The organism is Rhodothermales bacterium (assembly GCA_041391505.1).
Classification (GTDB): domain Bacteria; phylum Bacteroidota; class Rhodothermia; order Rhodothermales; family JAHQVL01; genus JAWKNW01.
The window spans coordinates 173,015-216,944 of sequence record JAWKNW010000008.1 but is presented as its reverse complement, the minus strand read 5'-3'; the positions used below and the strand labels follow the sequence as shown (position 1 = coordinate 216,944).

Annotated in this window: 20 protein-coding genes (1 of these 20 only partly in view); 12 read left to right on the top strand and 8 right to left on the bottom strand. The window is 65.2% G+C overall.

Going from position 1 to position 43,930, the window contains the following annotated elements; all coding sequences use genetic code 11:
• Positions 1-469: 469 nt before the first annotated feature.
• From R2834_10520 to R2834_10485, 8 genes are all read left to right on the top strand, one after another.
• Positions 470-7,075, top strand: a complete 6,606-nt coding sequence (locus tag R2834_10520) for an FG-GAP-like repeat-containing protein (GenBank protein ID MEZ4700753.1) — start codon at positions 470-472, stop codon at positions 7,073-7,075.
• A gap of 314 nt (positions 7,076-7,389) precedes the next feature.
• Complete coding sequence (locus R2834_10515; protein ID MEZ4700752.1) at positions 7,390-12,417, top strand: FG-GAP-like repeat-containing protein; 5,028 nt, start codon at positions 7,390-7,392, stop codon at positions 12,415-12,417.
• Positions 12,418-12,676: 259 nt separating this feature from the next.
• Complete coding sequence (locus R2834_10510; protein MEZ4700751.1) at positions 12,677-17,749, top strand: FG-GAP-like repeat-containing protein; 5,073 nt, start codon at positions 12,677-12,679, stop codon at positions 17,747-17,749.
• 356 nt (positions 17,750-18,105) lie between these two features.
• Positions 18,106-19,698, top strand: a complete 1,593-nt coding sequence (locus R2834_10505; GenBank protein MEZ4700750.1) for a T9SS type A sorting domain-containing protein — start codon at positions 18,106-18,108, stop codon at positions 19,696-19,698.
• A gap of 115 nt (positions 19,699-19,813) precedes the next feature.
• Complete coding sequence (locus R2834_10500; GenBank protein MEZ4700749.1) at positions 19,814-23,035, top strand: Ig-like domain-containing protein; 3,222 nt, start codon at positions 19,814-19,816, stop codon at positions 23,033-23,035.
• 389 nt (positions 23,036-23,424) lie between these two features.
• Complete coding sequence (locus tag R2834_10495) at positions 23,425-25,440, top strand: TonB-dependent receptor (GenBank protein ID MEZ4700748.1); 2,016 nt, start codon at positions 23,425-23,427, stop codon at positions 25,438-25,440.
• Between the two features lie 23 nt (positions 25,441-25,463).
• Entirely contained in the window at positions 25,464-26,156 is a 693-nt protein-coding gene (locus tag R2834_10490; GenBank protein MEZ4700747.1) for an HmuY family protein, read from the top strand.
• Positions 26,157-26,190: 34 nt separating this feature from the next.
• Entirely contained in the window at positions 26,191-27,084 is an 894-nt protein-coding gene (locus R2834_10485) for a hypothetical protein (GenBank protein ID MEZ4700746.1), read from the top strand.
• A gap of 89 nt (positions 27,085-27,173) precedes the next feature.
• Here the strand turns inward: R2834_10485 and R2834_10480 are convergent, their stop codons facing one another.
• Positions 27,174-30,509, bottom strand: coding sequence for a hypothetical protein (locus tag R2834_10480; protein ID MEZ4700745.1), 3,336 nt, complete (start codon positions 30,507-30,509; stop codon positions 27,174-27,176).
• Positions 30,510-31,071: 562 nt separating this feature from the next.
• Between R2834_10480 and ccsA the strand changes: the two genes are divergently transcribed.
• The 3 genes from ccsA (at position 31,072) to R2834_10465 (ending at position 35,039) form a co-directional block, all read left to right on the top strand.
• Positions 31,072-33,501, top strand: coding sequence for a cytochrome c biogenesis protein CcsA (gene ccsA / locus R2834_10475; protein ID MEZ4700744.1), 2,430 nt, complete (start codon positions 31,072-31,074; stop codon positions 33,499-33,501).
• A gap of 148 nt (positions 33,502-33,649) precedes the next feature.
• Entirely contained in the window at positions 33,650-34,057 is a 408-nt protein-coding gene (locus R2834_10470; protein ID MEZ4700743.1) for a metalloregulator ArsR/SmtB family transcription factor, read from the top strand.
• 208 nt (positions 34,058-34,265) lie between these two features.
• Entirely contained in the window at positions 34,266-35,039 is a 774-nt protein-coding gene (locus tag R2834_10465) for a response regulator (GenBank protein MEZ4700742.1), read from the top strand.
• A 3-nt stretch (positions 35,040-35,042) separates the two neighbouring features.
• On the opposite strand, the gene R2834_10460 is transcribed toward R2834_10465, so the two are convergent.
• The 5 genes from R2834_10460 to R2834_10440 form a co-directional block, all read right to left on the bottom strand.
• Positions 35,043-36,155: a metal ABC transporter permease gene (locus R2834_10460; GenBank protein MEZ4700741.1), complete on the bottom strand. Its 1,113-nt coding sequence runs from the start codon at positions 36,153-36,155 to the stop codon at positions 35,043-35,045.
• The gene (locus R2834_10455; GenBank protein MEZ4700740.1) at positions 36,152-37,291 is read right to left on the bottom strand and encodes a metal ABC transporter permease; all 1,140 of its coding nucleotides are present in this window, start codon (positions 37,289-37,291) and stop codon (positions 36,152-36,154) included. The genes R2834_10460 and R2834_10455 overlap by 4 nt, the downstream gene beginning before the upstream one ends.
• Before the next feature lie 12 nt (positions 37,292-37,303).
• Positions 37,304-38,071, bottom strand: a complete 768-nt coding sequence (locus R2834_10450) for a metal ABC transporter ATP-binding protein (protein ID MEZ4700739.1) — start codon at positions 38,069-38,071, stop codon at positions 37,304-37,306.
• A 25-nt stretch (positions 38,072-38,096) separates the two neighbouring features.
• Positions 38,097-39,086, bottom strand: coding sequence for a zinc ABC transporter substrate-binding protein (locus R2834_10445; GenBank protein ID MEZ4700738.1), 990 nt, complete (start codon positions 39,084-39,086; stop codon positions 38,097-38,099).
• A 252-nt stretch (positions 39,087-39,338) separates the two neighbouring features.
• Positions 39,339-40,463, bottom strand: coding sequence for a hypothetical protein (locus tag R2834_10440; GenBank protein MEZ4700737.1), 1,125 nt, complete (start codon positions 40,461-40,463; stop codon positions 39,339-39,341).
• Between the two features lie 146 nt (positions 40,464-40,609).
• On the opposite strand from R2834_10440, the gene trxA reads away from it, so the two are divergent.
• A complete protein-coding gene (trxA, locus tag R2834_10435) occupies positions 40,610-41,425 on the top strand; it encodes a thioredoxin (GenBank protein ID MEZ4700736.1) in 816 nt (271 codons plus the stop codon).
• Positions 41,426-41,688: 263 nt separating this feature from the next.
• Here trxA and R2834_10430 read toward each other — a convergent pair whose 3' ends face one another.
• Together R2834_10430 and R2834_10425 are read right to left on the bottom strand one after the other, a co-directional pair.
• Positions 41,689-42,933, bottom strand: coding sequence for a class I SAM-dependent methyltransferase (locus tag R2834_10430; GenBank protein MEZ4700735.1), 1,245 nt, complete (start codon positions 42,931-42,933; stop codon positions 41,689-41,691).
• Position 42,934: 1 nt separating this feature from the next.
• Positions 42,935-43,930, bottom strand: the 3' portion of a protein-coding gene (locus R2834_10425; GenBank protein ID MEZ4700734.1) for an SDR family oxidoreductase. The gene runs 42 nt beyond the window's last position; the window shows 996 of its 1,038 coding nt (coding positions 43-1,038); its start codon lies beyond the right edge, outside the window — the gene reads right to left on this strand; the stop codon is at positions 42,935-42,937.

The following is a 43,930-nucleotide window of genomic DNA, read 5'->3' as shown; positions in this document are numbered from 1 at the left end:
GAGCGGGGCGTACCTGCTGCGGATGTCCGCCGGCTCGTTTTCGGCCGTGCAGCGGATGGTGGTGGTGAAATAAGGGTTTCAGGTTCCATGTTCAAGGTTCAAGGAGCCTGTGGAAGAACAGCCATTCCTTGAACCTTGAACCATGATCTTTGAACCGCTAAGGGGGGCGCAGTCAAGCAGACTGCGGCCCCTTTAGCGCATAAATGCCCACCAGTGATAGCCAAACCTACCCGTACCGATCGGGCCGTCGGATGACTCTGGCGGCTTGTTTTTTTTGTTTCATGCATCACCTCGAGTCCCCCCGCCACTCGGCAGCGACACGTTTGCCCCGACTTGTCATGCCGTTTCCACCCCCCTCGGCTCGTGTTTTTCCACTCCCGCTCCTCATGCCGGGAAAGACGCAATCGTCCCCCAAATTCCTTTTTTCATGATCAACTGCAAGATCCCAAGCGACCATCAGGTGAGTGAAATGCATCAACGAAAGCAGAATCTCTTCACCTTGCTGTGCTTACTTGTGGTGACTCTCCTTGCAACCGACGTACAGGCTCAGATCGCGTTCAGCGATGTGAGCGTGGCGGCCGGTGTGGGGGGGGATACCTACGATAGCACATCGAGGCACGGTCTGGGCGTAAACTGGGTCGACTACGATAACGACGGTTATCCCGACCTGTTTTTGGCCAACGGCGGTGGGGAAGTACCCCATCTGTACCGCAACGAGACAAACGGCACCTTCTCCAATAAGGATGCCCTTTTGCCCGCGTTGCCGGTCGTCGAAATGACCGGATCCGTGTTTGCCGACTACGACAATGACGGCGACATGGACATTTACATCACGGTTGGAGGCAACGACCTCTTCGTCGCCGACGGCAAGGCGAACTTCCTGCTGAAGAACATGTGGGTGGAAAACGGCAACGCCGTTTCCACGCCGCTTTTCCAGGAAGTTGCGGCTGCAGCCGGCGTGGACAACCTCGCCCCGGTGCCTTTCGGCGCCAACGGCGGGTACAAGAGCTATACGGCGGCGTGGCTGGACTACGACGTCGATAGCTGCATCGACCTCTTCGTAGGCAACATGGTGTGGGATGCGGGTGGCACGGACCAGAACCGCAACGCACTCTACAAGAACAACTGCGACGGTACGTTCACGAACGTAACGACGACGGCCGGCATCTTTACCGGTTCGGCCGATCAGGACCGCCCGACCCTCGCGGTCTTCGGCGGTCTGATGGACGGCGACATCTACCCCGATCTGTACGTGGTCAACGTGCACGATGCGTCTCCGTACCATCACGACCAGTACTTCCACAACAACGGCGACGGCACGTTCACCGAACTGACCGGCACGATGGCCGGCATCGGCGATGACTCCGGCGCCGGCATGGGGATCGACCTGGCCGACATCGACCACGATGGCGACTGGGACATCTACATGTCCGACCTGCTCAATCCGGGCGGTGTCGAGCCGGTTGCGGAAGGCAACACGCTCTACCTGGGCAACCCGGGTGGTACGTGGAGCGAAAACTCGGCTCCGGCTGCCGGCGTCGCCAGCGGCGACTCCTGGGCGGTGAGCTTCATCGACGCCGACAACAACGGCTTCGAGGATCTGCTCGTCGGCGTGATCGCGCCGACGCCGATGCACGACATGCTCTTCCAGAACAACGGCAACGGCACGTTCAGCGACATCTCGGTTGCCGCCGGCATGATCTCCGGCGACTCCCGCGGTTCCGCGGTGGCGGACTACGACCGTGACGGCGACGAAGACTTCGCCATCGTCAACCTCAACGGGACGCTCCGGCTCTACCAGAACGTCTCGACGGGCACGGGCAACCAGCTCTCGATCGATCTGGAAGCCACGGTCAGCAACCGTGCCGCCATCGGCACGCTCGTGGAAGTGACCGCCGGCGGTACCACGTACCGTCGCCAGGTCCAGGGTGGCGTCAGCTCGCATTCGCAGGATGAGTTGACCCTGCACTTCGGGCTCGGCAGCGCGACCACGGTCGACGAAGTCAAAGTTTCCTGGCCGTCGGGCATCGTTCAGACGCTCACGGGCGTCGGCACGAACCAGACGATCGCCATCACCGAGACCCCGTCGGCGACGGGCCTCTTCACCGAAGTCGGCTCCGCGGCCGGCGTGGCGTTCCTCCATGACGGCGACAGTGTGGCCGACATGGGCATGGGCACCGGCGCCGCCTGGTTCGACTACGACAACGACGGCGACCTCGACCTCTACGTGACGCAGCGCACCGGCGCGAACAAGCTGTTCCAGAACAACGGCGGCTCGTTCGTGAACGTGGCGGTTGCGGCCGGCGCGGCCGATGCCGGCCATGACGGCGCGGGCGTTGCTGTGGCCGACTACAACAACGACGGCTGCCGCGACCTCTTCCTCGCCAACGGCGATGGGGACGTGCTCCTGAAGAACAATTGCAACGGCACCTTCTCCGACGTGACGGCCGGCTCCGGCCTCGAAGCGTCCGAAGAACGCCGCGGCACGACCGCTTCCTGGGGCGACTACGACGGCGACGGCTTCGTCGATCTCTATGTGGCCAACCACATGGCGATCGGTGGCAACACCGTCACCGGCGCTACGGAACAGATCAAGGCGCAGGACTACATCTTCCATAACAATGGAAACGGTACCTTCACCGACGTCTCCGACATGCTGATGGGCACCGCCCGTCAGGGTATGGGCTTCGGCGGCGGCTGGACGGACTTCGACAACGACGGCGACCTCGACGTCTTCGTCGTGCACGACTGTCCGTTCGACTTCACCGCGCCGCAGCTCATGTTCCGCAACGACGGCGGCACCAACGGCGCCACCAGCTGGACCTTCACGGAAGTCAGCGCCGCGATCGGCACGGACTATTGCCAGAACGGCATGGGCCTCGCCACCGGCGACTACGACCGTGACGGCGACATGGACTACTTCCTCTCCGACAACGGGGGGAACGGTACGGTCCCCGTGGGTCAGGTTGGCATCGCCGGCTCGATGCTGCTCCGCAACGACGGCGGCAGCTTCAGCGATCAGTCGACGATCGCCGGCGTCAACTCCCGCGAATGGTCGTGGGGCGCCAACTTCCTCGACTACAACCTCGACGGCTGGCAGGACCTGTACCTGGCGGCCGGCGCGATGAACTCGTTCGACCCGACGCCGGGCTCGCTCTGGATGAACGACGGCGACGGCACGTTCACGGATGTCTCCGCGCTCAGCGGCGGCCTCAATGACGATGCCCGCACCCGTACGAGCGTCTACGGCGACTACGACGGCGACGGCGACCTGGACATGTTCCTCGTGAACTATGCCGGGACGACGAAGCTCTTCCGCAACGACAACAACAACGGTAACAACTACCTGGTCATCGACCTGGTCGGCGTCGTCAGCAACCGCGACGGCATCGGCGCCAAGATCGAGATCAACACGCCTGATGGCGGCACGCAGTACTACGAAACCCGGTCGGGCTCCAGCCTCGGCGGCGGCGATGACCTCGGCGCCTACTTCGGCATCGGCACGAACGGGACCGTATCCAACGTCACCATCACGTGGCCTTCGGGCATCGTACAGGCCCTCGCCGGCGTGGCCGCCAACCAGCGGCTGACGGTCGTCGAAGAAATCCCCGCTTCGGGCGATCTCTTCACCGACGTCTCCACGGCGACGGGTGTCGGCTTCCAGCATGACGGCAACCTCATCGCGGCCGACATGGGCATGGGCACCGGCGCCGCCTGGCTCGACTTCGACAACGACGGCGACCAGGACCTGTACATCACGACCCGCGCCAGCGCCAACCGGCTCTTCCGCAACGATAACGGGACCTTTACCGATGTCGCAGCGGCCGCCGGCGTGGCTTCCATGGAAGATGGCGCAGGTGTCGCCGCGGCCGACTACAACAACGACGGCTGTATCGACATCTTCCTCGCCAACTCGTACGCCGACCAGCTGTATCACAACAACTGCGACGGCACCTTCACCGACGTGACGGCCGGCTCCGGCCTGACGGTCTCCGAAGAACGCCGCGGTACGACGGCATCCTGGGCCGATTACGATGACGACGGCTACCTCGACCTCTTTGTGGCCAACCACATGGCGGTCAGCGACGCGGTCTTCACCGGCGCCCAGGCGACGAACTACGTCTTCCACAACGATGGCGGCACGGGCTCCTTCACCGACGTGTCGGCGATGGTCCTCGGGGCCGAGCAGGTCGGCGCTACGTTTGTCGGCCGCTGGACGGACTTCGACAACGACGGCGACTCGGACCTCTTCCTGGTCCATGACTGCCCGTTCCTCTCCACCGGTCCGCAGGTTATGCTGCGTAACGATGGCGGTACGAACGGTGTCTCCAACTGGACGTTCACGGATGTGAGCACGAGCGTCGGCGCCAACTGGTGCCAGAACGCCATGGGCATCTCCGTGGGCGACTACGACCACAACGGCTATCTGGATCTGTTCTTCACCGACAACGGCAACACGCCGGGTGGCACGGATCCGGAGCGCGCCGGCGCGGTCCTGTTGAAAAACACGGGCGGCAACTTCACGGATAACACCGTGGCTGCCGGCGTGGCCAACACCGAGTTCTCCTGGGGCTCGAGCTTCTTCGACTTCAACAAAGACGGATGGCTCGACCTCTGGATGGCCGGCGGCGCCCTGAACGACGCCCAGGTCCTCGTTCCGTCCTATCTGTGGCAGAACGACGGCGACGGCACGTTCACCGACGTCTCCTCGACCAGCGGCGGCCTGGAAACCAGCGAACGTTCGCGCACCAGCGCCGTGGCCGACTATGACGGCGACGGCGACCTGGACATCGCGATCGTGAACTATGGTGGCCAGGTGCAGCTCTTCCGCAACGACTATCAGGGGATCAACAACTACCTGATCGTCGATCTGGAAGGCGTTACCAGCAACCGCTTCGGCATCGGCGCTCGCGTAAAAGCGACGACGAACAGCGGCGTGCAGGTGTTCGAAACGAACGCCGGCACCAGCCTCGGCGCGACCGACGCGCCGTATGCGTACTTCGGCCTCGGGTCGAACACGCTCGTCTCGACCCTCGAAATCACCTGGCCGTCGGGCTCCGTGCAGACCCTCTCGGGTGTGTCGGTGAACCAGCGGCTCACGGTGACCGAGCAGAACACGGGCGGCAACAACCCGCCGACGGCCAGCTTCACCACCACGGTGAACGGCCTCACGGTCGACTTCGACGCCTCGGCTTCGTCCGATAGCGACGGCTCGATCGTCAGCTACGCGTGGGATTTCGGCGACGGCAACACGGACAGCGGCGTCACGACGTCGCACACCTACGCCGCCTCCGGCACCTACACCGTACAGCTGACGGTGACCGACAACCTCGGCGCCACGGCGGCCGCGAGCCAGAGCGTCAGCGTAAGCGATGGCGCCGGCACGGGAGCCTTCCTGGAGTCGGGTGGCATGGTGGTTATGGAAGCTGAAAACTTCGATGCCAACACGCCGCGCGGCGCCCATAGCTGGGTTTCGAGCACGACGTTCGCCGGCTTCAGCGGCGCGGGCGCCATGCGTTCGGATCCGGATATCGGCACGCAGTACAAGTCGAATCCGGAAGCCGTGAGCCCTGAACTCGGACACAACGTCCTGTTCAACACGACCGGCGACTACTACGTCTGGGCCCGTATCTACGCCCCGGACAGCAAGAGCCGCTCCGTGCACATGGGCTACGACGGCACCGTGCCGTCGAACGTCAACGGGGCCTCGACGGGCACCTACGGCCAGTGGATCTGGGTGGACTTCGTGAAGAACGGCATCCGCGAGACGTTTAACATCGCGACGCCGGGCGTTCATGATATCAACACCTGGATGCGTGAAGACGGTCTGCTCATCGACAAGATGGTGCTCACGACCGACGTCAACTTCACGCCGACGGGTGTCGGTCCTTCCGAAAGCCCGCGCGACGGTGGCTCCGGCAACCCCTCACCGATCGCCAGCTTTACGGCGACGCAGGTGCCGGGTACGTTGCAGGTTGACTTCGACGCGTCGGCTTCGACCGACAACGGCTCGATCGTGAGCTATGCCTGGGACTTTGGCGACGGCAACGTCGATACCGGAGTCACGGTAAGCCACACGTACGCCGTCGACGGTACGTATTCGGTCCAGCTGACCGTTACGGATGATGAGGGAGCCACCGGCGCGATCACCAAGAGCGTGACGGTCAACCCGATCTCCAGCGGCAACGCGTTCGTGGAGGCCGGCGGCATGGTGGTCATGGAAGCGGAAAACGCGCATGACAACATCGTTCGCGGCGCCAACAGCTGGGTGACGGCTACGGCCAACGCCGGCTTCAGCGGTGCGAGCTACATGCTGTCCGATCCGGACATCGGCTCGAAGATCACGAGCAATGTCGAGGCGTCCAGCTCGGAGCTGGTGTTCAACGTCGACTTCACGACGACCGGCAACTACTACCTCTGGGGACGCGTCTGGGCCTTCGACAGCAAGGGCCGGACGGTTCACATGGGTATCGACGGAGCGATTCCGTCGAACGTCAACGGTCTCGCCACGTCCACCTACGGGCAGTGGCTCTGGGTCGACCTCGTGAAAAACGGCCTGCGTCAGACGTTCAACGTCGCGACGCCGGGCGTCCACGAGATCAACACCTGGATCCGTGAAGACGGTCTGTCGATCGACAAGATCGTCATGACGACCGACCCGAACTTCACGCCGACGGGCACCGGCCCTGCCGAAAGCCCGAACGTAGCGCCTGTCATCAGTGGCTCCGGCGTCGTTCGCGACGGCGGCAATGCCCTCGGCGACCTGGGCGAGACGCTGGTTCAGTCCAACCTGCCGACCGAGTTCGCGCTCGAAGGCAACTTCCCCAACCCGTTCAATCCGGTGACGACGATCGGCTTCGCGCTGCCCGAAGCATCGGATGTGAGGCTGGTGGTGTACGACATGATGGGCCGTGAAGTCACGACCCTGATCGACACCAACCTCGGCGCCGGCCGGTACCAGGCGCGCTGGGAAGGGAAAAACGACATGGGCCACACGGTCGCGAGCGGGGTGTACATCCTGCGCATGACCGCCGGCAACTTCAGCCAGGTGCACCAGATGGTGTTCATGAAGTAAGCTGAAAGCGTACACGTCGTAAAAGGCAAAAGGCAAAATGGGGGCAACCCTGTTTTGCCTTTTGTCTTTTGCCCGTTTGCGATTTCCCGTTTGCGATCTTCCGTGGCTCACTCCAAATAGCGCATCCGCGCCATCGATTAGACGCCAAACGTCCCTCCACGGTCTAACCGCCGGATTACGCATGGCAGGGGCTTCATGTCTTCATTATCTCGCCCCTCTGCCCTACCGGCTACATCTCCCCCCCGCCATGCAACGCCCGGTCCCGGCGCGCGGCATTTCACCTGTTTCATACTGCAAGCAAACTGGAGAGAGCTATGTGCAAATCAACCTCATCGCTGCTCTTCGCATCATCGGTACTCTTCTCCCTGCTCGTTTCTCCGAGCTACGCCCAGTTGTTCACGGATGTCGCGGTAAGTTCCGGCATCAACGTGACCCACGACGGTGCGTCGGTCGCTGACATGGGCATGGGGGCTGGGGGCGCCTGGTTCGATTATGACAACGATGGCGACCTGGACCTGTACATGACGATGCGGACGGGCGCAAACAAGCTGTTCAAGAATACCGGGGGCTCCTTTACCGATGTCGCCGCCAGCGCCGGAGCGGCGGATGCCGGCCATGATGGCGCCGGCGTCGTCGCGTTCGACTACAACAACGACGGCTGCAAGGACCTCTACCTCGCCAACAGCAACGCGGATGTCCTGCTCAAGAACAACTGCAACGGCACGTTCACCGACATAACAGCCGGCTCGGGCCTGGAAGCCACCGGCAACCGCCGCGGCACGTCCGCCTCGGTCGGCGACTACGACGGCGACGGCTTCCTGGATCTCTATGTCGCCCACCACATGCCCGTGGACGGCTACGGCGTCGTGGACGACAAAACGAAGGATCAGGATTACCTCTTCCACAACAACGGGGACGGCACCTGGACCGACGTGTCCAACAGCCTCCTCGGGAGCAGCACGCGCGAGAACGCGAGCTTTATCGCGGCCTGGACGGACTTCGACCAGGACGGCGACCTCGACATCTATCTCATCCGCGACTGCGGGTTCGACGGCTCCGGCCCGATGAACCTCTGGCGGAATGACGGCGGCACCAACGGCGTGTCGAACTGGACGTTCACCGAAGTCTCGGCCTCCACCGGCTCGAACTTCTGCCAGAACGGGATGGGCGTGGCCGTGGGCGACTACAACCGCAACGGCACGATGGACCTGTTCTACACGGACAACGGCAGCGCCGGCAGCTCGGGCTTTCCCGAACGCGCCGGCACCGTGCTCCTCAAGAACAACGGCGGCAGCTTCAGCGACGGAACCGACGCGGCCGGCGTCTCCTCCCTCAACTTCTCCTGGGGCGCCAACTTCTTCGACTACGACCTCGACGGCTGGCTGGACCTGTTCATGGCCGGCGGCTCGCTCAACCCGGGCACCGACGTCTCGACCAAGCTGTGGCACAACAACGCCAACGGCACGTCCTTCACCGACGTCACCACCGGCAGCGGCGTGATCGATCTCACCCGCTCCCGCGCCGGCTATTTCGGCGACTATGACGCCGACGGCGATCCCGACCTCTTCCTCTTCAACTACGGCGCGGCCGCGCGGCTCTTCCGCAACGACAACGCCAACGGCAACAATTACCTGATCGTCGACCTCCAGGGCACGACCAGCAACCGCGACGGCATCGGCGCGCGCATCGCGGTCACCGCCGGCGGCGTCACGCAGCATTACGAAACCCGCTCGGGCTCCAGCCTCGGCGGCGGCGACGACACCGGCGCCTACTTCGGCCTCGGCACGGCCGGCACCGTCACCAGCATGACCGTCACCTGGCCCTCGGGCACGGTCCAGACGCTCACCAACCTGGGCGTCAACCAGCGCATGACGGTCGTCGAAGACGGCGGCGTTTCCGCGACGGACCTCTTTACCGACGTGGCCGCGGCCGCCGGCGTCAGCGTGACGCACTCCGAACTGACGGGCGACATGGGCATGGGCACCGGCGCCGCGTGGTTCGACTACGACAACGACGGCGACCAGGACCTCTACATGACGATGCGGACCGGCGCCAACAAGCTGTTCAAGAACACGAACGGCTCCTTCACCGATGTCGCGGCCAGCGCCGGCGTCGCCGACTCGGGCCATGACGGCTCGGGCGTCGCCGTGGCCGACTACAACAACGACGGCTGCAAGGATCTCTACCTGGCCAACGGCAACGACGACGTCCTCTTCCGCAATAACTGCGACGGCACGTTCACCAACGTCACGGCCGGCTCCGGCCTCGGCGCCTCCGAACAGCGCCGCGGCACGTCGGCTTCCTGGGGCGACTATGACGACGACGGCTTCGTCGACCTCTACGTCGCCCACCACATGCCGATCGAAGGCAATACCTTCACCGGCGACGGCGAGCAGGATTACCTCTACCACAACAACGGCGACGGCACCTTCACCGATGTCTCCGCCATGCTGCTCGGCGCCAACCGGATCGGCCGCTCGTTCATCGCCGGCTGGACCGACTACGACAACGACGGCGACCTCGACGTCTATACCATCCGCGACTGCCCCTTCGGGCAGAACTCCGGTCCGATGCGGCTCTACCGCAACGACGGCGGCACCAACGGCGTCTCGGCCTGGACCTTCACGGAAACCAGCGCCACCGCCAACGCCGACTATTGCCAGAACGGCATGGGCCTCGCCGTGGGTGACTACAACCGCGACGGGTGGATGGACTTCTTCTACACCGACAACGGCAACGAAACGCTCGAATACCCGAAGAGCCGCGACGGCACGCTCCTGCTGAAGAACACCGGCGGCGCGTTCGTCGACGCCACCGATGAAGCCGGCGTGTCCTCCCGCAACTTCTCGTGGGGCGCCAACTTCTTCGACTACGACCTCGACGGATGGCCCGACCTCTTCATGGCCGGCGGCGCCCTCAACGGTGCCGATATCCAGGAAGACATCGCCCTCTGGCACAACAACGCCAACGGCACGTCGTTCACCGACGTCACCGGCACCAGCGGCATGTCCGACATGAGCCGCTCCCGTACGCCGGTGTATGCCGACTACGACAAGGACGGCGACCCGGACATGTTCCTCGTGAACTACTTCGGCCAGACCCGTCTCTTCAAGAACAACAACACCAACGGCAACAACTGGCTGATCGTCGACCTCGTGGGCACGACGAGCAACCGCGACGGCATCGGGGCGCGCCTCGCGCTCACCGCCGGCGGGGTGACGCGCTACTACGAGACGCGCTCGGGCTCCAGCCTCGGCGGCGGCGACGACCTCGGCGCCTACTTCGGTCTCGGCTCGGCCAGCTCGATCTCCTCCCTGGTCATCACGTGGCCCTCGGGCACCGTGCAGACGCTCACGGGCGTGGGGATCAACCAGCGCCTTACGGTGACGGAAGAAGGCGGTGGCAACGTTCCGCCCACGGCCAGCTTCACCACCACAGTGAGCGACCTCACGGTGGATGTGGACGCGTCGGCCTCGTCGGATAACGGCTCGATCGTGAGTTATGCCTGGACCTTCGGCGACGGCGCCACGGGCACCGGCGTCACGGCCAGCCACACCTATGCCGCGTACGGCACCTACACGATCACGCTGACCGTGACGGACAACGAAGGCGCCACCGGCAGCACCACCCGTACGGTGACGCTGACGGACGGCACCGGCGGCACCGGCGCGTTTGTCGAGTCGGGCGGCCAGGTGACGATGGAAGCCGAAAACTTCACGGCCAACATCCCGCGCGGCGACCACAGCTGGGTGACCAGCACCGCCAACGCCGGCTTCAGCGGCGTGAGCGCCATGATCACGACGCCCGACAACGGCGCCCAGATCACGGTGGATGTCGAAAACACCAGCCCCGAACTGGCCTTCGACGTCAACTTCACCACGACCGGCACCTACTACATGTGGGGCCGCGTGTGGGCGCCGGGCAGCAACGGAGACCGCATGCACTTCGGCTTCGACGGGGCCATCCCGTCCAACTCGAACGGCGTCATCTCCAAGACCGTCTACAACTCCTGGCAGTGGGTCGATATGATCGGCAGCGGGACGCGGCAGACGATCGACGTGTCCACCCCGGGGGTGCACGAAGTCAATGTCTGGATGCGCGAAGACGGGATGCTGATCGACAAGATCGTGCTCACCACCGACGCCGGCTTCACGCCGACGGGCACCGGCCCCGCCGAGAGCCCGCGTGACGGCAGCGGCGGCGGCAACCCCGCTCCGATCGCCAGCTTCACGGCCACGACGACCGACCTGACGGTCAACGTCGACGCCTCGGCGTCCACGGACGACGGCTCCATCGTGAGTTATGCGTGGACCTTCGGCGACGGCGCGACCGGCACCGGCGTGACGGCCAGCCATACGTATGGCGCCGCCGGCACGTACTCGGTCGTCCTCACCGTCACCGACGACATGGGCGCCACCGGCAGCACGAGCCAGAACGTGACGGTCACGTCGAACGGCGGTGGCGGCACGGGCTCGTTCATCGAATCCGCCGGCATGGTGGTCATGGAGGCTGAAAACTTCCATACCAACATCGAGCGGAGCAGCCACAGCTGGGTCCTCGACACGGCAAAGGGCGGCTTCAGCGGCGGCGGATCGATGGTCACCACGCCCGACAACGGCACGCAGATCAAGAACAGCGTCACCTCGACCAGCCCGGAGATGGGCTTCAGCGTGACCTTCGGCACCACGGGCAACTACTACCTGTGGGGCCGCGTCTGGGCGCCGGACAGCAAGGCGAAGACGGTGCACATCGGCAACGACGGGCAGATCCCGTCGAACGTGAACGGCCTGGCCACCACGACCTACGGCGAGTGGGTATGGGTCGATCTCGTGAAGACCGGTCTGCGCCAGACGCTCAACATCGCGACGGCCGGCGAGCATGAAATCAACGTCTGGATGCGTGAGGATGGCCTCGCGATCGACAAGATTGTCATGACGACGGACGCCAACTTCACCCCCTCGGGGATCGGGCCGGACGAAAGCCCGCGCACTGCCGCGCCCGTCGCGGCGAAAGCCGGCGCGATGGCGCCTGCCCTCAACCTGATGGCGGCCCAGGATCTGCCCACCGAGTTCGCGCTCGAAGGCAACTATCCGAATCCGTTTAACCCGACGACGACCATCCGCTTCGCGCTGCCCGAGGCCGCGCCCGTGCGCCTGGAAGTCTACGACGCCATGGGGCGCCGGATCGCCACGCTGCTCGATAGCTCGCTCGAAGCGGGACGGCACGAAGCGATGTGGGATGGACGCACCGACGCCGGCGTAACCGTCGCCAGCGGTGTCTACCTCTATCGCATCGACGCCGGTTCGTTCTCGGCGGTGAAGAGCATGCTGCTGGTCAAGTAAATGGTCATGATGTCCCGGCGCCGCCCGACCTGAACGCGCGGCATTCGGGTACATGAGCTCGCTTCGCTCGCGGTCATTGGTGGGAAAAGCCAATGACCGCGAGCCGCAGGCGAGCTCATGACGGCGTTAGCGAAGTACGTCATGACTTTCCCCCTTTCCCCCCACCACCGCCGGCATCGCCTCCTCCTCGATGCGCCGGCTCTAAGGATCCACCTTAACATGCATGGACGTATTTATGCACAGTTTATTACGATTACGATTGAGCCTGATCCTTTTGGGGGTCGTCTTCTGGGGGATTGGAGGCACGCAACAGGCTGTAGGGCAGTTGGCGTTCACCGAGGTCGGCGTGGCCGCCGGCGTCGGGAATGATCTGTACGACACCGGACACGCGCACGGCCTCGGGGTGAACTGGATCGACTACGACATGGACGGATTTCCGGATCTGTTCATGACGAATGGCGAGGACCTGGATGCCCATCTCTACCGGAATAACAATGGCGACGGGACGTTCACCAACATGGATGCCCTGCTGCCCGCCCTCCCGAATGTGGAATTGACCAGCACCGCGTTTGCCGATTACGACAACGACGGCGACATGGACATCTACATCACGGCGAACAACAACCTGACCAGCCTCGACGGCCCGGTCAACGTACTGCTCAAAAACCTCTGGGTGGAAAATGGCAATCAGGCCAGCACGCCGCTCTTCACGGACGTGGCCGCGGCCGCCGGCGTCGAGAACCGCGCGACGCCCGCCCTGGGTAACCTGCCCGGCTACAACAGCCTCACCACGGGCTGGGTAGACTACAACCGGGACAGCTGCATCGACCTCTTCGTGGGCAACATGGTGTTCTCGCAGGGCGGCCAGCCGGCCAACCTCAACGCCCTGTACATGAACAACTGCGACGGTACCTTCACCAATGTAACCGCTTCCAGCGGGGTGAACCCGACCGGCCAGAGCCTCTGGTACCGCCCGACCCTCGCGTTCTTCGGCGGCATCATGGATCCGAACGATCTCTGGCCCGACCTCTACGTCGTGAACGTGCAGGAATTCTCGCCCTACCACCACGACCTCCAGTACCGCAACAACGGCGACGGCACCTTCACCGAATGGACGAGCCAGATGCCCGGCATCGGCGACGACTCCGGCGCCGGCATGGGGATCGACGTGGCGGACATCGACCACGACGGCGACTGGGACATCTACATGTCCGACCTGCTCGATCCGGGTAACGAGCCGGTTGCCGAAGGCAACGTGCTCTACCTCGGCAACCCCGACGGCACCTGGAACGACAACTCGGCCATCCCGGCCGGCGTCAAGGCCGGCGGTTCGTGGGGCATCAACTTCGCCGACTTCGACAACGATACGTTCGAGGACATGATGGTCGCCGCCGGCGACCCGCTGCTCTTCAAGAACGACACGGACGGCACCTTCACCGACGTCTCCGCCAGCAGCGGCATGCTCAACCTCGGCGGCTCCGGCCGCGGATCGGCGGTGGCCGACTTCGACCGGGACGGCGACCTCGACTTTGTCGTCATCTACGACGGCGGCACGGTCGGCGAGCCGAACATCCAGCTGTACAAAAACGTGAGCGCCGGCCTGGGCAACTGGCTGCAGGTCGACCTGAACGCGACGGTCAGCAACCGCGCCGCCATCGGCGCGCTGGTCGAAGCCACCGTCAACGGCGTCAAGCTCATGCGGCAGGTCAAGGGCGGCTCCAGCGCGCACTCGCAGGACGACCTGCTCGTGCACTTCGGCCTCGGCAGCGCCACGACCGTGAGCGAAGTCAAGATCTCCTGGCCCTCGGGCATCGTGCAGACCCTGACCAACGTGCCGGCCAACCAGATGCTCAGCATCACCGAAGAAGCCACGCCGCCTTCCGGCGACCTCTTCACCGATGTGACGGCGCCGATGGGCGTCGACGTCACCCACGACGGATGGGATGTCGGCGGCATGGGCATCGGCACCGGGGCGGCCTGGTTCGATTATGACAACGACGGCGATCTCGACCTGTACATGACGATGCGCGCCGGCGCGAACAAGCTGTTCAAAAACAACGGCGGTTCGTTCACCGACGTCGCCGCGTCCGCCGGCGTGACCGACGCCTCGCACGACGGCTCGGGTGTCGCTGTGGCCGACTACAACAACGACGGCTGCAAGGACCTCTACCTCGCCAACAACGACGAAGACGTGCTCTACCGCAACAACTGCGACGGCACCTTCACCGACGTGACCAACACACCCGGCTCGGATCTCTCCGACATGATGCAGGCCCGCGGCACGTCGGCCTCGTGGGGCGACTATGACAACGACGGTCTGGTCGATCTCTACGTCGCCAACCACGCCGTTCTCGACGGCAACGTGGCGCCCGGCGGCACGGCTCGCCAGCAGGCGCAGGACTACCTGTTCCACAACAACGGCGACGACACGTTTACCGATGTGTCGAGCATGCTCCTCGGCGTGGATCGCGAGGGCATGAGCTTCATCGGCTCGTGGACCGACTACGACCGCGACGGCGATCTGGACATCTTCCTGATCAGCGACTGCCCCTTCTCCAGCACGGCGCCCCAGCGCCTCTGGCGGAACGACGGCGGCACGAACGGGCTGAGCGACTGGACGTTCACGGAAACCAGCGCGGCCGCCAACGCCAACTGGTGCCAGAACGGCATGGGCATCGCCGTGGGGGACTACGACCGTGACGGTGACCAGGACTTCTTCTATACGGACGACGGCAACAACGGCGACTCCTCGCCGACCCGCGCCGGCACGCTCCTGCTGAAGAACGACGGCGACGGCACGTTCTCCGACGGCACCGCCGCCGCCGGCGTCAGCTCCACGTCGTTCTCGTGGGGCGCCGGGTTCTTCGATTACGACCTGGACGGATGGCAGGACCTCTACATGGCCGCCGGCCGCGTCTTCATCGAGCAGACGCCCGACGCCAACGTCCTCTGGCACAACAACGGCGGCACGTTCTCGAACGTCTCCGCCGGCAGCGGCGTCAACGACGCCAACCACGGCCGCACCCCGATTTACGGCGACTACGACGGCGACGGTGACCCCGACCTCTTCCTGGTCAACCATGGAGGGCCGACGAAGCTCTTCCGGAACGACAACGCCAACGGCAACCGCTGGCTGATCGTCGACCTCGTCGGCACGACCAGCAACCGCGACGGCATCGGCGCGCGCATCGCGGTCTCGACGCCCGACGGCGCCACGCAGACCGTTGAAACGCGCTCGGGCTCCAGCCTCAGTGGCGGCGACGACATCGGCGCCTACTTCGGCCTCGGCTCGAACCTGTCGATCTCTTCGATCCAGATCACGTGGCCTTCGGGCGTGGTCCAGACGCTGACCGGCATCGCCGTCAACCAGCGCCTGACCATCACCGAAGAAGGCGGCGTCGGCAACCAGCCGCCGGTCGCCAGCTTCACGGCGACGACGAACGGCCTGGCGGTCGATGTCGATGCCTCGGCCTCGACGGACGACAGCGCGATCGTGAGCTACGCCTGGACCTTCGGCGACGGCGCCACGGGCACCGGCGTCACGGCGTCGCACACCTACGCCGCCGCCGGCACCTACACGGTGGCGCTGACGGTGACGGACGACGAAGGCGCGACGGGCAGCACGTCCAAGAGCGTGACCGTCAGCGACGGCACCGGCACCGGGGCGTTCCTCGAGTCCGGCGGCCTCGTCTCCATGGAGGCGGAAAACTTCCACAGCCAGGTGGATCGCGACGGCCACACGTGGACGTCGACGACGGCTTCCGCCGGCTTCAGCGGCGCTGCCGCCATGCAGGCCACGCCGGACGACGGCACCCGCGTCCGCACCGGCCCGGAGGCCGTGAGTCCCGAACTCGTGTTCGAGGTCAATTTCGCGACGACGGGGACGTATTACGTCTGGCAGCGCATCTGGGGCGTCGACTCGCGCGGCAACAAGGCCTTCGCCGGCCTCGACGGCACGGCGGAGAGCAGCCCGCTCAAGGTCAACACCTTCGGGTCGTGGCTCTGGGCGAACAGCAAGCAGGACGGCGGGATCTCGACCATCGAGGTGACGTCGGCCGGCGTGCACACCGTCCATGTCTGGATGGGCGACGACGGCGTCTTTGTCGACAAGGTCGTGCTCTCCACCGACGCCGGCTTCGTCCCGACAGGCACCGGCCCGGCCGAGAGCCCGAAGGACGGCGGCGACCCCGTCAACCCCGCGCCGGTCGCGAGCTTCACCGTGACGCAGGGCGCGGGCGAATTCGACTTCGACGTCGACGGCTCGGCCTCGACGGACGACGGGGCGATCGTCAGCTACGACTGGACCTTCGGCGACGGCGCTACCGCGACGGGCGCTACGGCGAGCCACACCTATGGCGCGTACGGCACCTACACGGTGACGCTGACGGTCACCGACGACCTCGGCGCCACCGGCAGCACGAGCCAGACCGTGACGATCGTCGATCCGAACGGCTCGGGCGCATTCCTGGAAGCCGGCGGGATGGTGGTTATGGAAGCCGAACACTTCCATGACAACATCGCGCGCGGGGCGGACAGCTGGGCGGCAGCTTCGGCCAACGCCGGCGCCAGCGGCGCCTCGTATATGGTCTCGACGCCGGATGACGGCACGCAGATCGACTCGGGCGTCGAGACGTCCAGCCCTGAGTTTTCGTTCGACGTCGAGTTCACGACGACGGGCGACTACTACATCTGGGCGCGGGTCTGGGCCGACAACAACCGCGCGAACTCCGGTTATGCCGGCGTCGACGGAGCGGTCGTGCCCAACGCCAACGGCCTGACGGTCGCCACGTTCAGCGCGTGGACCTGGGTGACGGTGCAGAAAGGCAGCACGCCCGTGAGCGTCAACATCGGCTCGGCCGGTGCGCATACGGTCCATGTGTGGATGCGCGAGGATGGCCTCGCCGTCGACAAGGTGCTGCTCACCACCGACGCCGGCTTCACGCCGACGGGTGAAGGCCCGGCCGAGAGCCCGCAGGGTTCCGCGGCGCCGGTGGCCGGCGCGCTCCGGGGCGTCGCGGCCGAGGGCCTGATGCTGCAGGCCGAGGCGCTACCGACCGAGTTCGCGCTCGAAGGCAACTACCCGAACCCGTTCAACCCGACGACGACGATCCGTTTCGCGCTGCCCGAGGCGGCGCAGGTCCGCCTGACGGTGTACGACATGCTGGGCCGCGAAGTGGCCCGGGTGTTCGACGGGGAGCTGCCGGCCGGCCGCCACGAGGCGAGCTGGAACGGCCGCACGGACGCCGGCGCGACGGTTTCGAGCGGGGCGTACCTGCTGCGGATGTCCGCCGGCTCGTTCTCGGCCGTGAAACGGATGGTGGTGGTGAAATAAGGGTTCCAGGTGTTGGGTTTAAGGTCCAAGGGCAGGATCTCGCGTCTCCTTTCGCTTTGCACCTTAATCCTTACCTCTCGCACCCGTTTGTGAGGAGGCCTGGTGCGGTAACATGACCGCGCCAGGCCTCTTCTTCTTTTGTGCGGCCATCGTCCCCTGGCACGAATGACAGAAAATGAAAACCCGCATCCCTGAATGTGCTCCCTGCAGCCGACACATGGCACAGTTTTTTCGAAACCTCACCGCATCGCTCGGGCCACGGGCCCAATGACGTCTGGACAATATCGAAAATGATACGTAGTGGAAGGAACGCTGCCCGTTTTATGTGTGGCGCGGCGCTCGGTGTGTGCTGGTTCATGGGAATCGCAGCCGGCCCTGCCGGGGCGCAAACCCCGCAGGTACGCGTCTGTGCGCTCGACGCCCGGAATGACGGACCGCTCGCCGGCGCGACCGTGCGCCTCAGCGCCGACGCCGTCGCATTGTCCGCAACGACAGGCAGCGACGGGTGTGCCTGGATTACGGGGAGCTTTCCTGTCTCGATTGAAGACCCGGTTCCCGGAGTCGTTGACCTGCGCATCGGTGTGCCTTACCCCAATCCCGCGGGTTCTCGCGCCTGGCTGCCCGTGGTCGCCGGCCTGCCGCTGAACGGCACGCTCGACATCTTCGACGCGATCGGGCGCGAGGTCATCAGCCCGCTTCCCGTTTCCATCCCCATCGGCGAACAGCACATCGAATTGCCGGTTGCCTCGCTGCGTCGTGGCACCTATTTCGCCCGCCTGTCGACGGATGCCGGCACGGCGGTCCGCTCTATCGTCGTGGGGGGCGAGGGGCAGCCGGCCGGGCCGGTGGGGCGGCTTGCGACAGCTCCAGCATCGCCGGCCGTGCTGATGGACGAAGGCGTCGTCCGCATCGAGATCGAACGGGACGGGTTTGTCGCGGCGGTCGAGGAGCGGGTCGTCAAGAACAATGAAACGGTGCGCCGGGCGTTGCTCAAGATCACGGAGAACAAGGTGCCCATGATCGACATGAAGGGGCTCGCCTATCGTGGATTCCAGGGCGGTCTGTATGCCGACGGCACCAATGAGATGCCCGAGGCGCATCGCCTGGCCGGCCTGGCCGCGGCGCGCAGCATCGAGCCGCTCGACATCAACGGCAAACCGGATCCGAACGGCGTCTACATCCTTACCTCGATCGGCATGTCGAACACGTCCGACGAGTTCTGCGGCGTGGCCGATCCCAACAATCCGTGCAAGATCGGCACCTTCATGAACCGGGCCGGCCTCGATCCCGAAATCGACCACACGAACTTTGTCCTCATCGACGGCGCCGACCCCGGAAAGACCGCCGAGAAATGGGTCGATTCCGGCCTGAGCGACTATCGCCGGATCCTCGACGAGGAGCTGAACCCGTTCGGATACAGCGAAAAGCAGGTACAGATCGCCTGGATCAAACTCGCGAACGCGCCACCTTCCGGCACCCTGCCCGACGCCGGCGCCGACGCGTTCCGCCTCCAGGAACAGTTCGGGCAGGTGGCGCGCGCGATGAAGGAGCGGTATCCTAACCTGAAGATGATCTTCTTTTCGAGCCGGATCTACGCCGGCTACGCCACCACCGACCGCAACCCGGAACCCTATGCGTACGAGCAGGGCTTTGCGGTCAAATGGACCGTCAACGCCCAGATCCGCCAGATGGAGACCGGCGAAATGGACCCGGTTTCGGGGGATCTCGACCTCAACACCGTGGCGCCCTGGATCGGCTGGGGGCCCTACATGTGGGCCGACGGCACCAACCCCCGCTCCGACGGGCTCGTGTGGACCAAAGAAGATTTTAAAGACGATGGGGTGCATCCCGCGAAGCCGGGTATTGAGAAGGTGGCCGACATGCTCCTCGACTTCTTCAAGTCATCCCCCCTGACGTCCTGCTGGGTGCTCGCCGGCAGCGACTGTTGAGGGCGCTACGTCACGATGTTCCGGCCCATGGACGCATTGGATGGCTTCCATGGCGCTATATCCTCATTCATACCATTTCCCCACCCCCGCCTCTCCCCTAAACTACCCATCTTGTATGAAACGACCCGTCCCCGTCACGTACTGGTTTCTGGCCATCGCGATGGCCCTGTTCGCGCACGCACCGCTCGCCGCCCAGCCCGCGACGGCCATCCAGACCACGGTCTGTACCCTGCGTTCCGACAATGCGGCGATGATCAGCGGCGTCGAGGTGACGGCCCACGCCGGCGATCTGGCCTCCGTCACCGGATCCACCGACGCGACGGGTTGCGTCACCCTCTCCATCCCCGTCAACGTCGGCATCGAGGGCGGAGACGACATCCCCAGGGTCTTCCAGGTCGATCAGCCCTACCCCAACCCGACGGCCGATGCCTTCACCGTTCCCTTCACCGCCGGCGTCCGTCAGCAGGTGCTGTTCCAGGTGTATGACCTCCAGGGCCGCTCCGTCACGCCGCTGATGATCGATGAGGTCGGTCCGGGCGCGCATCGGATCGAGGCGGGGCTCGGCGAGGTCGCGCCGGGCGTCTATGTCTATCGCTTCCAGACCGACGGCGGCAGCTTCGCCGGCACGCTCGTGAAAATACGCGGCGCGGTCGCCGGCGCCTCCTTCGCGCGCCTCGCGGCGGGAGACGGACTCGAGATGCCGGTGTCGGCGTCGTTTGCCGCGGCGCGAATCGTGCGGTTCGAGGCGACGAAATCGGGATTCAACACTCTGGTCGAGGACCGCGAGGTCGAAGACGGCGCGACGCTGCAGATGATGCTCCAGCCCATCGAAATCGGCGTCGGCAACCATGCGCCGGTCATTACGCCCATCGATAACGTCGCCATGAACGAAGGCACGATCCGGGCGATATCGGTGCTTTCTTCCGATGCGGATGGCGATGCCGTCACGCTGTCGGTGAACATCGTGGATGGCGCCGGCGGATCGCCTTCGGCGGGCGACTTTTATGTCTTCGTGGATAATGGCGACGGCACCGGCGTCCTGCAGCTTTCGCCCAAAGCGGGCGACGCCGGCGCGTATACGGTGAACGTGACGGCGACGGACGGCGAGCTCACCGGCAGCGAGTCGTTTTCGGTGGCCGTGTCCGCCGTCGGCAGCAACGCGCCGCCGGTCGTCGAGGCGATCCCGAATGCGAACGTGACGGAAGGCGAGACGCTCCAGATCGATGTGGCGGCGAGCGATTCCGACGGCGACGCCATCACGCTCACGGCCGCCGTGACGGCCTCGGGGGGTGATGCGGCGACGTTTGCGGTGTTTGACGACGCCGGCGACGGCACCGGGCAGCTCACCCTCAGTCCGATGAGCGGCGATGCCGGCGATTACGAGGCCGTCATCACCGCCACCGACGGCATGGACAGCTCCACCGAGACCTTTACGATTTCGGTAAAGGCGGTGGGCGTCAATACGCCGCCGGTCATCCAGTCGATCGCCAGCCTCACCTTGTTCGAAGGGGAAACGCAGAACGTCAACGTGGCCGCGAGCGATGCGGACGGCGACATGCTGACGCTGGGGGCCACGGCCACGGCGATGGGCGGCGGCGCCGCGCCGGCGGGCCTCTTCACCTTCACCGACAACGGCAATGGCTCCGGGGTGATCGCCCTGTCGCCCGATGCGGGCCATGCCGGCACGTATACCTTTACGGCCACGGCCTCCGACGCATCCACCCAGGTGGAGACCTCCTTCACCCTCACCGTGGAGGTCAACGCCGACAACGCGCCGCCCTCGGTGACGCCGATCAGCGACCAGCAGGTATTCGAGGGCGAAAATCTTCAGCTGGAGGTGTCCGGCTCCGATCCCGATGGAGACGCCCTGACGATTTCGGCCGTCGTGCTCGACGACCAGGGCCTCGCGATGGGCGCGGCCTTCTACAACTTCAAGGACAACAACAACGGGACCGGCACGATCAAATTCCTCCCGGACCCGGGTGATTTCGGCGACTATGCCGTGACCATCACCGCCAGCGACGGCCAGCTGTCCGGGTCGACTACGTTCGGCCTCACCGTCATCGCGCCGGGCGGCAACAGCGCGCCGGTCGTCGACGACATGGCCGACTCGGCGGTGATCGAAGGCAATACGCTGACCGTGAACGTGAGCGCGTCGGACGTCAATGGCGATCCGCTCACGCTGTCCGCCGAAATCCTCAACGGGGGCGGCAATCCGGTGGGCGCCGGCTTCTTCAGCTTCAGCGATGCCGGCAATGGCACCGGCACGCTGTCGATTACGCCGGGCACCGGCGAGGCCGGCAGCTATACCGCGACGATCACCGCGAACGACGGCATCGCCTCCGGATCCAAATCGTTCAACCTCACGGTGCTGGCGCCGGGCGGCGAGGGCGGCATGATCCCGCTCATCGACATGGGGGCGCAGACGTACCTGGGCTTTAGCGGGGGGCTCTATCCGAACGCATCCAACACGATGCCGGCGGCGCACCATACGGCCGGCGTGAACTTCGCCAACGCCATCGAGCCGCTCGATACGAACGGCAACCCGAGCCCGAACGGCAAATACGTGCTGCTCTCCGTCGGCATGTCCAACACCACGCAGGAGTTTTGCTCCCAGCCCTCGACGCTCCCCTGCGACGAATGGACCTTCATGGGGCAGGCTGCCGCCGATCCGGCCGTGAATACCTCGAACCTGGTCATCGTCAACGGCGCCAAAGGCGGCCAGGCGGCGGACGACTGGGAGCTGGCCACCAACGGCAACTACAACCGCATCCTGAACGACCAGCTCATCCCGCAGGGGCTCAGCGTCCAGCAGGTGCAGGTGGCGTGGGTCAAGGTGGCGAACCGGATGCCGACCGTCGCGCTGCCAAGCGCGGACGCCGACGCGTACCGGCTCAAGGGGCAGATCGCGAATATCGTGCGCGCCCTCAAGACCAATTATCCGAACCTGAAGATGGTCTTCGTCTCGAGCCGCATCTACGCCGGCTACGCGGTGACGACGCTCAATCCCGAACCGTACGCCTACGAGTCGGCCTTCGGCGCCAAGTGGCTCATCGAGGCGCAGATCGACCAGATGGCCGGCGGCGGCGTCGACCCCATCGCCGGCGATGTGGACTACAACGACTACGCCTGGATCGGATGGGGCCCCTACATGTGGGCCGACGGGCTGAACCCCCGCTCCGACGGGCTGATCTGGGAACGGCAGGACCTCGAGAGCGACGGCACGCACCCCTCGCGCTTCGGCGAAGAGAAGGTGGGCACGGCGCTACTGGACTTCTTCAAGAACTCCCCGCAGACCACGTGCTGGTTCCTCGAAAACGGAGGCACCTGCCAGTAGACCGAACGCGGTCGTGTCGCGGGGCGAACTGTGGGTAGGGGATACAAGATGCAGGATGCAGGATGTTTACCGAAAAACCATGCGTTTGATCGTGATCCCTTGATCCTAGATCTTAGATCCTTGATCCCTTAATCCTTGATCCCTTAATCCTTGATCCCTTAATCCTTGATCCCTTAATCTCCTGAGTACGCGGCGCGTCTGATCGGTTCTTAACAAAGATTCAAGGCGAATCCGGTTGACATCGGGTTCGCCTTTTCTTTTCTTGCTATCGTTATCTAGATCAAGTCTAAATTATAATAGTAGTTCATATCATGACAGGATCGGCCCTGGCGCTTCTGCTGATCGCGTTCGTGCAAACAGCCCCTGCCCGTCAGGTCCCGCGCGATTCCATGCCCTCGTACGATATGGCCCCGGTCGTCGTGACCGCGACGCGCACCCTGAAAGAACGCGAAGCCGTATCGGTGCCAATGACGGTGGTTTCCGCGCGCCAACTCCAGGCGCGGGGCGCGATGCGGCTGACCGACGCCCTGGCCGAGCTTCCGGGATTGGTGATTGCGCACGACCACGGCGCCGGCGTGCAGATCCAGGGTTTCGACTCCGAATACACGCTGATCCTGATCGACGGAGAGCCGGTGATCGGCCGCACGGCCGGCACGCTCGACCTGGAGCGGCTATCGCTCTCAGGCATCGAGCGCATTGAGATCGTGCGGGGCCCTTCGTCTTCCCTGTACGGCAGCGACGCGCTGGCCGGCGTCATCAACATCGTCACGCGGCAGGCCGAGTCGCCGCTGGGGCTGTCGCTCGGGTCGCGCTACGGCACGCACGCCACGTCGTCGCTCGCCGCGTCCGCTGAAACCCGCGGGGAACGCGCGGGTGTGCGGCTGGCCGTGGATCGCTACGGGTCGGATGGCTACGACCTGGCGCCCGACCGCGCCGGCGCGACGACGCCGGCGTTCGCGGTCCGAACCGCCGATCTGCGCTCCCATCTCGCGGTAGGAGATCGAACCACGGTATCCCTCGGTGGGCGCTGGGCGGACGAGCGGCAGCGGGGCGTGTTCGCCCTCGTCGAGGACGGCGAAGACGTCGCCTTCGATCAGCAGGACGGCCAGACCGACTGGAGCCTCCATCCAGAGATTCGCCATCGGATTTCAGGCCGGATGACCGCCGAACTGACCCTCTACCACGCGCGGTTCGACGTGTCGACCCGGCAGGAGCGGCAGACCGATGGCGGGGTGTTGTTCAGCGACGCCGCCGGCCAGCGCTACAGCAAGGCGGAGGGCGTGCTCATCGCGATATGGAACGCGCGGCACCTGACGCATGCCGGCGCCGGAGCGGTGGAGGAACGCCTGGCCGGAAGCCGGTACGGGGACGAGCGCCCCCGGGCGGGGAGTCGATACGTGTTTCTACAGCATGAATGGCTGGCCTCCCGCGTTTTCCATGTAAATGCGAGCGCCCGCTTCGACGCGCACGACGACTACGCGTCGCGTCTGAGCCCCCGTCTGTCGTTTCTGGTGCGGCCCGCGCCGGCATGGCGCATCCGCGCGTCGGCGGGCAGCGGCTTCAAGGCGCCCGATTTCAGGCAGCGGTATCTCAGCTTCACGAACGCCAGCTCCGGCTACAGCGTCTTCGGCGCGACACAGCAAAACGAGGGGCTGGCGCGACTGGACGCGGCCGGACTCCTGGCGGAAATCTACGTGGACCCGACGGGGGCTCGACCGCTTTCGGCCGAGCGTTCCATGGCCTACAACGCCGGCGTCGCGCTGACCCTCTCGCCGGCCGTGGAGGTCGAAGTCGGCGTTTTCCACAACGACGTCCGCGATCTGATCGAAACCCGCCCCATCGCCCAGAAGACGAACGGCTCGTACGTCTACGGCTACATCAATCTGAACCGCATCTACACCCGCGGCGCCCAGCTCGAGATGACCGCCCGGGCCGGCGACCGACTCCGGTTCACCGCCAGCTATCAATTGCTCCAGGCGCGTGATCGCGCGGTGCTGGATGCCATCGACGCCGGGCAGTTGTTCGGGCGGACGCTGGCCGGCCGCGACTACCGGCTGGAGCGATCCGATTACCAGGGTCTGCTCGGTCGATCCACCCATTCCGGCACCCTCTCGGCGTCCGTCGCGATGCCGGGTCCCGGCCTCCATCTCACCCTGCGTTCCGTGCTCCGGAGCCGGTATGGCTACCGCGACCTCGACGGGAACGCCGTTTCGAATCTCGACGAGGAGTTCGTGACTGGCTACGCCCTCTGGCACGCGACCCTCTCCCGAGACTGGCCATTGCCCCATGGCTACACGCTGACCGCCCAGGTCGGCGTCAACAATGCGCTGGACGTCGTGCGTCCGGAGCAGCTTCCCTCGCAGCCCGGCCGCACCGTGTTCGCCGGCCTGTATATCGCCCTGTAAGCACCTTAAGAACCGCATACCTCATGCCGTACCCCATACATCGACCCCTGGCGCTCCTCCTCGCGGCCGCGATCCTCGCCGGCTGCGACAGCGCCGAACCCGACCCCGCAGGTCCGCTGCCCGTCGCGACCCTCACGGATATCGCCGCGGACCCGACGACCGGCCGCGACCCCCAGACGGGCGCCCCCATCGCGTCGGGACGCTACACCCTGGTCAGCCTGCGCACGGGCGACATCGTGCTCGCCTCGTCCGAAACCGACCGCGCCGATTCCGCCTCCACGGCCTGGGATCTGGGATTCCAGGGGACGAACATCATCGTCAACGGCGGCGCCAGCGGACCCGGCCAGGGTGCGGCGGTGCTGCAGACCGCGCTGTTCGACGAGGTGGTGCAGGCGCCGGCGGACACGGAACTGCGTGTCGACGGTCTCGCGTCGTGCCCGACTGCTACGGGCGATCCAGGCCCGTCCTTCGCCATCTGCCCGGGGGCGGGCAACGGGTGGTACGCCTACGATCCGGCGGCGAACCGCATCACGCCCATCGCCGGCCGAACCCTCGTGGTTCGCACGGCGGACGGCCGGTTCGCCAAGGTGCGGATCCTGAGCTATTACCAGGGCAACCCGCCGGTCGACCAGATCACGGCGCAGACCCCCTCGCGGTACTACACCCTCGAGTACGTTTTCCAGGAAGACGGTTCGCGTACCCTCACCTCGGAATGATCCCCTCACAACCCCACAGCTCACAGGAAGACCGATGAAACGATGGATGTTTGTAGTGGCGGCGTTGGCCTGCACCCCGCTCGTCGCGCCGGCGCAGCAGCGGCATTGCGGCGTGCTGGTGATGGCGCACGGCGGAGCGCCCGACTGGAATGCCGCCGTCGAAACGGCCGTGGCGCCCCTCCGCGCCCGGCAGCCCGTCTCGCTCGCTTTCGGGATGGCGGATCCGGCCACGCTGCGCGCGGCGGTGCAGGAGCTGGGCGATGCCGGCGTGCCGTGTATCGCGGTGGTGCGGCTGTTCATGTCCGGCGCCTCGTTCCTCCATCAAACCGAGTATCTGCTGGGATTGCGTCCCGACCCGCCGGCGTTTTTTATGAACCACGGCGCCCCCGGCGGTCATAGCAGTCACGCGGCCCCCCCGCCGATCGCCGTCGACGCCGAGGTGCTGCTCGGCCTGGAAGGGTTGCTCGACGATCTCTCGATGGGGGCCATCCTGGCCCGTCGGGCCGCCAGCCTGAGCGTCGATCCCGCCTCCGAATCCATCCTCATTCTCGCGCACGGCCCCGGCGACGACGGGGAGAACGAACGGTGGCTCCATCAGATGGATCGCATGGCGGACAGCATCCGCGCGACGCGTCCGTTCCATCGCGTGGAGGTGCATACGCTCCGGGAGGACTGGCAGGACAAGCGAGCCGCTTCCGAGGCGCGCATCCGATCGTTCGTGAAACAGGAGACCGCCGCCGGCCGGCATGTGCTGGTGGTGCCCTTCCGCCTTTCCGGCTTCGGGCCCTATGCGGAGGTGCTGGAAGGATTGACGTACACCGCCGACGAGCGGGGCCTGCTGCCGGATCCGGCGATCACCGACTGGATGCGCCGGCAGGCCGCTTCGCTCCAGGGGCATGCGCCGGACTATCAGGCCGAGATCCGCTGATCCCTCCGACAGCCCGATCCCACCTAAACGAAAGCCCTCGCCGCAACGTCGCGGCGAGGGCTATTCGCGTTCTCAGTCGGCGAAAGACGCTACTTTCGGTACCAGGCGAACTGCATAAAGAAGTCGTGCAGGGCGTCGGCCACCTTGGTGGCGCCCTGTTCGGACGGATGCTGGTTTTCGCCGTTCGCGCCCTGGAAGTCGGTCTTGTCCCAGAAGATGCCGCTGCCGTTCGGTGTGAGGCCGTTCGCCCACAGGTACGGCCCCCATCCCATCCACGGCGCGCCGGGAAGCTCGCCGTTTTTCCATCGCTCGATGGCCGCGTTCGTCGCGAAGCCGCCCTCGTAGGAGATGGGCTCGCCGCGGGCCCCCTGCTTCTCTTCGACCACGTAGCCGCCGTAGATGCGGCTCGTGTTGAAGATGGCCTGGACCGACGGGAATTCGTCGCCGATTTTCTGGGCCAGCGCGCCGATGTTGTTCGTCAGGTCGTAATAGTCGGCGTCGGGGCTCGGCAGGGTGATGCCGTCCGCCGTGAACTGGTCGGCGTTTTTCGCCCAGATGACCTTCACCTGGTCGAGCGAGTACTTCTTCTCGATGTTGTCCTTGCACTTGGACCAGAGCGTCTGTTCGCTCAGCCAGTTTTCGAGGGCGCTGCCGGCGACCGCACAGTTCACGAGTTCGATCTGGGTCGACACATCCTGGTGGCCTTCATACAGGGAGATGAACCGGTCGAACTCCTGGAGCCCGTTGCTCATCGAGATGGCCACGATGACGATCTTCCCGTTCGTCGCCGTCACGGTCGGGACGCCGTTGTCGACCAGCCCGCCCTTGAGGCCATAATAGGTGTCGTTGGGCCCCATGAGGTCCAGCGCGATCATCTCGTTGCTGGTGCCGCCGGCGTCCGTCGTGAAGCTGAAGACTTCCGACCACTCGCTGCTGGCGCCGCCGTTTTCCGACTGTACGCGCCAGTAGTAGGTCGTCGACGCCACCAGGCCGTTGATCGTGTAGCTCGTCCCGGCAAGGCCGCTCTGCTCGTATGCAACCGAATTAAAGGTGGATGAAGTCGACACCTGGGCGTGATAGGTGGACGCGGATGCTTCGGACTGCCACGTGAGCGCGACGGCGGCGAGCGAGATGCCGGTCGCGCCGTTTTGCGGAGCGGACAGGGCCGGCGGCATCAGAGTCGCGGAGCCGGCTGTCGTGAAGCTGAAGGCGGCGGACCAGTCGCTGTAGGTGCCGCCGTCCTCGGTGCGGGCGCGCCAGTAGTAGGTCGTGGCGTCGTTGAGCGCCGGCAGCGCGAGGCTCGTGCCGGGTACGCCTTCCTGATCCACCACCTGCGTGGCAAACGAGGGCAGCGTGGAGACCTGCACGTGGTAGCCGGTCGCGCCGGCCGCCGCCGACCACATCAGCACCGCGTTCGCCGCATCGATGCCGGAGGCGCCGTTGGCGGGTGCGGACAGTTCGGGCGGCGCCAGCGACGCCGATCCCTGCGTGGTGAAGGCGAAGGGCGTCGACCACGCACTCGTCATCGCGCCATCGGAGGCGCGGACGCGCCAGAAGTGCTGGGTGCCCGCGTCGAGGTTGTCCACCGTGTAGGCCGTTTGCGTCAGGCCGCTCTGGTCGATCGACGGCGCGGCGAAGTCGGCGTTCGTGGCCACCTGGAGCTGGTAGCTGGTGGCCCCGTCCACGGCCGACCACTGGAGGTTCACGTCGAACGGCGTGTTGGTTTCGCCGTTGGCGGGCGACGTCAGCGCGGGCGGCGTGAGGCCGGCCGGCGTTTCGGTGGTAAAGCTGAAGGCGATGGACCAGGCGCTCAGGATCGTGCCGTCGCTGGCCTGCGCGCGCCAGTAATACGTGGTGCCGGGTTCGAGCGCCGGCAGCAGATAACCCGTTTCCGGCACCTCGGCGGCCTGGATCTCGACGCTCGAGAAATCGGCCTGGGTCGACACCTGGATGGCATAATTCGTCGCTCCGGTGACGGCCGTCCACCCGAGCGCGGCGCCTTCGATCGGGATGTTGGACGCCCCGTTGGCCGGCGTGGTCGGCTCGGGCGCCGTCAGCGAGACGGCGTCGGCGGCGGTGGCGAAACTGAACGGCGTCGTCCAGTCGCCCACGTCGAGCCCGATATGGCCGCGCACCCGCCAGTAGTAGGTCGTCCCCGCGGCGAGGTCCGAGGTGACGAAGGCGTTGCTGACCGAGCCGACACTCTGGCGGTCGATCACGTCGAACGTACTGGTGAGCGCCAGCTGGATGTCGTAGCCCGTCGCGCCTTCGATGGCGGTCCAGCTCATCGCTACGGCCTCGGTGGGGAGGTTCGTGGAGCCGTTCGACGGGGTGAGCAGAACGGGGGTGGGCACGGGAGACGGGTCGGCCTCGGTGGCGAAGTGGAAGGTGGCGGACCAGTTGCCCGTGACGCCGTCGGTCGTGGCGCGGATGCGCCAGTAATACGTGGTGCCCAGCGCGAGATCGGTCAGCGTGAACGCCGGCGTCGCGATGTTCTCCACCTGGAGCGCGACGGTGGAGAAGTCGGCGGCGGTGGAGAGCTGCGCCGTGTAGGATGTCGCGCTGGCGACGGTCTGCCAGACGAGCGCCAGGGTGGAGGCGGACACCTCGGTGGCGCCGTCGGCCGGCGCCGTGAGGATCGGCGACGGCGGCACGCCGCTGCTGACGGCGGACAGGGGCAGGTCGACCCGCTCGCCGTCGGTGATGTCGCGTTCCTGGACCATCGTGAGGTACCCGTCGCGCTGGGCTTCGATGCGCACGCCGATCACGCTCTGGGCGCTGCGCGACGCGGGGGCGGCGCTGCCACGCGCGAGCGGCGCCTCGCCGCCCTGGATTCGGGCGCTCGCCGGCACGCCGGCGCCGCCGCCGACCTTGATGAGCTGACCGCTCACCGCGCCGTGTTCGCCGGTAAACCGGTAGAGGTAGAGGCCGGCCTGCAACCCGCTCATGTCGAGCGCGATTTCGTGCGCGCCGGCAGGCAGCGTTTCGGTGATGTCGGGCATGGCGGCCCGGCCCAGGATGTCGTACAGCGCGAAATGCACCTGCTGGGGCGTGTCGATGCGGAAGGGCAGGGCGGTGCGTCCGAGCACCGGATGCGGGAACGGGGTGTCGACGGCGAAGCCGGACGGGAACGCGGCGTCGTCCTCCGTGCCGGTTCCAATGCGGGTCGGCACGGCGAGACGCGCGCAGCCCGTCGCATCGGTAAACGCCGTGGCGGATGGCTGCGTCTGGTATCGCGCCAGGACGAAGGACTGTTCGAGCGGGCTCGACGTCTCGGCGTCCATCGTGCAGACGGTCACGAACACGTCTGCGTTCTGCGCTTGCGCGCGGGTGACGGTAGCGGTAGAAATGAGGCCGGTGAGGGCAAGGGCGAACAGGGAGGAGCGGAGGGATCGGGGGAAACGGGTTGTCAGACGTGATTTCACGGACAGCCGCGACCGATCAACGCACGTTGCGGTCTCTGGAGTCATCATGGTTTCGAGCGAGGGATAGCGATGTGATAGGGGGAGGAGGGGTAAGAGGCCGCTTTCAAACGATGTGCCAAGCGAAGAACCGCTCGTTTGGGCGGCAACGGGCCTTGCCGGCGTGCAGGATACAGGTTTTGGCGTATCATTCTGAGTGTGGCAACGGCGGATCGGTACCAGCGGGGGCGCTTCGGATATCGCATGCGCCGGATCGGGCGCGCTTCACGGATGGCCGGGCCGGCGGGAGGCGCAGAGCGGCCGGCGGGAGGGGAGCGGCGTGCTTGGGTCTTTCTGGCCGGCGTTTTGTTACGCGGTGGTGCACATCGGGACGTTCAAGGCATCCCCCTCCTCGTCAGGCGAGTCCTCGCAATCGGCTCCTCGGTGAGAAATGAATGAGGTGGGTAGCCAGAGGCCCGATTTAGCCGGATATGCGTGCGGTTAATCTGTTTTTTGCGGAACACAGCACCACGCGCTGGCTTCAACCCTTTACCCGTTTTTTCCACGCGTCATCGGTCTACCAACCATGCTGGGCATCCTAGGCGAACTCTTACTCATTCTCGCATTTCTTGCATGCGGCATTTCGGGCGTGAGTTACTTCATGGCGGTCCGTCGTCCGCTTGAAGACGCGCAGTGGCGGTGGTTGGGGCGGACCGCATGGAAGGTGGTCGCTTTCGCCGGCTTTGCCGCCGCGCTCATCCTTTCGCGGCTCATCTTCACCCATCAATTCCAGTACGCGTACGTCTGGCAGCAGTCGTCCCGCGACCTGCCCACGCACTTTCTCGTGTCGTCGTTCTGGGCGGGCCAGGAAGGGTCGTTCCTGTTGTGGATCGTGTTGATGGGGTTCATGGGCCTCTCGCTGATTCGCTGGGGCGGTCGCGACTACGAGCCGGCCGTGATGGCGGTGGTCTCCTTCTGCCAGATCTTCCTCATCTCGATGGTGGTGGGGCTGAAATTCGGTTCGCTGACGGTAGGCGCCTCGCCGTTCATGACCATCTACGAGAAATTCCCCAATACGCCGGAGGGCTTCATCCCGCCGGATGGGAGCGGGTTGAACGACCTCCTGCAGAATTACTGGATGGCCATCCATCCGCCAACGCTGTTTCTCGGCTTCACCGCGATGATCGCGCCGTTCGCCTTCGCCATCGCGGCGCTGTGGCTGCGCAAGTACACCAGCTGGGTGCGGCCGGCGCTGCCGTGGACGATTTTCGCCAACATGGTGCTCATGGTCGGCATCGCGATGGGCGGCTACTGGGCGTATGAAACCCTGTCGTTCGGTGGCTACTGGGCGTGGGACCCCGTCGAAAACTCCTCGCTGGTGCCGTGGCTCGTTGGGGTGGCGGCCCTGCACATGATGATCGTGCAGAAACGCAGCGGCGCGTCGCACAAGGCCGCGCTGTTTCTGTGTATCCTGGCCTTTATGCTGGTCGTGTACTCGACCTTCATGACGCGCAGCGGCATCCTGGGCGACGTGTCGGTGCACTCGTTCGTCGACCTCGGGCTGTATCTCCAGCTGGTGATCTGGATCCTGGCGATGGCGGTGGTCGGTTTCGGGCTCTTCATCCTGCGCTACCGGGAGCTGCCGACGCCGGAAAAGGAGCCGAACGTGCTGTCGCGCGAGTTCATGATCTTCGCCGGCGCCCTGTTGCTCAGCGCCGTCGCCCTGGTCGTCATCCTGGGCACGAGCGCACCGATCCTCGGCCGGCTCTTCCGCGACAGCCCGTCGGCGGTGGCGATCGAGTTCTACAATGTGTGGACGCTACCCCTGACCATCGGCTTCATGTTTCTTGCCGGCCTGGGGCAGCTGTTCTGGTGGAATAAGATGTCGGTCGATACGGTGAACGCCGTCCTCCTCCGCCCCGTCGTGCTGTCGGTCATCAGCACCGTCGCCGTATTGATCTTCACGCCGTTCGTCGAGCGGACCACCGTGCTGGCCGACGCCGGCGCCGCCGCCTCGTCGGGCCTTTTCGAGGCCGGCATGTTCTCCGGCCTGGGGGCGTTCTGGCAGGTGTACGGCGAGGGCATCCAGCTGCTGATGCTGGTCTTCGTGTCGTTCTTCGCGCTGTACGGCAACGGACAGGTGTTGTGGCGGATCGGGCGCGGCAATCTCCGGATGGCCGGCGGCGCCATCACCCACGTGGGCATGACCATCATGATCCTGGGCATCATCGCGTCGAGCAGTTTCGACAACCTGCTGTCCGACCCGGGGCGCGAGAACTTCATCCTCTCCCGCGGCGAGTCGCGGACGGTGGACGGCTATACGATGACCTATGTCGGCTCGGAACTCAACGAGCTGGGCCGGGCGCATTACATCATGGACGTGACCGACGCCCGCGGGCGCTCCTTCACGCTCAAACCGGTGGTCTACAAGAGCAACAAGGACCAGTGGATCCAGCATCCCGACGTCAAGATGTTCTATGAGCGCGACCTCTTCCTGGCCGTCTCGCCGAACGTGATGTTCGAGACGGAAGAGCAGAGCCAGGAGATGGGCGGCGCCATCACGCTCGGCCGCGGCGAGAGCCGGACCCTGGGCAGCGAGGACTATCGCATCACGTTCAAGAATTTCGATACGAACGTCGATTCGGACCTCGTGCCGGATTCGAGCGCCATCGCCGTGGCGGCCGTGGTCGACATGACGAATCTGAAGACCGGCGAGACCCACGAGCTGCGCCCGATCTACATCGTGATGTCGGATGGCCGCCAGCAGTATGTCCAGAACCGGATGAACGAGTGGAATGTGGCCGTCACGTTCTCGGGCATGAATGTGGATAACGGCAGCGCCAACTTCGTGGTGGAAGGCGTGCGGATCGCCGCGGAGGACTGGGTGGTCATCCAGGCGCATGAGAAACCCTTCATCAACCTCGTCTGGCTCGGGCTTTTCATCCTCACGGGGGGCTTCGCCGTGTCCATGGTTCGGCGCATGAAAGAACAGCAGGCATCGCTCGCTCGCGCCTAAGATTAGCGACCGCAACGATCGAGGTTCGGGGTACAGGGAAGGGCTTTCTCTGTACCCCGAACCTTTTTATGAAACTCCAACGCTTATTTAATAGGCTATATACACTGCCGATAACGAACCCAGGATCACACTTAAGCTGGGTTCAAGCATGAGCGAGTACAAAAACGGCACAACCAACGAAGGGTCGGGCATGGCGCCATGGCAAATAGCCGCGCTGGAGCAGACTCTCAAGAAAAACAAGCAGCTGGACATGCTCACGAAAGTGATGAATGCGGCGGGCAACCCGACGCGCATGTCCATTCTCTACCTCCTCTGGAGAAACGGCGAGGTTCGCGTGAACGACCTCGCGAGCATCCTGCGATTGACCTCTCCGGCCATTTCGCAGCAGCTGAAAAAACTACGCGGCCAGTCCCTCGTCGATTTCCGACGCGATGCGCAGACCGTGTATTACCGACTCAACCTGGAATCGGCATTCGTCCAGCATTTCCTCATCCGCTTTTTCGAGCAGGAAATGCTGTATCGGGAGCTGACACCGCCTGATTCGGCTGGAAAATAACCACGTAACTCGGCAGGACCCGGCAGAGTGACGTTTACATACATGACCCATGAAGCGTCCAGGCCTTCAGCCTGGACGTTTTCATTTACAGGAGAGCGAGCCGCCGGCGGCGTTCAAGTTTTTCCGAGAAGCGACGATACCCCATCACGAACGCCCTTGGTGGGCATTCGCTGACACTTGACGGTTTCGCACTTTCCCGGTCAACCCGATGTACATCCTCCTCGCCGAAGACAATCCTGTGAATCAGAAGGTGGCCCTTCGCATGCTCAATCGTCTGGGCTATGAAGCCGATATCGCTCAGAACGGCCGCGAGGCCGTCGAAGCGCTGGAGAAAAAGGCCTACGACGTCATCTTGATGGACATGCAGATGCCCGAGATGGACGGGCTGGAGGCGTCTCGGTGCATCGTCGAGAAATATCCCGAGGGCCAGCGTCCGTTTATCATCGCGCTGACCGCCAATGCGATGCAGGGCGACAAGGAGCGGTGCCTGGCCGCCGGCATGAACGACTACATCAGCAAGCCCATCCGGATCGAAGACCTGAAAGAGGCGTTCGCCCGCGTGCCCGTTCGCGACAACGGCGAGGCCGCGCCGGCGGAAGGTGAAGCCGCTCCGGAAAATTCGGTGCTCGACTACAGCGTGCTGAAGGAGCTGATGGAGATGCTCGGCAACGATTTTTCGTTCGCGGCAGGCCTCATCAGCGATTTCCTGGAAGATGGCGAGGAACTGGTGAACAGCACGCGCGCCTCGCTCGAGACCGGCGACGCCGAGGAGTTCATGCGGGCGTCGCATACGCTGAAGTCCAGCGCCGCCACCTTCGGGGCGATGACGGTGTCGCGCCTCTGCAAGGAGGTCGAGGAGATGGGCCGGACCGGCAACCTGGGCGAGGAAGCGGCCGACCGGACGACGGCGCTCGAAGAAGCCTACCAGCTCGCGAAACAGGAGCTGGAGCACTACATCGCGACCCAGCTGGTCGGGCAATAAGAATCAGATTTCAACGACGGCCTGTTGCGCATAGCGCTGTCCCGCGGGCGTGAGCCCGAGCAAATCGCCGGTTTGATGTATCAAGCCGGCGTTTCGCGCATACCGCACCACCCGCCGCGCATAGTCGTTCGCCCAGCCCAGATGCTCCTCGAGATGGCCGACCCGGCATTCGCGCTGGGCATCGGGCGTGTCTTCGTGGGTGGCCAGGTGGATCGTGAGCATCTTGGCCGCAAAGTCGAGCCGCTGCCGGCGCATCCGGAGCGCGATCGCCACCAGTCCCCGATCCGGCGCGAACAGAAAGGCCCCGAGGAATGCGATGCCGGCCATGGTCGCCATCGAGCCGGCGATGGACGTGTCGAACGCAAAGGCGAGCCAGTATCCGGCCACCGCATCGACACACGCGATGCCCACGCCGAGGCCGAGCATGCGCGAGAGCCGGTCCGCCAGCAGGAAGGCCGTAGCCGGGGGGGCGATCATGAGGGCGACCACGAGGATGGAGCCCACGGCATCGAAGGCGCCCACGGCGGTCACGGAGACCAGGCCCATCAGGACGTAGTGGAGTACCGCCGGCGCAAAGCCCAGGCTGGCGGCCAGCCCCGCATCGAACGTGGCCAGCTTCAACTCCTTGTAGAAGAGCGCGATAAAGAGCGCGCTGACGGTCAGGATGATCGACATCACCCAGAGTGCCCTCGGGCCCAGGTCGTATCCGCCCAGGGACAGGCGGTCGAACGGGGCGAAGGCGAGCTCGCCGAGCAATACGGCGTCGGTGTCGAGGTGGACGCTGCCGGCGAAGCGGGCGATCAAGATAACGCCCACGCTGAACATCACCGGGAAGACGAGCCCGATGGCGGTATCCTCGTGAACCAGGCGCGTCCGATGGATGAGTTCGACGACCACGACCGTGAGCAAGCCCGTCAGGGCGGCCGCGACGATGAGAAACGGGCTGTTGAGATCGCCGGTGATAAAAAAGGCGACGACGATGCCGGGCAGGATGGCGTGGCTGATCGCGTCGCTCATCATGGCCATGCGACGCAGCACGAGAAACGTGCCCGGCAGCGCGCACGCGGCGGCCACGACGACCGCGATCAGCTGGATTTCGAGTTGCTCGGCGCTCATACGGTCGGCCCCTCGTCGTCCGGTGTGGCAGAAAGCCGCGCCAGCGCGCGTTGCGCCTGGGCGACGCCTTCGGGCGTGAGCGACCAGCGGAGCGCGTCCACCCGCCGGGCCCATCCTCGATCCGCGAGCCGGTGCAGGCTGTCCCGGGTATTGGCCGACAGCTCGTTCATGACGTTGAGCACGCTTTCGTCATGGGGATGCGACTTTCGTTCGTGCTGGACGGCCAGGGCGTAGAGATCCAGCAGCACCGCATCCAGGTTGAGCCGGCGCGCGTTCTGCCGGCCGCGCCACCAGCGCCACGTCAGCCCGCGCTTTGGGGCGAAAAAGAGCGACAGGGCCATCACGCTGCCCATGCAGACGACGATGGTGGGGCCCGTTGGCACCCGCGCGCCCGTGCTGCTGATGAAGGCCCCGACCAGCCCTGCCGCCGCGCCGAAGACGGCGGCCAGCGTCACCATGATCCCCAGGCGGTCCGTCCATTGCCGTGCCGCCGCCGCCGGCGCGATGACCATGGCGCTCATCAGGACGACGCCCACGGTCTGCAGGCCGATCACGATGGCGACGACCAGCAAGCTGGTCAGCAGGATGTCGAAACCCCGCATCGGAAGCCCGAGGCTGCGGCCGAATTCGGGGTCGAAGGCGAGCAGCTTGAAGGGCCTCCAGAACAGCAGCAGCAGCCCCAGCGCCGCGAGGCCGAGGACGCCCATCACGATCAGATCCTCTTCCACCAGGGCCGCGGCCTGGCCGAACAGGAAGGCGCTGAGGCCGGCCTGCTGGGCGTTGGGCATCTGCTGGATCACGGTCAGCAGGACGAGCCCGAGCCCGAAGAAAACGGACAGCACGATGCCGAGCGCGCTGTCGTAGGGGATCCGGGTGGTCTGGGTGACGGCGAGGACGAACAGGGTGGCGAGGAGGCCGGCGATCAGCGCGCCGGCGATCATCACGGCGGGGATCTTGGCGCCCGTGAGGAGAAATCCGATGGCGATGCCGGGCAGGGCCGCGTGCGAGATGGCGTCGCCGAGCAGGCTCTGCCGGCGGAGCACCGCGAAGGTGCCCAGCGCCCCGCTGACCAGGCCGAGCAGCGCGGAGCCCATGGCCACGGTACGAAAGGTGTAGTCGCTCAGAAAGTCCAGCATGACACGATCTCGTCAGGACTCCATCGAAGGCGCTTTGGTGCGGGCGAAGTTCACAAAACCGACGCGCCCCCCGTAGGTCAGACGCAGATTTTCTTCGGTGAACACGGTGTCTACCGGGCCGCTCCCGATGCAGCGGATGTTCAGCAGCATCACCTGGTCGAAGTAGTCGGCGACCGTCTGGAGGTCGTGATGCACGACCAGCACCGTCTTGTTCTGCGCGCGCAGCCCCTGCATGAGGGCGACGATGGCGCGTTCGGTGGTGGCGTCGACCCCCTGGAAGGGTTCGTCCATCAGGTAGAGGTCGGCGTTTTGCACCAGCGCGCGGGCCAGGAAAACGCGCTGCTGCTGTCCGCCCGAAAGCTGGCTGATCTGCCGGCTTGCGAAGGCCTCCATGCCCACCTGTTCGAGCGCCGTCATCGCCTTGATCCGCTCCGCGCTGCCGGGCCGGCGAATCCAGCCCATCGCGCGGTACATGCCCATCATCACGACGTCCAGGACGCTGGCCGGGAAGTCCCAGTCCACGCTGCCTCGTTGCGGCACGTAGGCGACGCGCTCACGCTGCTTCGCGTAGGGCTGGCCATAGATGCGCACCTGGCCGGCCGCCGTACGGAGCAATCCCAGGATCGCCTTGATCAGGGTGGTCTTGCCGGCGCCGTTGGGGCCCACGATGGCCATCAGGACGCCGGGCGGCACGGTGAGGTCGATGTCCCACAAAACCGGTTTGTCGCGGTAGGCGACCGTGAGATCGTGTACGGAGATGGCGGGTTCGCTGGCTTGCATGGCGAGGAGGATGAGCGTCGTGGGGCTATCGGGCAGCAGGATGGAGCGCGCCGGCGACCGTTTCGATGTTGTAGCGGACGGTTCCGATGTACGTTCCTTCGGGGCCGTTCGGGTCGCCCAGCGCATCGGAATACAGGGATCCGCCGATGTCGACCCGGTATCCGCGCGACTCCACCGCGGCGCGCACCGCCTCGATGCCGCGCGGCGAAACGGACGATTCCACGAACATCGCGGGGATTTTCCGGGACGCCACGAGGTCGGCCAGGGTCTGGACATCCGCCGTGCCGGCTTCGGTGGCCGTGCTGAGGCCCTGGAGCCCGTGTACCTCGAAGCCGTACGCGCGCCCGAAATAGCCGAACGCGTCGTGCGACGTGATCAGCACACGCTGCTGCTCGGGCACCGTCGCCGCGAGGCTGTCGACATAGGCATGAAGGGACGCCAGCTGCCGCTCGTAGGCGTGGCCGTTGGTCGCATAGGTATTCGCGTGCGCAGGATCCAGATCCGACAGCACATCGACGAGCTGGGCCGCGACGCGCATCCAGAGCCGCACATCAAACCAGACGTGCGGATCGTAATTGCCCGCAAACACCGGCGTCGCGATCCGCATCGAGTCGGGGATGGCCTCCTCCGCCAGCGCGGCCGTCCGGATGGCGCGGTGCTGCATCTGTTCGAAGACTTCGGTCATCTTGCCTTCGAGGTGCAACCCGCTGTAGAGGATGATGTCGGCCTCGGCCATGCGGCGGACGTCGCCCTCGCTGGCTTTGTACAGGTGGGGGTCGACGCCGGGGCCCATCAGGCCTTCCACCTCCACGCGCTCCCCGCCGATCTCCCGGGTGAGGTCCGCGATCATGCTCGTCGTGGCGACGACGCGAATCGGCCGGCCGGCGAGGTCTTCAGGCGCGCCGGTCGTGGCGGGCCGGCAGCCGGCGAGGGTGAGTATCAGGAGGGCCGCCAGCACGATGCGCGGTGCGCGCCGGGCGGTCGGTTTCGGGCAGGGCATTCGGGCGTCAACCATACAACAGCAGCTCCGCAAGGGCGTCAGGGGAAAAGGTGACTTCCATATCTCCGTGTATTCCATCTTCAAGGTTTAGTTTCAGCTAATAAAAAAGTTTTACAAAGGATGTAGGCCCATAAAAAAAGGAGCTGCCAGGCCGGCAGCTCCTTTTCCTTTCGCAAGATGAGGTGGCGCGTTGGGGGCGCCAGATGCCCGGAGATCGCCGGGCAGCGCGCATCCAGGATCAAACGACCCGGCGCCCGGATCGGCCGATCATTCGACCCATTCGGCGACGAACACGTTCGTATCGCGGCTGGGCGGGCCCAGCGTGCGGTTGGAGGCGAAAGCGAGGTACTTGCCGTCGGGCGAGAACATCGGAAACGCATCGAAGGTGCCCGAGTGCGTGATCTGGGTCAGGTTCGAGCCATCCATATCGATCATGAAGACGGCGAACTGCCGGCCGCTTTCGGTGTCGTGGTGATTCGAGCTGAACAGGATCCGCTTACCGTCCGGATGGAAAAACGGCGCCCAGTTGGCGCCCGGGAGGTCGGTCACCTGGCGGACGTTGCTGCCGTCGTTATTGGCGACGAAGACGTTGAGCGATTTGGGCTCGACGAAGCCGTCGGCGAGGAGGTCTTTGTAGACGTCGGCGTCTTCGCCGGTGGGACGGCTGGCGCGCCAGACGATCTGCGAGCCGTCGGGCGAAAAGAAGGCGCCGCCGTCGTAGCCGAGCGTGTTCGTCAGCTGGAGCAGGTCGCCGGTGGCGAATTCATAGCGCCACAGCTCGAGGTCGCCCGAGCGGGTGGATGTAAAGATCGCATACCGTCCGTCCGGCGATACGGTGGCTTCGGCGTCGTACCCGTCGCCGCCGATCAGCACGTGCGCCTCGCTGCCATCGGCGGGGCGGACATAGATGTCGTAGGTGTCGTAGATCGGCCAGACGTAGCGGCCGGCGGGGAAGGCGGCCGGGGCCGGGCAGGCCGGATTGGCGGCGTGTGTCGAGGCATAAAGCACACTGCCGTCGGGCATGAAGTAACTGCACGTCGTGCGCCCGGTGCCGTTCGATATTTCCTTGTAGGTCGACCCGTCGGCATAGTTGGATCCGTCGACATTCAGCACAAAAATCTGATCGCAGCCCTGGCTGTTGATGGCGCTCCAATCGCTCTGGAACGTGAGTTGTTTGCCGTCGTAGCTCCAGTAGGCCTCGGCGTTGTTTCCGCCGAACGTGAGCTGCCGGATATTGCGCAGATGGGTTTCACCGTCGAAACGGAGAGAGTCTGCAGCGCGATCATAGGTGTCGACCGGGGCTGCCGGCTCGGGCGGTGAACAGGCGGAAAGCAGGGCGATCGGGAGCAGGAAGATCGCCAGGAATCCTCCGGGCCGATGGGTCGGTTGCATGGGCATGATCTATGATGGGGTGTTGTTCGTACAGGAGAGTGCGTGTTTGGCAGATGTGAAAAGGAGAAAACGCCCTTTGGTTTCAGTAAAGCACGCCATTTTGGCATTTATTGATGGAGGCGGTTCGGGCAGAGCCGTGGTATGCTATGCAGTACGATGTTATCGATTTTGAATCGGAAGTGATCGAGGCGAGTTACGAGATGCCCGTGCTCGTCGATTTCTGGGCGCCCTGGTGCGGCCCGTGCCGGATGCTGGGGCCGATCCTGGAGCGCCTGGCCACCGAGCAGCGCGATCGCTGGAAACTGGCCAAGCTGAACACGGACGAGCAGCCGGAGCTGTCGATGCAGTTCGGCATCCGCGGCATCCCGGCGGTGAAGCTGTTCTCGAAGGGGCAGGTGGTGAGCGAGTTTGTCGGCGCCAAGCCCGAGCACGAAATCCGGCAGTGGCTGGACGCGTCGATTCCGTCCGAGGAGCGCCAGGATCTGCTGACGGCGCAGCAGTTGCTGCAGGCCGGCGACGTGGCGAGGGCCGAAGAGGTGCTCGATGTGCTGCTGCAGCACCACCCGGATCACGGCGAGGCGCGGCTGCTGCTTGCGCAGATCGTGGCCGGCCGCGACATTGACGAAGCCGCGCGCCTCGTCGAGGGCGTGGAGCCCTCCGATGCGGCGGCGCTTCAGTTTGTCGAAGGCATCGTCCTGCTCGCGAACATGCGCCGGCAGGCCGGCGAGCCGGCGTCGATGCCGGAGGGCATCGCCCGGCCCGAGTACCTGCAGGCCGTCGAAGCGCTCGCCTCCGGCGATCTGGATGCCGCGCTGTCCCGCTTCATCGCCGTCATCATGAAAGACCGCTACTACCTCGACGACGTCTCACGCAAGGCCTGTGTCGCCCTCTTCGGCGTCCTCGGTCCGCACCACCCCCTGACGCGCAAACATCGCCGGATGTTTGAAATGGCGTTGTATTGAGGGGGAGCGCCCGTTGGGCGGGACATGAGCGCCCAACGGGCGCGGTCATGGCGCCCTTTGGGCGCGGTCATTGGGCATGAACGGCCGTGGGCCGTGTCATGAGCGCCCTTCGGGCGCGGTCATTGGACATTGGTCATCGGGCACGATTCATGGGGAACCTGCCTGGAGCGACGCGTTCGTCCAGTGTCCAGTGTCCAGTGTCCAGTGTCCAGTGTCCAGTGTCCAGTGTCCAGTGTCCAGTGTCCAGTGTCCAGTGTCCAGTGTCACACCACCTTCGGCGTTGGGATTGGGACGATGAAGCGGCCGCCGGCTTCGCGGTAGGCGGTTTGCTGGCGCATGATTTCTTCGGCGAAGTTCCAGGCCAGGATCAGGGTGTAGTCGGGACGGTCTTCGAGGAGGTGGGCCGGGGGCAGGATCGGGAGGTGGTTGCCGCCCATGTAACGCCCCTGTTTGTAGGGATTGAGGTCGACCACATAGTCGAGGTAGTTCGTCCCGATGCCGAAATAGCTGAGCAGGGTGGTGGCCTTGGCGGCGGCGCCGTAGCCGGCGATGCGCTTGCCCTCGGCCTTCAGCTGGTCCAGAATCGTTAGCAGCCCGGTGCGGATGCGCTCGATGCGCTCCGCGAAATCGAGGTAGAAGTCGATCCGGTCGACCTTGCGCTCCTGCTCTTCCTTCAGCAGGGTCGTCACCACCGGCTGCACGTTCTCCCGTTTTCCGACGTAGATCCGCAGCGATCCGCCGTGGATGCGGGTGCGCTCGACGTCGTTCAGGAACAGCCCGTGCCGGCGGAAGAGGCGATCCAGCGCCGTCACCGAGAAGTAACACAGGTGCTGGTGGTAGATGGTGTCGAATTCGCCGTGGTCGACGAGATCCACCACATACGGCGCCTCGATCACGGCCTCGCCGGTATCCTTCAGGATCGTCCGGATGCCCTGCACGAAGCCGTTGAGGTCGGGCACATGCGCGAGGACGTTGTTGGCGAGGAAAATATCGGCGCGGTGCCCTTCCTGCACGAGTTCTTCCGCCAGTTCGCGTCCGAAGAAGGTGCAGCGGGTCGGGATGCCGGCTTTCCGGGCGGCCTCTACCGGCGCCTCGGCCGGGTCGATCCCCAGCACGGGGATGCCGCGTTCCGCGAAGTTCTTGAGCATGTACCCGTCGTTGCTGGCGGCCTCGACGACGAGGCTGTCCGGCCCGAGGGGGCGCGTGGCCATGATGTGCTCGGCGCTGCCGCGGAAGTGGGCGACGAGCGACGGCGAGACGGACGAGAAGTACGGGTATTCCGCGTAGAACAGGACCCGGGGATCGACCGTCTCGGCGATCTGCACGAGCGCGGAATCCGGGCAGAACATGAGCGTCAGCGGCGCCAGGATCTCCGGATCGGCGAGCTGGGCTTTCGTGAGCAGCCGGTCGGCGAGCGGGGTCTCGCCGAAGGCGATCACGGGTTGCAGGTTGGTCGAGCCGCTGGCGCGGCACTGGGTCTCTACCCGGTAGAGCGTGGAATCAGACATCTCAGGCGGCCGTGGGCTGGGTCCAGAAAAGCTGGTCGTTGAGGCGGCCAGAGCGAATCAGTTCGTGGAGCTTGGCGAGCCGGCGGTAGCGCGGCCCTTCGAAGTCCTCGGCGCGGAGGCCGATCGCTTTATAGGCTTCGTACAGCTCCTGCGCCCCGCGGCGGACCGTCCATGCCGGCTCGAAGCCCGGCAGGGTCTTGCGGACCTTGTCGCAGTTGACGCGGTAGGTGCGGGTGTCCGGGCCGGCGCCCTCGGCGAAGGCCAGTTCGCACCCGGGCACGGTGTCGCGGACGATTTCGGCGATCTCGCGGATGCGGAAGTTCTCGTCGGTCCGGCCGATGTTGAACGCCTGGTTGTGGACCAGCTCGCGCGGCGCCTTCACCGCTTCGATAAACGCCTTCGAGATGTCGGCGATGTGCACGAGGGGGCGCCACGGGGTGCCGTCGCTCTTCAGGAGCACCTCGCCGGTCGTGAAGGCCCAGGCGACGAGGTTGTTCAGCACGAGGTCGAACCGGATGCGCGGCGAAAACCCGTAGGCGGTCGCGTTGCGCAAGTACGTGGGCGTGAACGCATCGGAGGCCAGTTTGGCGAGGTCCTGTTCGACGAGCACCTTCGAGCGGCCGTACGGCGTCACCGGGTTAAAATCGGCCGATTCGTCGATGTAGTCGTCGCCGGCGGCGCCGTAGGTGCTGCAGGACGACGAGAACACGAAGCGCTCGACGCCGGCGGCCATGGCCAGCTTCGCCAGATGCACCGAAGCCTGGTGGTTGATGTCGTACGTGAGGTCGGGGTTGAAGTCGCCCATCGGGTCGTTCGACAGGCCGGCGAGGTGAAACACGGCGTCGAACCCGTCGAGGTCCGCCGCCTTCACGTCGCGCACGTCCCGGTCGATGGTCGGGATGGTGACGGGCTCGGGGCCGTAGGTCGATTCGTCGAACAGACCGCTGTCCAGCCCGACGACGTCGAATCCTTCCTCGAGCATCATCGGAACGAGGAC

Excerpts from the sequence above, each read along its gene's own strand:
- ccsA (MEZ4700744.1), top strand. The coding sequence starts at position 31,072 with ATGCTGGGCATCCTAGGCGAACTCTTACTCATTCTCGCATTTCTTGCA.
- R2834_10495 (MEZ4700748.1), top strand. The coding sequence starts at position 23,425 with ATGCCCTCGTACGATATGGCCCCGGTCGTCGTGACCGCGACGCGCACC.
- R2834_10505 (MEZ4700750.1), top strand. The coding sequence starts at position 18,106 with ATGGGAATCGCAGCCGGCCCTGCCGGGGCGCAAACCCCGCAGGTACGC.
- R2834_10465 (MEZ4700742.1), top strand. The coding sequence starts at position 34,266 with ATGTACATCCTCCTCGCCGAAGACAATCCTGTGAATCAGAAGGTGGCC.
- R2834_10450 (MEZ4700739.1), bottom strand. The coding sequence starts at position 38,071 with ATGCAAGCCAGCGAACCCGCCATCTCCGTACACGATCTCACGGTCGCC.
- R2834_10455 (MEZ4700740.1), bottom strand. The coding sequence starts at position 37,291 with ATGCTGGACTTTCTGAGCGACTACACCTTTCGTACCGTGGCCATGGGC.
- R2834_10515 (MEZ4700752.1), top strand. The coding sequence starts at position 7,390 with ATGTGCAAATCAACCTCATCGCTGCTCTTCGCATCATCGGTACTCTTC.
- R2834_10500 (MEZ4700749.1), top strand. The coding sequence starts at position 19,814 with ATGAAACGACCCGTCCCCGTCACGTACTGGTTTCTGGCCATCGCGATG.
- R2834_10445 (MEZ4700738.1), bottom strand. The coding sequence starts at position 39,086 with ATGGTTGACGCCCGAATGCCCTGCCCGAAACCGACCGCCCGGCGCGCA.
- trxA (MEZ4700736.1), top strand. The coding sequence starts at position 40,610 with ATGCAGTACGATGTTATCGATTTTGAATCGGAAGTGATCGAGGCGAGT.
- R2834_10490 (MEZ4700747.1), top strand. The coding sequence starts at position 25,464 with ATGCCGTACCCCATACATCGACCCCTGGCGCTCCTCCTCGCGGCCGCG.
- R2834_10520 (MEZ4700753.1), top strand. The coding sequence starts at position 470 with ATGCATCAACGAAAGCAGAATCTCTTCACCTTGCTGTGCTTACTTGTG.
- R2834_10440 (MEZ4700737.1), bottom strand. The coding sequence starts at position 40,463 with ATGCAACCGACCCATCGGCCCGGAGGATTCCTGGCGATCTTCCTGCTC.
- R2834_10470 (MEZ4700743.1), top strand. The coding sequence starts at position 33,650 with ATGAGCGAGTACAAAAACGGCACAACCAACGAAGGGTCGGGCATGGCG.
- R2834_10460 (MEZ4700741.1), bottom strand. The coding sequence starts at position 36,155 with ATGAGCGCCGAGCAACTCGAAATCCAGCTGATCGCGGTCGTCGTGGCC.
- R2834_10485 (MEZ4700746.1), top strand. The coding sequence starts at position 26,191 with ATGAAACGATGGATGTTTGTAGTGGCGGCGTTGGCCTGCACCCCGCTC.
- R2834_10430 (MEZ4700735.1), bottom strand. The coding sequence starts at position 42,933 with ATGTCTGATTCCACGCTCTACCGGGTAGAGACCCAGTGCCGCGCCAGC.